Origin of the sequence: Parabacteroides sp. AF48-14 (assembly GCF_003477465.1) — a bacterium.
Taxonomy (GTDB): Bacteria; Bacteroidota; Bacteroidia; order Bacteroidales; family Tannerellaceae; genus Parabacteroides; species Parabacteroides acidifaciens.
Genome location: NZ_QUDI01000044.1, coordinates 1 through 45114, shown reverse-complemented (window position 1 = coordinate 45114; position 45114 = coordinate 1). Strand labels below are relative to the sequence as shown.

Sequence of the window (45114 nt, the reverse complement as noted above, 5' to 3'; positions counted from 1 at the left end):
CAATGCGCTTGTTAGCAATGGCCGCCTGCATCGGCCTAATCGGGGTCGGCCTGGCCCCCGATTTCCGCGATGACTGGATCAACAAGATCCACTGCGGGTCGGCAGCGTTGACACTGGTATCCTCTCAACTCTGGGTCGGTTGCACATCGTATTGGTGGGTACTTATCCCGATATGGATTGCGTTTATCGTTTACACGGTAATAGGCATGAGTAAGCACGTAACCGGTGATATCTGGCAGGACTTTGTGTCGACTAAACCGATGTTCTGGTGCGAGATTGCTGCACTTAGTTCGACTTATTGTGCGTGTGGGCTTGCGTTTAAATTGCTTTTAAAAAGCCTTTAAATTGCTTTTAAAAAAGCAGCCCGGATCTCACGATTCAGACTGCTTGGACAAAATTTTTAAAATTCCATTAAAGCAACAAATGTAACGATTAAAAACAGAAGGAGGTGTTAAGTGAAGATGTTTAATGGCATGTATGAGATGTTGATTATCGTGATATTCGAGTTCTTTCTTGTATTTATTGCGATGGGCTGGGATTTCTGTTCCGGATATTATAAAGCAAAACTACGTCATGAGGACCGAAACAGTTACGGCTTACGTCGAACAGTGAGCAAGTTTATTCTGTATGCCGGTAGTATATGTATCGCCTGCGGTGTCGATTCTATTAGCTTCGTCTGTCGGTTCTGGGAATTTATTCATCTGTCCCCACTAATGAAAGTGCCGGTAGTGTCGTCTATCGTAGCGGTATTTATTCTCGTGACAGAAGGACGGTCGATCTGGGAAAAGGCAGACGCTAAACAACGCCGTCAGGCAGCAAAATCAATTGATCTATTAAGTAGTATAGTTAGTAAAGAATCTCTCAAAGAAGCCTTTACACAGGCACTCATTGAGGCAAAAGATAAGGAGGACAAAGAATATGGCAGATGTGAATAAATTGGCGCCGTTCATCCTGCAATGGGAAGGCGGCTTTGTGAATGATCCTGATGACTTGGGAGGCGCGACGAATAAGGGGATAACTCTTTCAACGTATGAGTCGTTTTGTCGGAGAAAGGGTTATCCTAAACCAACAGTTGAAAGATTGAAAAATATCTCTCAGACTGATTGGATAGAGATCCTAAAAACAATGTATTGGGATAAGTGGAAGGCTGATCAGATAATGAATCAATCTGTCGCAAATATTTTAGTTGATTGGGTATGGGCTTCCGGCGGATACGGTATTAAGCGCCCGCAAAAAATATTAGGTGTCAAAGTAGACGGTATTGTTGGCTCACTTACAATATCGGCAGTGAATGCCTGTGATTCCCGCGAGCTGTTCTATGCGATTAAGTCCGATCGCATAAAATTTATAGATGAAATATGTGAGTCTCGTCCAGTAAACAATAAGTTTAAACGGGGATGGCTGAATCGTATTAACGCTATAAAATTTGAACCATGAAAACCTGGCACGTCATAATACTTTGTGCTCTCTGTTCTTGTGGAACTTCAAAGCGATCCACAGAGGCAGAGAGATACCGGCAGGCCGAAATTGAGCTTTCGGATAGCCTTTTCTGGCGGGACAAGCTCGAGCGGACGGAATTACGTATGTCTGAAGAGATGTTAAACGCCAGGATTATTATAACAAACTGGTCTCAACCGGATAGCATCGGCAGGCAATATCCGACTAAAACAACCGAGATAGATATGAGCAGGCAGAAAAATGAATCGGATAGTACAAAGGTTCAATCAGGATCTAATGCTATTCAAGTCAAAAAACAAGATATAAAGATTCAGGATTCCGAAACCGTAAAAGAGGATGTCAAAAAAGATTCCCGGCTTGTTCCCGTATGGGTGTGGTGGGTATTGGCTTTAGGATGTGTTGCAGTCGCTTTGCTTGCTTGGCTCGTTAAAAGACGAAAGTAGTTTCTTTTTGTTTCATATTAGATTTAATGTTAATAGTGTAATGGCCGCTCTGCCTGTGAAGGTGGGGCGGTTTTTGTGTTTATCGTTTTGTGGAATGAAAGTTTGCCCGTATCTTTACAAAAATTTTACAAGGAATATATTGGAAAATATCAAAGTTATTGAAAATCATACGATAAGGTGTGGTTTGTTATTTTTGTACCACAAAAATAATGATTTGTGCTGACAATTAATCTTATTTCGGGAGTTTTGTTCCATTGGAATGATATATCTCCATGTAAGCAATAATGTCAGGTTTACTTAATAAGCGGCTTGTTAGATATGACTCTGTTTGGAATTTTACTACTTTTGCCGGCATTAAATATTGAACAGGTTATGATTACTTATATTATTATCGGGATTACGGTTGTCGTGTCCTACATCTGCTTCGGCAACCAGGAGTTATTTCGGAAGTTGGCTTTCATCCCTTACCGCACGGTCCATAATCATGAATGGTACAGGCTGATTACGCATGGCTTTGTGCATGCCGACATGACACACTTGCTTGTGAACATGTTTACCTTCTGGTCATTCGGGACGTATATGGAGAGTGCTTTCCGTTATATGGGACTCGGTACGGGCGGTTACTTGGGACTGTACTTCGGCGGAATGGTCGCAGCTTCGATTTACGACCTGATCCGCCGTCGCAATGATCCTTATTACGTCTCGATAGGAGCTTCGGGAGCTGTTTCGGCTGTTCTGTTTTCCTCCATCTTACTAAACCCTTGGGGGAAGATTCTGTTTTTTGCCGTGCTGCCGATACCGGGTATTATCTTCGGTGTGCTCTATTTAGCTTATTGCCAGTATATGGCAAAGCAGGCGGGCGATAACATTAATCATAATGCCCACTTTTACGGTGCGCTTTATGGCTTGCTCTATCCGGTCATCCTCGAACCTTCACTCCTTCGGGTTTTCCTCTCTCACTTTTGATAATCAGAACCTTCCACCCGGACCACCATGGCGCGGGCCTCTTCCGCCCGGTCCCTGTACATCGTTCATGCTGGCACCGCCTTTGAAGATGCTGAAGCGGTAGATGAAATGTACCATAAAGTAGCTGCTTAGCGTGTTATACTCCGTATCCTGCGTATAGCTGGCGGTTACACTACGGGAGATGTTGCTGCGTTGTTTCAGGATATCGTATATCTTGAAACGAAGCGTTGCCTGCTTCCCTTTCAGGAATGATTTGGAGGCGGAGGCATTCCATAGCACTTCCTTTTGCTTGAATCCGTCGGAATATCCGGAGTTTGTCGACCAGGTGATGTCGCTTTCAACCTTGAAATCGAGCGGGAGGTAGATTGTAGTTGTTCCCCCCAGCCCATAGTTGAAAGCGTTCAGGTCACTTTGTCCCTGGAGTGAGTTCTGAGTCCCGTTATAGCGGATGTTGCCGTTCAGCCCGAGGTCCAGATAGTCGGAACGGAAGTCGATACCGGCGCGTTCCATCAAAACAAGGTTCTTATTCGTATTCTTTTCGTCGTTGATGAACCCGTTGCTGTTGGCATAAGAACCCATCGTCATCGAGTTGATCGAGAATTTCCGGTTCTTGAGCGGTGTGTTGAACAGGATGCGGAGGTTACCGTTGTAATTTCCGTTCACGTTGTCATACGTCGTCATTTTCTTACCGGTACTTCCGACATAGACGGATTTGTTGACGATATCGTTGATGATATAGTTGAAGTTCAACATCATCATCATAGCCGTTTGCTTCTCAGGTATGAACTTCTGGAAGCGGGCGGACAGGTTGTTCGTGTAGGTCGGTTTCAAGTCCGGATTACCCATTGTCGTGTTCAGCGGGTCGGATATATCGGCAACGGGCTGTAACTGCGTCATACTGGGCTGGCTGGTCCGGCCGCGATAGTTAATGCGGAGGTTTGTCCGTTTGTCAAACTTGTAGTTGAAGCGAACCATCGGTGAGAGGTTCACTACGTTACGCGACAGTTTGGATAGTGTCGTGTCACCTACGAAGTTCTCACTTGTGCTGTGCGACGGGTCCACAGTCAGACCGACCGTGTAATCGTATTTGGCACGGACTGCCTTGAATGCAAGGCTGACCTGCTGGTTGATGAAGTTATTCCGGTAACTCTTGCTGTAGGCCGTATCGAGCAGATTATAGTCGTCGCTGCCCTCTTCCCGCGTGTAGGAGTTTTTCAGTGACTCCTGTTTGTTCTGGCGGATGCTGTAGGTCGCCTGGATAAAGTTGTTATGCCCGATCGGTTCCACCCAGGAAAGGTAAGCCCGGTAGTTGTAGCCTTTATTGTCGTAGCGGAAACGCTGGTCAATCAATTCGTTTTCCTGTCCGGCGGCCATCATCATGTATTCCGTATTGGAATAGTTCAGTCCCTTATTATAGGAATCGCTCAAGCCTCCCGAGAGAGAGCCGCTGAAGACACGTCCTTCACTGTTCAGTTTCCGGCTGAATTCGAGTGTGGCATTGGCATTGTAGCCTTCGCCATCGGAGAGGTAGTCCGATTCGCCGACGTTGACTGTGTCTCGCAGACCGTTCAAGGTGTTGAAGCGGCTTCCCTCGCGGCTATGGCTGTTGCTGTAGCTGAAGTTCGGACGGAAGATGATTTGGGTGAGCGAGTCCGGCTTCCATTCCATACGGATGTCAGCGGCCACATTGTCGCTCCGAGTGTTGCTGTTGTTGTTTTCATTATAAAAAGAGGTGCTATCGCCGGGCAAGATATTTTGCCGGTTACTTTTACTGATAGCGTCGTTGTCGGAATGGGAATACCGGAGGTTGCCGCCGACAGTCAGTTTCGGATTGAACTCTTTACTGAAGTTGAGGCCGATATTGCCGGAAGTCGTGATACCGTTGCCGGCTCCGCCACCGCCCCGCCTGCCGCGTGGTCCGCCCATTCCTGAAAACATGGTGGAAGCAAGATCCGAGAATCCCATATTGTTCGTATTGTTGATACCTCCCATCAAGGTCAACTGGTCGTTGTTAATAAAGCGGTTCACCATGAAGTTCCCCTCATACCGGTCCTCGCTGCCGTAGCCGGCAAAAGCGTTCCCGAACCAACCCTGTTTCATCCCGGGCTTGACAGTCAGGTTGATGACGGTCTCTTCATCGCCGTCGTCGAATCCGGTCATCCGGGCCATATCGCTCAGTCTGTCCAATACCTGTACTTTGTCAATCATCTTCGACGGCAGGTTCTTGGAAGCTACTTTCGGGTCGTCGGAGAAGAACTCCTTCCCGTCGATCAGCACTTTTTTGATTTCTTTTCCGTTGACGGTGATTTTTCCTTCGCTGTCTATTTCCACGCCCGGCATCTTCTTCAACAAATCTTCCAGCATGGAACCTTCCGTTACCTTATAAGAGTCGGCATTATATTCCATCGTATCGTTGCGCACCGTCACTTCCGGGGCTTTCCCGATCACGACTGCTTCACCCAGTTGGATCGCTCCGTCGCTCAAGGCGAGTTTACCTAATTTGACCGGATTTGTCTTTCCCGTAATCTGCAGAGGTTGATAAAGCGGATCGAATCCGACAAACGATACGTGCAGCAGATAGCTGCCGTTTTTAATATTCTTAAGAGTGAAAGCCCCGTTACGTGAAGTCGCGACACCTCCGACCATCGAACTGTCTTTTACGCTAAGCAAACGAACCGTCGCCTGTTCGATCGGTTCATTAGTCCCCTCCTCAACCACCGCTCCGGTGATGTCTACGCCGCCGCGCTGCGCGTATGCTGGCATAGTCAACAGAATTAAAAACAGAATTGCAAAATACCTTCCCAGTTTCATAACTTTTGTTTTATCTTATCTGATATTAAGTACGAAAAGATAGACACGGAAGCCTCCCGGAAGTTTAACAAGACTTGGGCGGATTTTGATTTATTAACGAATAAGTGTTGCATTAGGCCAGCAGGAAACTTGTTAATGAGGATGTCATTAATATTTTTGCCACCCTCGAAAATATTGATGGGGGCGTCGGAAACATTTATGAGGGTGTCGAAAATATACTCTCTGCTGATCAAAAAATAAAAGCGAGAAGCGGCAAATAGTCCTTTAAACTGTGACGGAGTATTTTTAAAGCCTGTGATATTCTATACTCGACGGTTTTTATGGATATACCGAGTCTATCGGCTATCTGTGCGTTTGTCTTTTCTCCGAAACGGCTAAGTATGAATGTGTCCCGGTAAGTCTCCGGCAGGTCGTCTATGGCTTTCCTGATATTTGCAGTCAGTTCGTTGACAAAATAGTAGTCCGGATCTTCAAACTGATCTTTGATTTTTTCATAAATCTGGTTATGGATGCGTTCATGATACTGGTTTTTCTTGATCGCGTTCAAGCAGCGGTGTTTAGTGGAAATAAACAGATAAGATTTCAAGGACGTCTCAATTACGAGATTTTCTTTCGTCTCCCAGATGAAGAGCATGAGTTCCTGAACAAGTTCTTCTGAATCATCATCGGAAATATATTGGGAGGCATATTCACAAAGTGGTGAGTAATACTTGACAAATAGTTGTTTGTAAGCATCTTCATCCCCTTTTTGTAATAAAGTTATCAGATCATTCTCTTCCATATCCCTCTACCATATGAATTAAAAATTACGTTTTTTCATAATCTTTGGACAAATGTAGGAAAAAAACAGATAGATCACCATGTCGGGTTATATCTTCCAGGTCAACAGTACCAAAATTTGCGTTCATTTTTTATTAAAATCGATGTAGTTGGCTATTTCCCTATCGATTTGTTATTTTTTTTAAGATATAATTCGGTCAAAGCAAAAATTCCGGAATATTTTTGCAAAACTGTTTAGGGTGACTCCTCTTGGCATTTGTCGTATATATAGAATGAGATCAGAAAAGACATCTATGACGGTTGATAATCCGGGGAGTTCTGCTATTTTGAAATATATCCGGAATACTGCTTCTGAAGAGGAGCAGGTACAAATTGATATTTGGTTGAAAGAAGATCCGGAGCATGAGAAAACTTTATTGCAAATAGCCCGCATCTATTATGCCAATCAAACTCAAGAACGTATTGCTTCACGTAATTCTTTGTGGGCTTATAAGAAGGTTAAAAAACGAATAGATAATAGAAGAAAAAAACTGTGGCTATATCGGGCTTCAGTTGTTGCTGCTTGCTTTATAGGTGTTTTGGCCATGTCGACAGTCATTTCGTTTTTGTTGCATAAGTCTTCGATGCTTACACCGCAACAAATAACGGTTTGTGCGAATAGAGGCGTGCGAACTTGTTTGGACTTGCCCGATGGCTCAATCGCTTATTTGAATTCCGGAAGCACACTTTCTTATCCATTATCCAATGATGGAAAAGAAAGGCGGGTCATGTTATCTGGGGAAGCTTATTTTTCTATAAAACATGATGCGGAGCGTCCTTTTATCGTTAGTGTGTTCGAAGACAGGATGAAAGTGAAAGTCCTCGGGACAGAATTTAATGTTCAGGCTTATAAAAATGATAATATCATACAAACAACCTTAGTAACAGGATCGGTTAACATTGAAACGAAAGATATAAATGGGGAAACAATTGAAAGAAATTTGTCTCCGGCTGAAAAAGCTATTTATGATTTGTCGAATAACACTTTGGACGTTATAAAAGTGGATGTTGAAAGTGAGATTGCTTGGAAAGAGGGACGTTTGATTTTTAAAGAGACACCTCTACCTGATGTATTGAAAAGCTTGGCTAACTTTTATGACGTGGATTTTGAAATTCGGGACTCGGTACTTAATTCATACCGTTTTACAGGTACTTTTAACAATCGGCAGTTACCGCAAGTCCTGGATTATCTACGGATATCTTCTCGTATTAATTATTCGATAAAGCGAATGGAGGCGGATGACAGCTTGTCCGAACAACGAGAACTGGTGGTACTTCAAAAGATGAAATGATAATAAGTTTTCTGAATATAAATGTTGAACTTAAATTTAATGCTTATGAGATAAATTAGAGAAAAAGGATGTAAAAGTAGAGAGTCTGACGAAGAAATATTCGTGATTTCCTTCGCCAAAATAATTAAGAGTCTGTATTTCCAGACTAAATTTTAATCTTAAATCAATAATTACAAGTATGGCTAAAAATGATGATGGCTGGCTGGATAAGATATCTTATCCAATACCAGATTTAGGAAAATCTGGTATTTGTCGTGTATTCAATTTGATTTTTTTACTTCTGTTTATATCTGTTGAAGTGGCATTCTCTTCTAATACTTATGCCCAAAACACAGTGTTATCCATAAGTGCTGAGAAAAAGAGTATAGCAGAAGTGTTGGACGTTATAGAAAATAAATCGGATTTCCATTTTTTCTATAATAGTAAGTTAGTAAATGTAGATCGCAAAGTTACATTTGAAGTTAACAACAAAGATGTTTTTACGATTTTAGAAATCTTATTCAAAAACACCAATATCGCTTATAGAGTTGTTGATAAGGATATAATCTTAACGGCATCAGCAGCTTCGAAAGGTGAAAAACAACAAGCTAACAGGCGGATTACGGGAGTGATTAAAGACGTAACAGGTGAACCCGTTATTGGTGCAAATGTCGTGCTAAAGGGAGACAATGGAACTGGTACGATCACTGACATAAATGGCCAGTATAGTTTGGAGGTCCCTCAAAATGCAATTTTAATAATTTCTTATATCGGATATACCCCTGTAGAAATTCCGGTAAAAGATCAATCAGAGATTAATGTAACATTAAAAGAGGATTCACAAGCGATCGAAGAGGTTGTCGTTGTCGGTTACGGTACCCAAAAGAAGGTAAACTTGGTTGGAGCGGTTGCAGCAGTCAATGTTGACGAAAAAATAACAAGCCGTTCATTATCCAACGTTTCAACTGGTCTTTCCGGCTTAATACCCGGTTTGCAAGTTTCCCAAACAACCAGTATGGCGGGTAATGATAATGCATCTTTGATGATTCGTGGTATGGGTACGGTCAACAATACCAGTCCGTTAATTGTAGTTGATGGTATGCCTGATGTTGATATCAATCGTATTAATATGGCAGATGTTGAAAGTATTTCTGTATTAAAAGACGCAGCTTCGGCTTCTATCTACGGATCTCGTGCAGCCAATGGAGTTATCTTGATCACAACCCGTACAGGTAAAAAAGGAAAGACGAGCATCAATTTCACCGGTTCTTATGCTATAGAGAAACCGTCACGCTCTTATGATTTCATGGATGATTATCCACGTGCATTAACACTACATCAATTCAGGGCTGCATCGGGTACTAAACGGGAAAGTTATAATTTTAAGGATGGGACGATTGATCAATGGATGGCGTTAGGCATGATCGATCCGTTGCGATATCCGAATACTGATTGGTTCGATGCATTTATGCGAACCGGTACTCTTCAAAACTATACGCTTTCAGCAACTGGTGGAAATGATAAATCGAATTTCTACATTTCTATCGGTATGATGGATAAAGAGGGTATTCAGATGAAAAACGATTTCAAACGTTATAACACCCGTTTCAATTATGACTATAATATGTTCAATAATGTGAAAGTCGGTGCTCGTGTTGATGGCAACTGGTCTGAATTTACTTATAGCGGCTTTGCCGATGGAATCACAAATAATGATACAAGCGATTCCGGCGGCGGTGATATGCAATATGCAGTTGCCGGTATTACACCTTATGATCCTGTTACAGGTCGCTATGGTGGGGTTATGGCTTACGGCGAAGATATACAGGCCTATAATCCGTATGCCTTTTTTGACAGCCGTAACCCGAAACAGACTCGCCAGCAGCTGAACGGAAGTCTCTTTTTGGATTGGGAAGTGTTTAAAGGATTTACGGCCCATGTGGATTATGCTTTGAGTTTTAGTAACTATTTTCAGAAAAGGGCTGACATGCCGACTGATGCAGCTTACGATTTTCAAACCGGACAGAACCTCGGACGTTACTATGTTGCAGATAATGTGGGGGTAAGCGACAATAATACTACTAACTATAAGACGCAACTGAACGGTCGCTTGCAATATGAAACGACAATCGCGAAGAATCATCATATAGGTGCCATGTTTGTCTATAGTGAAGAGTATTGGCACACCCGCTCAACAGGTGCATCCCGTAACGATCGTATCCATCCGTCTACCAGCGAAATCAATGCCGCTTTGACGAATGTTCAGAGTAATTCGGGAAGTTCTGCTTCCGAAGGTTTGAGATCTTATATCGGCCGTCTGAACTATAGTGCTTATGACAAGTACTTATTGGAATTCAGTTTTCGTCTGGACGGTTCTTCAAAGTTTGTCAAAGGTCATCAGTATGGTTTCTTCCCGACTGTTGCGGTTGGGTGGCGTTTCACCGAAGAAGAGTTCCTGAAGAAATATCTCTCCTCATGGTTATCCAGCGGTAAACTTCGTGCCTCTTGGGGTAAGTTAGGTGATAACTCCGGAGTCAACCGTTTTGAACAGTTGGAAACATTAACCGCCATGAATTATATGTCAAGTGATGTCGTTAAGGGATTTGTCAACAAGAAAATGATTAATAAAGATCTTTCTTGGGAAGTTTCGACTGATATCAACGTTGGTTTGGATTTAGGTTTTTTGGATAACCGCTTACGCACGGAAATAGATTTTTATAACCGTTTGCGTACGGGTATGAATCGTCCGTCCCAAATGTCAATACACTTAACTGGGGCTTATAGTGCTCCTCGTGCCAATATCGGAGATTTGCTAAACAGAGGTTTGGAATTGAACTTGACTTGGAAAGATAAAATCGGTAATGTAGAATATTCTATCAACCTGAATGGAGCTTATAACCGGACAGTATTGAAAGAGTGGAATGAATTTCTTAGTCGTGGCTGGATATATTTAGATATGCCTTACCATTTCTTATATGTTTATGAAAATAATGGTATTGCTCAAACTTGGGAGGATATTTATAATAATACCCCCCAAAGTTTATCGCCAGGTGATGTGATTCGTAAAGATTTGAATGGTGATGGTATAATCGATGGTAAAGACAAGAAAGCTTATCCGAATATTCAAAGAGATCGTCCAACGACAACTTACGGTATCACTTTACAGGCTGCTTGGAAAGGATTTGATATCTCGATGTTGTTTAATGGTGGATTAGGGCGTAAAGATTTTTGGCTTACGGATTTCAATCAGACAAAAATTAATGATAGACGTTATGCCTCCACTTGGGATCATTGGACAGAACCTTGGTCTTTGGAAAATAGAAATGGAGCATGGCCGAGGTTAGGATCGGATACGGATAGAAGTGATAATAATTTCTGGCTCTATAATATGAATTACTTGAGAATGAAAAATATCATGTTGGGATATAATTTGCCCCAAAAACTCTTGTCTAAGATCTCAATGACAAATTTGAGGATTTATGTATCTGCCGAGAATTTGTTTACTGTAACACAATATCCGGGTTTGGACCCTGAAAAGAAAAACAGTACTCGTGACTTATATCCGATTAACCGGTCTTTCTCAATTGGTCTTAATGTTAGTTTTTAAACAGTAATGGTATGAAAAATAATGGATTTAAAATATTAACAATCGCATGTGTTGTTGGCGCCAATCTGACGTTTTCTTCATGTGTAGATAATTTATTGAACCAGACTCCGGCAGGAGAACTTGCTTCTTCCTTATATTGGAAAACCGAAAGTGATGCCGAATATGCGATCAATGGGGTTTACAGTCAGGCGCGAGCTATGTTCAACCGTGATTATGTATTCGATGGAAATACGGAATATCTGAGATTCAGGGGAAATGTTGGGACGTCTCAAGCTACCGGAGACAGAAGCATTGCCTACCGTAATGGAAAGTATGACAATCCTTCTGCTACATACGGAAGTAATTTTGATACTTACTATCAATATGCTTATGCAACGGTCAATCGTGCTAACTATGCTATTCAAAATATAGAGAATATGCTTCCTGATGCAAAGACAGAAGAATCTAAAGCAAAGTTGGAAGCTTTTATCGGTGAAGCCAAAATGTTGAGGGGTATGGCTTATTTCCGCTTGATCTCGATGTGGGGAGATGTTCCGTATTTTGATAAGATCATAGAAAGCAACGATGAGGTAGCTAACATCTCACGTACATCGATCACAGAAATCAAACAGCATATTTATGACGATTTTACTTATGCTTGGGAAAAATTGCCGGCAAAACCTGTGGCATTAGGACGCTTTACCAAGTGGGGAGCTTTGGCATTTCGGGGTAAGCTGCAACTTTTTTGGGCTTGTTGGAATCGTACATCTTGGCCTTGGGATACACCTGTTTCTCCTGATGGAGGTTGGCCGGAGTTGGATACATTCACACCAAGTGCCGCCGAATCGGCACAAGCGTATAAAGATGCAGCTGCTGACTTTAGGAAAGTGATTGAGGAATCCGGTCTTGCATTGTTCAAGAACGGTGAGCCGGGTGACTGGGGTGAAATGGGTGGATGTGAAATCTTGCCGAATTATTTCCATCTTTTCTTGCCGACAGCCAATGCAGATCCTGAGCTAATGGTTGGATTTACACATGGTGGTACCGGAACCGGTCAAGGTGAAGAACTGATGAGGGATTTTGGTACACGTGCTACAGAAGGTAGCCAAGGTTGGGGACAACCACGCGCAGAATTGGCCGATCGTTATCAGTCTACTATTACCGGTGATTTCTGCGAGAAACTGATACCCAAGAATCCGACAGATGAAGACGCTCGTACGGCAGTTAATTCTGCCTTGAACCCGGAATCATATAAAGATCGTGATTACCGAATGAAATCAACTTTATTATGGGATGGAGAAACGATGGTGACTATGTTGAGTTTGGCTTTCGACCAAATCCGTAAATACCAATACAAGACATTGAAAGGTACGGTTGATGGGTATGGAGCTATCAATGCCGATGGCGACCAGACTGGTTATATCATGAGAAAGTTTGTCCGCAATTATGCCGGACAAGGTCGTTCGGACGGTGACTACCATATGCCGGTCATGCGTTTGGCAGATGTCTATCTGATGTATGCGGAAGCAGCCAATGAGGCTTATGGCCCTATAGGTGATGGAGGTTTGGCGCTTGATGTTGTCAACCGGGTTCGTCATCGTGGTAACTTGCCGGCATTGAAGCCTGAGAAATACACGGACAAACTGACGTTCTTTTATGCAATCGAGCAGGAAAGAATCATCGAGCTGTTTGCTGAAGGCCAGCGTTTTTTCGATCTTCGCCGTTGGAGATCCATAGAACGGGTTTTCTTGCCGCCGCAAACATCTCCGGGTGTTAGAATGTATGATACACATGGAGCTTTGAGGCAGACTGTTTTCAATAATACACCTTTGTTGAACTATCAACGGAACTATATTTTCCGGATTCCGCCTTCTGAAAGAAATAAAAATCCGAATTTAACACAGAATACACCATGGTTATAATTAAAATAGGATGATATGAAAAAGATGATTAATAAAATATGTTTATTCCTGTTCACAACCCTGCTCATGGCAGCTTGTACTGATTTTCCTGTAGATGAAGATGGTTTGCTGATCACAACAAGGGCGGAATGTTATGTGAGCAATTTTGATTTGTGGGATACTGATTATCAAACAATCAAATTAGGTAATGCTTATGTTGATACGACTGCTCAGGTTGCTATCATGTATGTTAAATTCGGTACGCCACTTAACAATTTGTGGCCTCGTATTTCTCTTTGTGAAGACGCAAAATTGGCTCCTAAAATTACAGGTTGGATGGATTTTTCAGGTTCTAAGATGGATATGGATTTTGTCGAAGGTGACTGGAAATCAGGAAATCCGTCAGGCCAGTTAGGCGAACGTATCGTCAGTAACCCGTCGGCATTTCCCTCGACGGCTAAACGGTTTACAGTAATCGCTGGTAATCGTGAAATAAAGAAGGAATATGTATTCCTTATAGTAGAAAGACCGTTGCAATAATAAAAAATGAAAAGTATGAAACTGAAATATTATTATTTTATATTGCTGTCATTTGCTTTAACTTTGGTTGCATGTGATGATGATCCTGTATTATTGAAGGATCCTGTATCTGCGTTAAGCAATGATTGCATTAAACGCAGTCTGCCTATAGCACCGAATATCGTAGGCAATGAGATTGAATTTGCATATGCGATGGCAATTCCCAAAGAATTGGGAAAACTGTCATCCGCTCAAGTCGTGAGTAGTATAGCCGGAGCTGCCGGTACCTATTTTGATCCTAATTCGTATTATACCAATTCGTCCGGTAAGGATATTCCGGTAAAAGTTTGTTCTGATTCGCAAACAAGCGGGGCAACAACTACCATAAACTTTACAGTTGATACTTGTGCGGCAACCTTGCGTTTTTATTATATAATTCCAGAGGAGGCTCGTGGAAAAGAGGTACGGTTCTCTTTCTCAGTTAAAGCCAGTAATGGTCAGACTGCGGAATACCAATTAGGGCCGTATAAGATATCAAAAATGGATATGATCAAAAATTTATCAGTGACTAATGACAAATGTTATCTCTCATTTTCGGAAGAAGGAGAAGCTGTACATATTTATTCTAAGGAAGACTTGTTAGCCGATCCTTCATTAGCCGCGAAGATTGATATTATGTATGCTTACAGTGAGAAGACAGATTTGTCACACGCTTTCTACACAGGCTCTTCTCCTAAAGAATATATGGAAGATGCGGAACTTCCTTCCGGTTTTGTCAATAATACCAAGATGATTAAAATGTATGGTTTACAAGATCGTCAATTGGCCGATTTGCAATATAGTAAATTTGTTGATGATTTGGATTTTGAGACCATAGATATGTCGAAGGGAGTGAGCTATATTTTGGGATTGAAAGAAGAAGCCGGTGCCTGGGTTGAGACGGCTGATGGTAAGTATCGGGCATTCATTTATATCAACAAAGCACCGACTGGCGAAATGACTGTTAGTGCCAAAAGATATAAAATGTAAATTTATTTAATGGATTGATAGGTAGGCAAGTTGATGAGTTTGTATTTTTTGTTAACTTGCCTGCCAATTACCCAGTTTTGTTTTAGTCTATTCTATTATATAAACCAAATAATATCATGAGACACAATATACAATTACTATTGATCGTAAGCATGCTTTTGCTGGTGACTGACATTGGATTTGCCCAACAGTTTGTTCATCCGGGTATAGATATGAACCAAGCAGATCTGGAATATATGCGGGAACAAGTGTTGGATGGAAAGCAGCCTTGGAAAAGTGCTTATGATTTATTAAAAGAAAAAACATCTTTGAATTTTCAGGTAAAGCCTTTTGCTCATGTGATCAGCGGGCCTTATTCTAAGCCGGACATTGGTGGAAAGGAGTTGTCACAATCTGCACGTATGGCTTATAGTTGTGCTGTCTTATGGTATATTTCGAGAGACGATCGCTATGCGGAAATGGTGGTTGATATTATAGAGAAATGGGCTAATACCTTACGTAGTTTCGATGAAAACAATGCAAAACTGCTTGTTGCACTGACTGGTTATGAGTTTTGTAACGCTGCCGAAATTTTGCGGTATAACTATCCTGGGTGGCAAGAGAAAGATACGGAGAACATGAGCCGGCTGATGATGTCGGCTTTCTATCCGACTATTCGTTACTATTTTCCTGTTGCAAACGGTAATTGGGATGGGGCGATCATGCACACATTGTTAGCTATTGCCGTCTTTACTGGTAACCGGGAATTGTTTGATAATGCTGTTTATCATTATCTGCATGCCAATGCAAATGGTAGTCTGATCAAGTATATTTATCCTACAGGACAATGCCAGGAAACTCGCAGAGATCAGGGACATGTTCAAATGGGACTTTATGAGTTTTCAGGTGCGGCTCGTATTGCTTATACGCAAGGCGTGGATTTGTTTGGTGCGGCAGACAATAGATTAGCTTTAGGCTTGGAATATTCTGCGCGTTTTATTACCGGTGATTCTGTTTATGCTTACGGTGTCCCTTCGCAGAGGGAACGCTTCAAATACCGTTCGGGTTTTGAATATTGTATCGACCATTTTGCGGCAAAGGGTATTGATATGCCTTATTTGAAAGAATTGTGCAGTCGTACAGAGATGAATAATCCTGCAAGTGCGTTGTGGAAACTGACTGCATTCAGGGATGCGTTCCGGCAGAAACCTGCTGAGTTAACGGATGTTCAGGAAAGCAAGATAGCCTATCATGCAGGTGCTACACTGGAACAGACTCGACCGATTAGCCAGTCCATTATTGAAGTAAATGATCAGGAAGATCTCCAAACGATATTGAGGGCTAATGCGGGTTCTGGCAAAACAGTGTTCCTGCGTGCCGGTGAATATAAACTGAAACAATCATTGATCATTCCCTCGGATATACATATCTGTGGAGAAGGCCGGAGCACTGTTCTGATTTGTGAACCGACGGTCCGAACTGCAGCCATATTGTTGGGGGATTTAGAAGCGAAAAACATTACCATAGAGAATCTTATCGTGGAAGGAGCCAAGGAACATCAAGATGCTTATGATCCGAATTCAGGACGCTTTTATAGGACTGGGCGTTATAGCAATGCATTGGCTGGTATTTCCTTGCGAGGGGAGGCCGGACATACTTTTAGCAAGGTTAAATTGAAAGATCTGACTGTGATTAATTTCTCCAGATCTGGTGTTTACATATCGGATGCCAAAGGTGTGGAAATCGATCACTGTGATTTTACAGAAAATGGTGCACATGTTGTTCCCGGCCCAAGACTTCAACATAACCTGATGATACAACACTCCAGTGATATTATAATAAAGGACTCGCGGTTCGACACCTCTATACGCGGTTGTGGACTGGTTCTTGATCATTGTAAATCATTAAGGGTTGAGAACTGCGAGATTGCCAGAAATGGCTGGCATGGCATACTGATGGCAGAGTGTCACAATGGTGAAATTAGAAAATGTTTGATTGAAGGCAATGACGGATGTGGCTTTATGGGGGAATATTTACACGAGGGTTCCAGCCGGATTCAGATCAAACAAAATATGATTCAGTATAACAACAGCTACGGAATTCAGACATTTGCCCAGAGAGAAACCGATATCAAAGATAATCTCTACAGGTGGAATGGCAAAACAGAGCAACAGGAATACCTTTCTTCTGAGAAAAAACTGCAATTGGAACAATTAAATGAATAAATGATGAAAGTTCTATATAATATCATAGTTTTAGTCTTGTTTATCTGTTCTCCGGTTATGGCAGAGCGGCATCCGCATATCCTTGTCAACGAAGAGGATAAGGCTGCCATATTAGATAAAATAGAAAAAGAGACTTGGGCAAAACAAATTTTCAACCAGACGCAAGAGCGGTTGGAAGTTTATGTAGAGAGACACCAGGCAGATCCCCATTGGATTTTGGATCGCTATTTGATGAACAGGGTTCCGGGAAAACGTTACACTCATTTTATATCCGACAAAGAAGGAACACGGCTGATAGGCTACAGAGGCGACGCTCCGGTTCCGACTGTACGGGTTTCACCACATAAGCGTTCTCCGATAACAGCACAAGGCCGGGCTTATGTCGTCCCTGAAATAGAAAATCTTATTCCGAATGATACATCAATGACGATGAATTTGTTGAATCCTGTCACTCAGCAATATGAAAGAGTGGATCCGCAATCGTATGTGGCGGCGATTAATGGCAGAATCAACGTATTGGCTTATGAAGCTTCTGTTATTTACTGGCTGACGGGAGAAGAAAGGTATGCTAAATTTGCTGCTGATGTACTAAACCAATGGGTTAACGGGGTAGTATATCAGGAGCCGATTGACGGTCCGGGACGTACTGGATTTTTGGATATCCAGACATTGGGTGATGAGAAAGAGAAACCGTTGGTTTTGGCTTATGATTTCTTGTATCCTTATCTGGTGAAGCATGATTACTCTTTGGATAATTATGAAAAGGCTTTTGAAAAGATTGCCTGGACATTGTCATTCAGAGGGTATACAGGAAACAACTGGTTCGCGGCAGAAAGTTCAACGTTGGTTGCCGCCGCTTTGTCATTAAAGGATGCGCAGAAAAGAAATTATTATTTAGAGTTTTATTTGAGTCGGGATACGATTGTGGATGGTTGTGGGCAGTTAAGTCTACCTTCCGCAACAAAGCAATGGTTTACCGCAGATGGACATTGGAAAGAACCGGGAGGCTATCATAACTATCCTGTTTCGAAATTAATAGAGGCAGCTATGATGTTAGAGAATAATGGGTATCAGATTTTTAATAAATATCCTGAATTATTGAAGGCTGCTTATGTCATGTTGAAGTATTCTTTTCCTAATTTGACAGCTTCTGCTTTTGGTGATACCGGACGTCCGAGACAAAGCATTGAGTGTTTGGAAAGTGCTATAAAAATGGCTGATAAGTATTCATTATCAATTTTGCCGGATTTGGTAGATGCTGTGAAAATATTGGAAAATGCGGGCCTCTATGATCGTGAAAATACAGGGATAACCGGAGTGCTGTGTTTCTTGCCTAAACTGCCAGTCGTGAATACTAAAGGTGGAAAATTATGGAACCGGACAGAAAAATTGGATTTTGCATCTTGCTATCTTCAGAGAAATGGAATGGATCGGCAAAACGGATTGATGTGCGTTGTACAAGGAGCTACTTATAATCATAATCATTCTAATGGAATGAGTGTGGAATTGTATGGGGCAGGAACTGTGATGGGGATAGATCCGGGTAACGGTCCGACTTATGAGCATCCGATGCATGTGGAATATTATACCCAGTGGGCTGCACATAATACTGTGGTTGCAGCAGGATCTTCCACGTCGTTATCTCCTTTTAGAGGTGGTGGAGGTACTAAATCGATTGGAGCAGTAGAGTTGGTGTCGATGGAACCTTTAGCAGGGATAAAAGCACTTTCTGATGAGTTTTCTTATACATTGACTAAATACAAAGAAGGGGCGACAAAAACGAATCAGGAACGTTTACTCTCAATTGTACGCATAGATGAAGAACATGGCTTTTATGTGGATATTTACCGGTCTGACAATAAGGTAAGTAATGATTATTTGTATCATAATATAGGTGATAATGTGGAGCTTTATACGGTGGATGGTGATATAATAGAATTACAATCTATATCCTCATATCCTTGTGTCGGCAAAGATAGTCCTGGCTTGCGTTATTTTAAATCAGTCCGGACAACCGGTTGTTATGGAAAAGGCGTAGTGGCATTATTTTCAGCAGAGTCTTTGACTCCTAAACATGGATATATGAAAATGTGGATGCCGGCAACTCCTGATGTCTCTTATTTTACAGCTTTGTCTCCGGAAGCGAAGACAGCACAAGCACCCTATCTGCATAAACCTTTGCCTGTTGTTACTATGCGGATGGAAAAGGCTGCCGATAATCCTTTTGTTGCTGTTTACGAACCGACATCGGACGGTCTGTCTGGTGGGGTTATTAAAAATGTAGAACGGATAAAAATACCGGATGGAGTAAATGGTTCTGCTCTGACAGTAGAAACAAAGCAAGGGGATATTTATATTTTTGCCAGTACTCAAGAGCTTTTGGAAATTCCTGTCAGGGGAAAGAAATGTTGTGCCGATTGGAATATTTTTGCGCATACGAAGGATAAGAATATGATTTATGTCGGAAGCGGAACTTTTGCTGAAGATGAGAATTTCGAGATAAGAGCAAAAAAGAAGGGGAATTTTTTCCTGGAATATGATCAAAAGCATCTTTTGGTTCGTTCTAATGTCCCTATAGAAGTGATACCTAAGGATAAATCGGTTAATGAAAAATTGAGAGGGGAGAGTTATATCGATGCAGGTGAAAAATTATTTCCGTTAGAATAATTCTCTGATTTAAAATATTTAGTTGTAACTTAAATAATACCATGTATATGATGAAAAGGAATTTAATGAAACTGCTGTGTTGGTTTATTTTGTTGTTCTGTTTCCAAACAATAATGGGAAAGACTGATTCCGATATAGAAAAATTGCGGAAACTTTTTGCAGAACAAGCAATGAAACCAATTATTAACGAAGAAAAGATTAATACTCTATTGGAGTCAATACAACCAGACGGAACTTGGCCAGGTATTGATTATGTCGATACGACCCGTACTGCTTTTCAACATGAACGGCATCTTGGTAATATGTTGGCATTAAGCATTGCTTATAAAAAAGACGGGTCTCTTTACAAAGGAAATAAGCAGGTGAGAAAGGCTATTCACCAATCATTGGCTTTTTGGTTGGCAAATGATTTCATTTGTGAGAATTGGTGGTGGAATCAGATTGGCACTCCTAACGTGATGGTGAGTATGTTGTTAATACTTGATAAGGAATTGTCTCAAGAAGAATCAACTCGGATGCTAAAGATAGCGGAGCGTGGAAATATCAATGCCTGGGGGGCACGGCCCAGCGGGGATCGTATAAAGATTGCAGGGTTACAGGCAAAAGCAGCCCTGTTTAAAAGAGATGCGGAAGAGGTTGCCATGCTAATGAAAATCATAGAGGGAGAAATCAAGTTCTCAACTGAAAGAGGTATGCAACATGATTTTAGCTTCCATCACCGGACGGATTGGGTAAATAACACTCTTTCTTATGGTTCCGGTTATGCCAGTGCTTTTATAGAATGGGCATCGAATGTGGCAGATACGAAATTCCGCTTTTCGGACCAAGCAGTCAGATTGCTGATTGATTATTATATTGATGGTATTTGTAAACAGATGATCTATGGGAAGATTTCGGATCCAGGTATCTTGAATCGAGACATCACTCGACCGGGTGAAGAGAAGGTTTGGGGGGCTTCTGATCCTGAAAAATTGAAAAACTTGACGAATTATAGGCAAGCTGAATTGGAAAATATTATTTGTTTGAGAAAAGGAGACCCTTCATGTCGACCAGCCTCTTTCGCTAAATTCTTTTGGCGTACGGATCATTTTGTTTTCCAACGTCCTGATTTTTACACCTCAGTCAGAATGTATTCAACTCGTAATGCGAATATGGAAGAACCTTACAACGGAGAGGGACTGATGAACCATTTTAGAGGAGATGGAACAAATTATCTTTCAGTCCGGGGAGATGAATATAAAAGATTGACGCCTGTTTGTGATTGGATGAAGATTCCGGGAGCAACGATTGTGCAATTGGATAAAATGCCAGGTGAGAATGAAGTGCAGAAATGGGGACTGACTGATTTTGTGGGTGCGGTTACAGATGGTTTGTATGGTGCTGTCGGTTTCAATTTCAAGAGTCCGCATACAGGTTTGGCAGCCAAGAAAGCCTGGTTCTTCTTTGACAAGGAATATGTTTGTCTGGGCACGGATATCTCAAGCCGGATGAAGTATCCGGTCTCAACTACAGTCAATCAATGTATTTTGAATGGAGAGGTCACGGTGAGCGAAACAAAAGGCATCGATGTTCAAAAGCAAGGCGTTCGCAACATTGATGGTGCACAATGGGTGATCCATGATAAAGTGGGATATTATTTCCCTAAAAAGGAGAATATTACGTTGCTCAATCAGAAAGTTAGCGGGAGTTGGAGTATCGCAAACCGGCAAACCAGTACACCGAAGGAAACCGTAGAGCAGGAGGTTTTTACCCTTTCCATAGATCATGGCGCACATCCGGACAAGGGTGACTATGCATATATTGTGATCCCTTCCACGGATCGTTCTTCTATTGAAAGGCAGGTGAGAGAAGCAGGAATCGTGACTTTGGCAAACAATAAAGAGTTGCAGGCTGTCCGCCATGATGGACTGAACATGGCTTATGCCGTATTTTATAAAGGCGGGACCCTCCAAGTGAATGAAAAGATAGTTGTGACGATGGATTCTCCGGGAATGTTGATGTTGAAGTATAGTGAATCTGGTGAAATCCTTACATGGGGTGTTGCTGATCCGGCTCATTTTTTGAAGAAGATTCATTGGTCTGTCAATCAGAAGTTAGGTGACTCCGGTCAGGAATGTATTCAGAGCGAGTGGGATGAAAGCACCGGCTCTTCTCGTATTGCGGTGGATTTACCACAGGGAGAATATGCCGGAAAGAGTATTGTGTACCACAAATAATTTAAATTTAATAAGTATGAAAACACGAATTATTGTTTTTTTGATGGCATTGTTGTGTTGCCATTGTTTCTCTTTTGCACAAAAAGAGTTTGTGTCCCAATCTACCCGCCTTGGCGGACATCCTCGGATTCTATTGCAGAAAGGCGAAGAGAAAGCTTTGAAAAAGGTGATAATGAAAGATGCGATATGGAAAGATATTCATCAGTCACTATTGGATGAGGCTGAAGATATTGTAAAATTACCATTGAATGAACGGATAAAGACGGGCAAACGTTTGTTAAGTGTATCAAGAGAAAATTTGCGCCGTATTTTTATTCTGAGTTATGCGTATCGGATGAGTGGGAAGAGTGAGTTCCTAAAACGGGCAGAAAATGAAATGTTGAAAGCTGCTTCTTTCTCTGATTGGAATCCGTCTCATTTTCTGGATGTGGGAGAAATGACGATGGCATTAGCTATCGGCTATGATTGGCTCTATCCTCAATTATCGGCGCAGACAAAAAATGTAATAGAGAAAGCTATTGTTGAAAAGGGTTTGAAGCCTTCTTTTGATGAACGATATAACTGGTTTGTTGATGCTGTTCATAATTGGAATCAAGTCTGCCATGCCGGTGTTACTTATGGAGCTCTGGCGATATGGGAGAAAGAACCGGAACTGTCCCGGACAGTAATAAACCGGGCTATAGATAAAATATCCATTCCAATGGGGCATTATGCTCCTGATGGTGCTTATCCCGAGGGTGTCGGTTATTGGGATTACGGAACGTCTTTTAATGCAATGTTTCTTAGCGCTATTGAAAAGATTTTCGGAACGGACTACGGCTTGAGCCAGTTGCCCGGTTTCTTGAAGACAGGTGAATATATATTACATGCGGTAACGCCGGGCCTGAAAAATTTTGCATATTCGGATAATGGGGCAAACGCATTCTTGGCTCCGACTATGTTTTGGTTTTATGATAAAACAAAGGACGCTTCCATTTTGTATAATCAGGCACAACTGTATAAGAAAGATGGGCAAAAACGTATCAAAAGGGATCGTTTGGCTCCGGCAATGCTAATTTGGGGTGCCTCTGCTTCATTAGCTAATCCGCAGAAACCTGTACAATTATCATGGAAGGCTCAAGGTGATAATCCTGTTTGTTTTATGCGTTCTTCCTGGAATGATCCTTTGGCTGTTTATGTGGGAGTGAAAATGGGATCTCCATCTGTTAATCACGGACATATGGATGTCGGTAGCTTTTTGTTTGAAGCAGACGGTGTCCTTTGGGGTATGGATTTGGGCGGAGAAGATTATAATAGATTGGAGACGAGAGGCGTTGATTTGTGGAATACGAAGCAAAATTCCCAGCGTTGGGATGTTTACCGCTATAATAATTTAGCACATAATACATTATCATTTAATCATAAATACCAGAATGTAAAAGGGAAAGCTCAAATTGATGGATATTCGGACCAGGAAAATAATATGTATGTTATTTCTGATTTGACAGCTGTCTATAAAGATCAAGTGAAAAGTGCAAAACGGGCTGTTTCTTTGGTTAATAAAGAATATGTAGTGGTGGAAGACATGGTTGAAGCAACCCAACATTTTACAATGATGACATGGACTATGGTTACCCCTGCTTCGGCTAAAATCTTATCAGATAATGTGATGCTATTGGAAAAAGATGGAAAGAAACTATATGTAAAGGTTGAAGGCCCGAAGAAAGTCCGTTGGCATATTTCACCTGCTCAATCTGATTTTAGTTGTGATTCTCCTAATCCGGGTATTTCGGTTATTGGATTTGATACGGACTTGGAATTATCCGCTAAGCAAAAAATTAAAGTATTCCTTTTGCCGGGAGAAAATAAAAATGTTACATATCAATCAGTATTATAAAAATGAAAAAAGTATCCTCCTTTATCTGCATGGGGTTAATAGCTCTTTCCTGTTCGGGAGAAAGAGCGAGTGATTTGGTAAGTCAGGATTTTTCTTTTGCAGACAAACAGTTACGTTATGCTTTGACTGAGGTCGAGAATGTTCGGAATTCTTTGGGAAAGACGCCGGAAGAATTACCTTCCCCTCGTAATATTCAAGCTGACGGCTCTTTGCGTTTAGTTCGTGCCCGGGATTGGTGTAGTGGTTTTTTCCCCGGTGAACTTTGGTATATGTATGAATATACAAGGGATAACTTCTGGAAAGAGAAGGCCGAGTTTCAAACTGAATTATTGGAGCCCTTAAAATCATATAAGGGAACTCATGATCTGGGCTTTATGCTATATTGCAGTTATGGAAACGGATATCGTTTGGAGCAATCTGAAAAATATAAACAGGTTTTACTGGAGGGGGCGAACTCTTTAGCTTCTCGTTTTATCCGGTAGTCGGCTGTATTCGTTCCTGGGACCATAATGGCGACAAATGGGAGTATCCGGTTATTATAGATAATATGATGAATCTTGAATATCTGTTTTGGGCGACTAAAGCTTCCGGCGATTCTATATTTTATAAAATAGCAGTAACACATGCTGATAATACGATGAAGAATCATTTCAGAAAGGATTATAGCTCTTATCATGTTATTGATTATGATACTATAACCGGCAACGTTCGAAATAAACATACACATCAAGGTTATGCGCATGAGTCTGCTTGGGCACGCGGGCAAGCATGGGGATTATATGGCTATACGATGTGTTACAGGGAAACGAATGACAGGAGATATTTAAAACAGGCCGAGCAGATTGCTTCTTTTATATTTAATCATCCTAATATGCCGTCGGACTTAATTCCTTACTGGGACTATAATGATCCGGAAATCCCGGCCTCACCCCGGGATGTATCGGCTGCCACTATAACGGCATCTGCTTTATATGAGCTTTCTACTTTTTCAGATAAAGGTAAGCAATATAAAGAATGGGCTGATACAATTTTGAAGAATTTGACAGAATCGTATATGGTTTCTTTAAATCAGGGATATGGTTTCTTATTGCGTTCAAGCACTGGCCATAAACCAGCAGGAACAGAAATTGATGTGCCAATCGTTTATGCTGATTATTATTTCTTAGAAGCGTTGACTCGGAAAAAGAATCTGGAAAAATAAAATGCAACTGGGGTTTGCCTTTGTAAAGAACATAGGATGAACAAAAAGAGCTTCCGTCTCTCATTATGAGGCGGAAGTTTTTTTGTTTGCCCGGCGTGGGTATGTTATTCTGTATAAAACAAAAAAGTCAACAATTATTGTGAATCCTTTTAGGGAAATGTAGCCTTATATTACTCTTTATATAAAGGGGGATAACTAAAATGGATATAACTACTTAAATTTATATATTATGAGATGTAACCGACGAAATTATAAAGACAGTGCATTGCTTTATATGGAAGTTTGCTTCTACTGCCTGCCTGTGATCTGAAAAAGGGAAGGCAGTCCTTTGTTTCCTTCACCGAAGAACAGGCCGATTGTATCGGGGCAATTTGTGAACAGATTATTCCTACGGATGAATATCCCGGGGCGTTGGATGCCGGAGTGTTGAACTATATTGATAAACAGCTGTATCAACGTTTCTCGGAACAAAAGGCGCGTTATGAGGCCGGTGTAAAGGCAGTGAATGCCTATTGTAAAGAAATTCTGGGGAAAAACTTTGTAGCCTTGGAGTGGGATGTGCAGACAAAAGTCTTGCAGGATATGGAATCGAATAAGCTGCCGGAGAAGTATTGGCAGGATATCTCTCAATCCGGTTTCTTCTGGATGGTGCGCCAGCACACTATGCAGGGCTTCTACGGCCCGCCACATCACGGGGGGAATAAAGACTACGTCAGCTATCGCATGATGAAATTAGATATCCATTTTTAGTAGGACAAAACAGGTATGGCAAATAAACAATATACAGCAATCGTCGTAGGCGCCGGCGCCGGAGGTGGAATCGTGGCAAAAGAACTGGCATCTAACTATATTAAAGTTACCCTTTTTGAACGTGGAGACTGGCCCTCTTACGATAAGCATTTCAATGACGAGCTGATTTCCCAGCGTGTACAGGATTTGGGTGCGTCTTTTGGACCCGATGGTAAAAAGAATCCGAGAGTCATCAATTCGTTGGATGGAAAACGGTGGGTGGGCGATTATGCCGTCAATCATGTTTGAATGAAAAAGAAAATACTTTATTGGGGAATACTGCCTGCGGCTGTTCTTGTCGTGATAGCTGCCTCTTATGCCACATGGAACCGGTTGGACCCCGACTATACTTGTGCCCGATGCCATGAAATAAGCACGGCATGTGCAAAGTGGGAACAGTCGGTCCATGCAGATGTCACCTGCACTGACTGTCACGGTACGGCTCTCGAAAGTTTCAACAGCATGTCCGAAAAACTGAATATGGTTTATAAGCATTTCACCACAAAAAAGACTTTCGAAGATATCCATTTGACGGAAAAGCAATCTTTGGCCCTTGCCAACCGGTGTGCGGAATGCCATCAGGCCGAACAGGCATCGTGGATGTCGGGTGCTCACTCCACTACTTACAAGGATATTTTTATGGATGTCGAACATAATAAGATGGAAAGGCCATACTGGGATTGTTTCCGTTGCCATGGTATGTTTTATGACGGGGATATAGACGACTTGATGGCGATGGAAGGCGGGCCGGAAAACTGGCATATCAAAGACGCTTCCCAGATGGATAAACCGACCATCACGTGTCTTGCCTGCCACCAGGTTCACCACGAACAGCCCAGAGGTATGAATTATAAGGATATGGACGAAGCTTCCCGCGGCGCATTGGCCCAAAAGGCCAAATATCCTCCGACAGCTCTCTATATGCGTGCCGATAAACGGCATATGCCGGCGGATAAATTGCTGAAAGAACAGATATTTGCAGGCGATTCCCTTGTTGCTGAAATAAAGGATGCCAATACATTGCTGTGTATGCAATGTCACGCTCCGGGCACGAATCACCAGTTGGGTTCCGGAGATGACAAAACAACTATAGGAGATTTCAAGGATATGTCCTGTATCACCTGTCATGATCCGCATTCCAATCAGTTGAAGACATCACACCGGAATGTCCACAAAAAGCTTTTTAGCGCGCTGTCAAAATAAGGGCTTATTGTATAAAACGTATTTTTAAGGCTTGGAAGAGAGCCGAAAGCGAAGAAATGTTAATCCGCTTTTTTGACCTCAAAAAGGGACTTTTTCGCCTTTTTTGAGCGTTTTCCCCAATTACGACCGTCCTCTTTGCCATTACGACCGTGCTAATGTGTAGTGCACTCGGCACCTCGCGAAGATTAGGACGGTCGTAATGGCGATTTAGACGGTCGTAATTGGAAAGAGGACCGTCTTTAGGGCAAAAAAGCCCCTGAATTTCCTTGGGATATTTGGAACGCCGTCCGTTTTATTTTCAAATATTCGATTCTCCGGGAGTTAAGGTTTATCACATTGTCGGCGTTTTCGCTTTTTGGTAATCAAATTGTACGCTTTCCGGAATGGGCTGCGCACCTCATTTTTTCTATTGTCATTCGATCAGCTTAAAACCATGAAAAGAGTCAAACCAAAATCGATCAAGATTTCGGACGAAATAGAAAAACAGTCGAAAATGGGGGTTATTGTATTTTGTCAGGTTTGCAAGGAGGTTTAAAACCTGACAAAAGTGAGCTATAAATAATTTATCTGTGAGTTTTAGACAAAAGAACAAGTGATGGTTACCCCCTCCCGTTAAATCATTATTTATTATTTTTAAACTGCTAAGCATTGAAATAAATGGATTCTTTCTTTTCATTCCATATAAATATAATATTACCTTTGCATGAGTGCGACACACTTTATAAGAAGTGGTTATACGTCTTAAACAACATCGAGATCATGGAACGATTACCCCAAGAACTGAACAATCAGATATTCCGCAAGCTGAAAAGCATTGTGGAGGTAGAGCGCATGACCCCCGACCAGCGTCTGGAATATGAATTAAGTCTCTCCGTCGAGCGCGACCTTTCTGCTGTCCTCGATACAAGTTTTGAGGATGGGATGGAAAAAGGCAAGGCGGAAGGTAAAATCGAAGAACAACGTCTTATTGCTGCCAATTTAAAAAAACAGGGGATCAATATTGAAACAATTGCGCAATGTACCGGTTTGTCGGTGGAAGAAATTAACGGATTGTAATTTTTCAATGCTAATCAATTGAATCAGCCGGATTATTGAGCATACAATAATTCGGCTGATTTTGTTTCAGTTTTTCTTACACTTCATATGTACTGGTTTCAGGTAAACCTATAAGTTGTTTTTCCATCTTTTACCCCCTTTTTCGCCCTATCCCTTCAAAAACAACAAATTTGCACTTCGAGCACTACTTGAATGAAAGGGGTGTAAGTGATTATAAATAAGAAATATATGAACGAAGACGGGAGAACGCGAAAAAGCCCGTTTTTTAGGGGTAAAAACGACCTGTTTTTGACTTGTAACTGATTGGAAATAAAAAAGATAGGAGATAAAAGCAAAATGACGAAAAAAAACGTACGTTTAAATTCGTCACAAATTTACGCATACTTTTTAAACCTGCAATCCTTTTCTCAAAGTTTTTTCCTTTTTCTATGTCCTTTCTTATCAATTAGATAACTAAATAAGGACGAAAATACCGCTTTTCACGACAAACTCCGAAAGCCCCTCAAAAAATGACGAATTTAAACGTACGTATTTGTAGTCAAAATACAATCGTTAACATTCACAAGATGCTATACATTATATAATACATAAGTTTTATTACTAATTAAATTATTAAGTTATGAACAAAAGATTTTCTACTCTTTTGGCTGCCGTTCTGGTGGCAGGTAGTAGTTTTTCTGCAATGGCTGATGCGGTAGAGGTGGACACACTGAAATACTATCAGATTACAGCCGGTGACAGTAAAGCTCTTATCATTGGTCAAGGTAAGGATGGAGCTAAAGATAGTTTGGCTTTGATTACTAAGCCTACTACTGATGATGCTTTGAAGGACTACAATGCATCTCTTTGGCGCATCGTTGTTGATAAAACAACCGATCTGACAACAGGTGCTCGTTATGCAGTAGTGAAACTGGTCAACAAAAATGGCCAGCAATTGATCTTGTCTAATGCTTCTGCTGCAAACAAGTCATTCTACTATTCTAAACCTGCTTATGTTTCTACAAGCGGAACAGGTGCTTGGGCTCCGAAAGATGTGACACTGGAAGGTGATGATGAAGTTATTACTGTTGCTAACGGTGGTATGTCTTTGGTTACAACATCTTACAGCAATGGCAAATCTACCGGTCTTTACCTGGCTTATAAAGATGATGCTGTTAAGATTTTGAAGGTTGAACAGGATGGTCCGACGAGTGACTTGAAGTTCCCCGATAAAGCAGGTGCTACTGGTGAATTGAAATTAGTTCCGGCTTTGGCTGCTGATAAATTAGAATTAGCAGACACCGACCTGAATGAAGATGCAACAACCGATGCATTCTCATTGAAGTTCACTCCGGATACATTGGCAAGCGCAATCGGTAATCCGTTTACGGATAATAAGCTGGTTGCAATGGACTTGACGGCAATGTATTCGACAACTGTTTATGATGCTACAGCTTATGAAACAGCTTTAGATGCAGCTAAAGAAGCAACAGCTGAAGATCAGAAAGTAGTAAAAGAAGCTTGGGCTGCTTTTAAAGCAGAAACAGATGCTGCTATTAAATGGGGTGCTGCAAATGAATTTAATGGAACACTTGCTTCACAAGCTGGTAATGCTTCAGATATTACAGCTATGCTCACGGAATTAGGTCAGTCGAAAGCTACAGCTTCGGGTGCATTGGAACAATTGACTGCTGACGGTGCTGCAGGTACAGCATTTGATGCAGCTGTAGCCGCATTTAATGCTTTAACGAAAAGTAATGCAAAATTGAATTTGGCTGCAGGTCAAGATACAGCTGCTTTTCATAAAGCCGTTGCTGCTGCTGATAAAGCTTGGAAAGGTTTGACCGATTCAACTGCAAATGCTTATAAGGCTATTGAGTTGGTTGTTGCTAAACATCTTTCTAATCCGAATGCCACAACAAAGGTTACTCCTGATTTTACAGGAACATTATCTGGAGCTTCGGATGCTAATCGTGAAGCAATGTTTAAAGCTGATGGTGATGTATATGTACAGTATAATACAACAACAGCCGGTCTTTTGGCTGCTTTAGCCACTGCTGCTGAAGCATCAATGGTTTCAAAAGTCTCTGCTGATATCATGGCATCAGGCCAAGATGCCGCCGGTTACTACGCCCTCGCAATCAAAGACTCTTTGATCGATGGCAAGCAGGCTTATCTGTGTGTAGATACAAACTACATCGCTCGCAACGAACAATATTTCGGCTTCAAAGCTGATACTTTGATGATGATTAATCCGGAAGATGCAGAAGATGGTGTTGTTGCCGACTTCGGCCAGTGCATCAACCTGTTCGCATTCCAGTTGGTTGTCAATCCGCAGAATGTTGAAAATGATGAAATCCTGATCAATACATTTATGCCGACTCCGACAGAAGAGGGTAATTGGTATTCAGAAGGTGTTGTACCTCAAGCTGCAAACGTAGTACTTCGTACATTGGCAAAAGATGCACACCGTGAAGTTTCTGTAGCTGATGCAACTGATCCTGATGATCCGGCTCTTGCAAAACTGTTGAAAAATACCGTTATCACCTTCTCTACTCTTGAAGGTCCGAGACCTGATTTTAAGAAGGGCGAAGTTTACTTCATTAAGAGCCTGAAGAAAGATGATGCAAGAAAACCGTATCGTATCATTTCTTCTACAAGTAATGGTGATGAAGTAGGCGCTACAGCTGTTTATAACAATGTACCTTCTAATCAATGGTTGGTATCTAAGGCTGAAGAAGGTGTTTATACATTCATTAACCGCGATAATGGTACTGAATCTGAAGAATTGAATGATGTAAAAGTTATCGTTAGCGATGCAGAAAAGAACATCTATGTAACTGCCGGTAAGGATACGCTGGAAATCACTGCTGTTCCTGAAACAGAAGATGAATATTTAGGTTACAAGCACATCAACGATGCAGACAAAGATCATCTGACATTCAAACTGGCTGCTACTAATTTCGTAAATCCGGAAGCTAAATATTACCTGACAATGGGTGCCGACTCTTCTGTCGTCGCTACTGCTGATGCAGATAAGGCTCTGGAACTGAAAGCTAAGAATGGAGGCTGGTTGTACAACCTGGCAGACGAAAACCTGAGCGCTGCTTCTTATGGCTTCGAAATGTATCTGGGTAATGATACGCTGTATTTCACAGAAGCTGACGATCACGACTTGTTACTGACTAAGGTCGCTACAAAAGATTCAGTGAAGTTGCGTGCCGTAAATGACAATGCTAATCAGTATGAACTGTTGTGGAACGTTGTAGAAAATGGTAATTTGGAATCACCGAAGATTGCAATCGACCAGAATGGAAAAGCTGCTGTTGTAGCTGAAGACGAAATCACCAACTGGGCATTCAACCTGGAATCAGCTGTAACAGAATCTTATCTGAACGTAACAGACGCTCCGAAGAACGTAACGATCTCCCTGATGGGTGACGAAGCTTCTAAGGTAACAGCAGTTAAGCCGTTCGCCGTAATCAAACGTACAGGTCTGGAACTGAAAGCCGCTGCAACGGATAACGACTTCGTTCTTGGTTTGGATACAGCTTATGTAAACCGTCCGAATAACTACCGTTATGCATATTATATCACTAAACCGGTCGATACTGCAAAGGTTGGTTCATTCGATACAAAGGCTTATATGGTAAGCTATACAGACTCTATTACTCATAACAGTGATACCGTTAAATACAACCAGGATAACCTGACTCGTATCGGTTTCGTTCACGCTAACCGCGTAGAATTCGGTAAGAACGATTCTTTAGCTATTGCTAAAGTGGGTGCAAAATCAACTGATACATTGAATATCGCAGTTAAGAAGGGTATCACCAATGCAACATGGGCATTTGCAATCGACGAAGATAACGAAGGTTATTACAGAATCGAAGTTGCTCCGGCTGCAAGCAAAACTGATAGAACTTATGTAAGTTATCTGAACGGCATATTGGTATTGGGTAATAAGGAACAGGCACAGTTGTTCGCAATCAACGATACTGATTTGACTCCGACAGACAACGAAGTAATCGCAACATCTGAAGTGGCAGTTATCGCTGGCGAAGGTCAGGTAACGATAGTTGGTGCACAGGGTAAGAAGGTTATTATCACGAACCTCTTGGGCCAGACAGTTGCTAACACAGTTCTTACTTCTGACAACGTTACTATCGCTGCACCTGCCGGTGTAGTTGTAGTTGCTATCGAAGGCGAAGAAGCTGTAAAAGCAATCGTAAAATAAGAATGAAATTATAATCAAATAATTCTAAAACAGGCCGCGCGGGTTGTACGGGATGCATCCCATGTCAACACCAATTACCCTGTGAAGGCGAACAAGCGGTCAAGTTTAATATTAATAATACTAAAGTATATTGAATTTAAAAAGTTCAATGTAGCCGGTAACCCTGTGAAGGATGAAAGCATACAAAAGATAAGCCCCGGAGGTGGTCAAACATCTCCGGGGCTTTATTTTTTTCATCACTATATGGACCGGACAGATATTTTGAACCGGGTGCGGTAAACATTCTTCTTAAAAAAGATTACATTTGCAAAAAAGAATTCATTGGAGATCTGTCTGGAAAATGAATACCATTAGTTTTAGTGATATATATACCAATTACTACAAGCGGTCGTTTCTGTTTGTGAAATCGTATGTCCGGGATGATATGGTTGCAGAAGATATTGTTTCGGAAGCGTTGATCCGTTTTTGGGAAACCACTAAAAAAGAAACCGTAGAACATCCCATGTCACTGCTTCTGGCTATTTTAAAAAATGGGGCGTTGAACTATCTGAAACACCAGACGGTGAAAGATTCTGCAACAGAATCGATCTCATCTAAAATGATCCGCGACTTAAATTACAGGATAACCACTTTGCAAGCTTGTGATCCGGAAGAAATCTATTCTTCTGAAATAACCGGGATCGTAGAAAAAACCTTGCAATCCTTGCCCGAACAAACCCGGCGTATCTTTGAGATGAGCCGCTATGAATCCATCCCCGTGAAAGAAATAGCCCAAGAACTCTCTCTCAGTACAAAAAGTGTTGAGTATCACATCACAAAAGCGTTGAAACTCTTGCGAGTCGCGTTGAAAGAATATCTTCCTCTTTTTTACTTTTTATTTATGCGATAAAATATTTCGAGAAATGACGATTTTGTTTTAGGGATTTCCATCTATGTGTTGTCTCTTCTATTAAGAGGTAAAAAAAGATGGATAAGAAACTATTACAGAAATATGTAGATGGAACGATCTCGTCTGATGACGTAGAGACTGTTGTGGATTGGTTGGATGCGGATGAAAATCACGTGAAAGAATTTATGGCTTTACATAAGCTGTATGATATTTCCATCCTTAACCAATCGATACAGGAACAAAAAAAGAAGAAAGGATATCGGGTCGTTTTTCGCAGCATAGTAAAAGAATTATTGAAAGTGGCGGCCATCGCCTTAATCTTGTTAGGCGGAAACTCCTTGCTGCAAAAGGAAATAGCAGAAGATCCTCCTCTTTTGTATCAGACCTTATATGTTCCGGCCGGACAGCGTGCCGAGTTGACGTTGCCGGACAGTACGAAGGTTTGGCTGAATGCTCATTCAAAGTTGGTCTATCCGGTTAACTTCCGGCAGGGAAGCCGGCAGGTAGAACTCGACGGTGAAGCCTATTTCGATGTCAGGCATGATGATGAAAGCCCTTTTATAGTTAAAACGAAATCAATGGATGTAAAGGTCTTGGGGACGGAGTTTAATGTGTTGGCCTATTCGGAAGTGGGAGAATTTAATATTTCATTGCTGCGGGGAAGCGTCGAACTCAGTGCTCCGGATCTTTCCCGGAAGTATAGGATGACAGCCGGGGAACAAGTTTATTATAAGGATGGTAAATATGTTTCAGCTCCGATAGGATACATGGATTACTTTAAGTGGAAAGAAGGATTGCTGTGCTTTAATAATCAGTCGATAGGCATTATCATTGATAAGCTGCGCCTGTATTACGATATCCGGATAGATGTGGCGGATCTGCCTTTCCTGAAAGAGCGGTATTCCGGTAAATTCCGTGTAAAAGACGGGGTTGAACAAGTCTTGAAAGTGCTTCAGTTGGAGCATAAATTTACTTATGTGAAAGATAACGAATTGAATCTGATAACTATAAAATGAACTGCCTATGGAGTAAGTGAAGTCAATTAAATGTAAAAACCGGATTATGGTTCCAGCATAATCCGGCCTAATGTCAGCCTGCTGACGTAACCTGTAATTAAATCAGTACTAACATTTTGAAAGTGCAAAGTTATGAAAAAAAAGTATGCGGGGATAGACTATCCCTTGTTATTAAGTGAATTTAAACATCTATGTAGAGTGATGAAGTTAATCTTAAGCTTGTTATTATTATGCGCTTCTACTGTTTTTTCCGTAAATGTGAATTCTCAGACTGCTCGCGTCAATATTGTTGCGAATGAATTGACAGTCAAAGAGATTATTAATCAGATAGAAGAACAGACAGATTTCCTTTTCGTCTATAACAACGAAAAGGTCGATTTGAACCACCGGATCTCTTTCAATGCTTCGGACGTCTCTGTATTCAATGTGTTGAACCAGATTTTCCGGAATTTGGATATTGTCTATGTCATGGAGGGTAATAACATCTTGTTAATGAAGAAAGGAACCCTTCCCCAGCAAGACACAAAGCTATTGAAAGGTATCGTGAAAGACCAGAGTGGAGAACCTGTGATCGGAGCCAATGTGGTCGTGAAAGGAACGACAAACGGCACGGTGACAGACCTGAACGGAAATTTCACATTGGAGGTTGCCGATACGGATATCCTGTTAGTCTCGTTTATCGGATATATGTCACGTGAGATTCCGGTAGGGAATAAAAAGAGTCTCGATATAAGTCTTCTCGAAGATTCCAAAACACTGGATGAAGTCGTGGTCGTCGGTTACGGAACTCAAAAAAAGGTGAACCTGACGGGCGCCGTCAATGTGATTTCCGATAAGGACTTTAAAGACCGCCAGGCATCGACCGTGTCGCAGCTGTTACAGGGTGCGGCTCCCGGTTTTAATTTTGATATCGGTACCCAGAATGGGTTTGAACCCGGAGCCACGATGAATATCTCGATCCGTGGTATGGGGTCCTTGAACGGTGGCTCGCCTTACGTTGTGATAGATGGTTTTCCCGGTGATCTGAACAATCTGAACCCGGAAGATATCGAGTCCGTTTCAGTTTTAAAAGATGCGGCCGCTTCAGCTATTTACGGAGCGAGAGCCCCATACGGCGTGATCCTGATTACGACGAAAAAAGGGAAACGGAATGAGAAAGTAAGCGTTTCCTATACGGGCAACCTGATTGTAAAGACTGCACAAAAATTGCCGGAAAGCCTGGATTCATACACATGGACCCGTGTCTTGAACGAGGCGGGAGACAATATGGGAGGACACCCGTTTAGCAACGAAACCATTGACCGTGTCATTGCATACCAGAAGGGTGATTTCGATTATATCCGGAATTCGATTCCTGACTGGCCGGACGGGGCAACGATTTTTGGCGCGATGCCGGAAGGTAACGTTTGGAATAATGCGAACCTCAATTATGCCAATACCGATTGGTGGGATATCTATTTCGGAAATAGTGTGAACCAGAAGCATGATATCTCCTTGCATGGCGGTACGGATAAGGTGTCCTATTATTTCTCTGCCGGTTATATGGATGACAGCAGTGTCCTGAACTTCGGTACGGACTATTTTAAGAGACTCAACACGTTGGGTAAGATCAGTGTGGCTATTACCGATTGGTGGGATTTTGGCTATGAGACGCGTTTCGCGAAGAAAATCAGGGAAAAACCTAATATGACTAAGGAGGGGGATTATTCTTTTATGTATCGCCATATTTCCCGAAACTATCCGATTACTCCTCTCTATGACGGTTTTGGCAATTATATGTTTGAATCCCATATACCTTCGATAGAGTCGGGAACGGATAAACAGGATGATATCGATTACTGGAATAATTTCCGGATGGAAATTCGTCCTCTGAAAGGATGGAAGATCAATGCTGATTTTGCTTATAATGTCTATAATCAGGAAATATCGAATGTGGAAAAGTATATTTATACTTATGATGTTAATAATCAGCCTTACGAGAATGGTATAAGTATCCCGAATAATTTGCTTCGCAGGAAGTATATCAAGAAATACTGGACCACCAATATCTTTACTTCTTATGATTTTAATATCAATGAGGATCATAACTTTACCGTATTGACCGGTATGCAGTTCGAACGGGGCGACGAATCTTGGGTGCAAGGATATAAGACGGATCTGATTTCGGAAAAAGTCCCGTCATTCCCGAATGCCACAGGCGATGCCCTTTTGTCTGAAGCCTGGCTCATAATTCTACGGAAAGTTACTTCGCGAGAGTGAACTATAACTACAAGGAAAGGTATTTGTTTGAAGCAAATGCCCGTTATGATGGCTCGTACGTTTTCCGTGACGGAAAGAGATGGGGCGTATTCCCTTCGTTCTCTGCCGGTTGGAATTTGTATAATGAACCGTTCTGGAAAAATATCGAACCGTATGTCAATACGATGAAGATTCGTGCCTCTTGGGGACAGTTGGGAAATCAGAATATTTCTCCGTACAGCGACTTGGAGCTGATCCCTATCTCTTCCGATAAATTGAATTGGATTTTTAATTACGGCTCTACTAAACCGGTCGGATATACATCTGCGCCGGGTTTGGTAAACAGAAATCTGACATGGGAAACGGCAACGACGACGAATGTCGGTGTGGATATGTCTTTCCTGAATAACCGTCTGTCTGCAACGGCGGATTGGTTTGAACGGCGGACAACGGATATGGTCGGCCCGTCGCAGGCGATGCCGGGTGTGTTAGGAGCAAATGTTCCGAGAGAAAATAACTCGACGCTGAGAACCCGGGGGTGGGAAATCAGTGTGAACTGGAAACAAACATTGGAAAACGGACTGTCGTATAACATCGGTGCAAGCCTGTATGATTATAAGTCCGTTGTTACGAAATACTTTAATCCGACTGGGACGTTATCTACCTGGTACGAAGGTGCTGAAGTCGGTGATATTTGGGGATATACGGTAAATGATCTGTTCCGTACGAAAGAAGACTTGGATTCTTACCTCTCTAAAGTTGATTTGACTCATATCGCTGCCAACTGGAATACCGGAGATTTGAAGTTTGAAGATACCAACAATGACGGTAAAGTGAACAACGGTACCAACACGATCGGCGATCATGGCGATTTGTCGATTATCGGTAACGACCAGCCCCATTATCAATATACGATCAACGGAGGTGTCTCTTATAAAGGATTTGACTTTTCGATGCTTTGGAAAGGTGTGGCTAAAAAAGACATGTATTTCTACCGTATGTCTAATATCTACTGGGGCTTTACCAATGGCTGGTGGGAATCATGCCTGACTCCCGGACATCTGGATTACTTCAGGGATCAACCGGGTACGAAATACAGTGGATTGTATGAAGGCGATGCCAACATCAATACGGATGCTTATTGGCCCAGACCTTACCTCAATAGCACGGAAGAGGCTAAAAACAAGAATAACGCGAATACGCGCTATTTGCAGAATGCGGCTTACTTACGTTTGCAGAACGTACAGTTGGGATATAGTTTCCCGCGTAGTGTCACCTCTAAAATGCATTTGGAAAAGCTGAGGATTTATTTCTCCGGTGAAAACTTGTTGACATTCTCGAAATTACCGAACGGGATAGACCCGGTTGCTCCGGTAGGTTTCCCCGAAGGTGGCGGCGGTGATTATTTCGGAACAGCAGGGACAGGACGTTTAACCTATGGTGCGGATCGAATTTATTCGATTGGTTTGACTGTGACTTATTAAGTTTAATCTATTAAGGAATAAAAAATTATGAAACGATTCATATTGACAGCAATCTCATGTATGGCATTATTGTGTTCATGTGAGAAGTTTATTGATTTGCAGCCTCTGGATAAAATCACGATGGATGATTATTGGAGCACATCGACCGAATTGGAATATTATACGCGGCAGTTTTATCCTGCATTTTGTCCTTGGACACAAATGGTCGCCGATATGGCTACGGATAACGACAATATGATTTCCGGTAGCCCGAGTACGATTATGAACGGTGTACGTTCAAAGTCCACTGGCAACTGGACCTGGGAGTGGAACAATATCCGTAATGTGAATATCTTCTTTGAGAATTACACCAAATGTACGAGTGGGTATGAGGCTTACAAGCAATATTTAGGGGAAGCCTATTTCTTCCGTGCCTGGTTCTATTTTAACTTGCTGAAGAAATACGGAGATGTACCCTGGTATTCGCATGTCATCCAAATGGATGATACGGAAGCGCTAATGCGCCCTCGGGATTCCCGCGTGTTGATAGCTGATTCTATTTTGGCTGACTTGGATCATGCGGTTACGCATCTCGAACTGAGAAAGAATGTCGGGAATAATCGTATTAATAAAGAAGCTGCGTTGGCTTTCAAAACGCGTGTCGCTTTATTCGAAGGGTCCTGGCAAAAATACCATGCCGGCACGGAATTCGGGACGGCTGGGGCTGATCCGGTTAAATATTTTAGGGCTTGTGTGGAGGCGGCTGAAGAATTGATGAAGGGTGATTACCAAGTCGGTATCTATAGCACGGGTAATCCGGATGAGGATTATTATAAGTTGTTTGGCTTTGACAATATGTCGGATATCAATGAGGTCTTGCTTTATCGGGCATTCAATGCGGCAGAAGGAGCTGGAAACTCTACGCAGGGATTTGTAACCTATAATAGCGATTCGAAGGGAGCTACATGGGAACTGGTCTCTTCCTACCTGGGAAAGGATGGTAAACCTTATGATTATTTGAATACGGCGGTGACGAGTAAGGGGAATGCTTTTCTGACGAAAATTGCGGAAGATTGTGATGTCCGTTTGAAATCGACTGTTTGGATTCCGGGAGATTTGATGTCTGTCGGCGAGAATGCTTATTTTAACGGGCCGGTTATGGAAGGCGGTGCATTACAATTATGTCCGACTGGTTTCCAGATAAAAAAGACGGCTAATCCAAGCTCTCCGGCTGCCGGTAAATCTTGGGAAACCCAGGGTGAAACAGGGCTTATACTGCTGCGTTACGGCGAAGTCTTGCTTAATTATGCGGAAGCCAAGTGCGAATTGGATAATTCCGTTGCTTATGAGGTTTTAAACTTGTTAAGACAACGTGCTGGAATGCCCGATTTCACGGTTAATGCGCAAAGCTTGGATAAGAACAAGATGGATTATGGCTACTCTGTTACGGATGAGCTATATGAAATCCGAAGGGAAAGGAGAGTCGAATTAGCGTTGGAGGGACAGCGGTATAATGATTATATGAGATGGGCGGCAAGTGCGCTGTTCAAAGATAAACGGCCGAAGGGATATCCGGTTGACTTGACACAATATCCTGATTTCAGCTCTAAGGTGGATGAAAACGGGTTGGTCGACTATTTTAAAAGTGTAATGCCTAATGGTTATCAATTTAGAAATAAGCAGGATTATTTGTATTCTATCCCGCAGGATGAATTAACTTTGAATCCTAATCTGAAACAGAATCCGGGATGGAATTAATCTTTAAATTGCAATATTATGGAAAATAAATCGAATTGGATGTTCTCTTGCATCTTGTGTGCGTGTTTATTGCTTTGTGGAGGTCTGAATGTGCAGGCCCAAAAAACGGGAGATAAAGCTGGTGTTCCGGATTACTATGTTGCGGCCTATATCTGGCCTTCCTGTCATGACGATCCGATGGGGCACGAAGTGTTGTGGCCGGATGGAACCGGTGAGTGGGAAATTATCAAGAAGGGGAATCCCCGCTTTGAAGGGCATTACCAGCCGAAAGTGCCTTTGTGGGGGTATGAACTGGACAATGACCCTAAAGTGATGGAGAAATGGATCGATGCCGCGACGGATCATGGCGTAAACACTTTTATCTTTGACTGGTATTGGTTTAATAACGGACCGTTTCTGGAAGGATGTTTGAATGATGGTTTCCTGAAGGCGAAGAATAATCATAAAATGAACTTTTATATTATGTGGGCGGACCACGATGTGGCGCGCAACTACTGGAATGTACATCGTTACAAAGAAGATAATTCCCGTTTATGGGATGGTGCGATCGACTGGCCGAATTTCAGGATTGTTGTAAAACGCGTTATCGACCAATACTTCAAGCAGCCGAATTATCTGAAGTTAGACGGCAAACCTGTGTTCTCCGTTTTCAGTTTGGACAATCTGATTAAAACATTCGGGAGTCTGGAAGAGACGCGTAAAGGGTTGGACTATTTCAGGGATGAAGTGAAAAAAGCCGGATTCGCGGGACTGCATGTCCAATTAATGGCCGGAGGTGTTCCGAATGAAGATTATCTGAAAAAGATAGATGCATTAGGTATTAATAGTTTAACGGAATATAACTGGGGTGGCCCGCATCGTCAGGATTATATACAATGGGGTACCGAAGCGCAGGGACGTCTCCAGAAATGGGATGAGGCAGTTTCGATTCCGTATTTCCCGAATGCATCTATCGGTTGGGACGATACGCCCCGTTTTCCTCATAAGACCCAGAAAGATGTTGTCCATCTGAATAAATCTCCGCAGAGTTTTGCTGCTTTCCTGCAGAAAGCAAAAACATATTGCGACCAACATCCGGACCAGCCGAAACTGATTACGGTCTATGCCTGGAACGAGTGGGTGGAAGGTGCTTATTTGTTGCCGGACATGAAATATGGATTTGATTATCTGGATGCTGTAAAAGATGTGATGATCGACGGTAAATACGAGCGGTACACCAAATAGCTGATACTTGAATAATAATTTTTAAGCCCTTGCAAATCAACCGCTTTTGGGCGGCATTTGTAAGGGCTGTATTTTGATGAAAGAATCTGATTTATAAGAAGATTAAAAAGATGCCTTATGGAAAAAGCTTTAATAAAAACTTGTTTTGAAGAGGTTCTTATCGGATAAATAGCGTATTTTTGTCTTTCATTGTGATGCTGTTGTTGCAGTGAGCTAACTTTAAATTCAGATATTTATGAAATCAAGTTTTCTTATCTCCCTTTGTCTGGCATTTCTTTGTTCTTGCCAGGAACCTCCTGTAGAAGAATATGCTGTGATTCCCCAACCTGCGGATATTGTCTATACTCCGGGGCTTGTGAAATTGAAAAGCCGGCCGGTTGTCGCTTATCCCGTGGAGTTGGCTAATGAAGCACAGTTCCTCCAATCATATCTATTTTCCGATTTTTCTGCCGAAGCCGTGTTAAAAGAAGGCAGTGGAAGTGCGGATATAATCTTGCAATTAGACCCGGCGGTTTTACCGGATAAAAAAGAGGGCTATGTTCTGGATGCAACATCCGGAAAGATTGTAATAAAAGCAAATTCGCCGTCCGGCATCTTGAATGGTATCCACACTTTGCGGCAGGTGATCAAAGAAAAAGACGGTAAGTTGTTGATACAGAAAGCAACTGTTATAGATTATCCGGCTTTTTCATGGCGTGCTTTTATGTTGGATGAAGGACGTTATTTCAAAGGCAAGGAAGTGGTGAAGCAACTGCTCGATGAAATGGCAGCACTGAAAATGAATGTCTTCCATTGGCATCTGACCAATGACCAGGGATGGCGCATCGAAATAAAGAAATATCCGAAACTGACGGAGATAGGCGCTTTTAGAGATTCTTCCGAAATTAATCATTTTGGGAGTGATGTGTACGATGGAAAACGTCATGGCGGCTTCTATACGCAGGACGATCTGAAAGAAATTGTAGATTATGCGGCTAAACGGCATATAATGATTGTTCCCGAAGTGAGTATGCCGGGACATGCCAGTGCTGCAATCGCTTCCTATCCCTGGCTGGGAACAAGCGGGAAACAGATCCGGGTGCCTGGTAAATTCGGGGTACATTATGAGGTGTTTAATGTGGCCGATCCGAAAGTCATGGAGTTTCTGGACGATGTGACGGATGAGGTGATTGCGATATTCCCCGGTGCTGTATTTCATATCGGAGGTGATGAGGTGAAGTATGACCAATGGAAAAACTCCCCGGCAATCCGTGCTTACATGGCAAAGCATAATTTGAAGACTCCGGCCGAACTTCAGGTCTATTTTACAAATGAGATTTCCAATATGCTGGCTGCCAAAGGTAAGAGAATGATGGGGTGGAATGAAATTACCGGAGATAGACTGCATGAATATCAGTCGAATGCCGATACGGAAGGTATAAAACAAGAGTTGGCTTCCGGTACGATCGTTCATTTCTGGAAAGGAGATACGGCTCTTGTTAGGAAAACAATTGAGAAAGGATATGATGTCGTGAATTCTTATCATGAATATACCTATTTGGATTATTCATATGAATCGATTCCTATGGAGAAAGCATACTCTTTCAATCCTGTACCTGAAGGCTTGACGGAAGAAGAGAAGAGTAAAGTGCTGGGATTGGGATGCCAGATGTGGGGAGAGTTTATTCCGACGGTCGAGAGTATGAATCAGAAAGTATATCCTCGCCTGGCTGCTTATGCGGAAACAGGATGGACGGACGCCTCCAACAAGGACTATCAACGTTTTATAACCAAGTTGGATTTTTTCCTTCGGAAGTGGGATGCCGAAGGAATCAACTATGGGCCGGTTAAATAGCAAATCTGTGTTAAATAATAAAATAACTCTGGATTGGCTTAAACCTTTCGTCCGTCTTCAAGTCTATTATCCAGAAGCGCTTCTAAAACAAACAAGTTTAATATTAATAACAGGTAATTAGTTTATGAAGAAGGTAATAGGATTGTGTTTGGTTCTCTTGATCAGTTCGGTTTCTGTTTTTGCCCAAGGTGGCAAACGGGGTGCAAAAAAAGGTGGTGATCCGGCACAACGTTGTGAAAAGATGATTGCTGATCTGAAATTGGATGAGAAACAGGCAGCAGATTTCCGTAAAGTGGAAGCTGAGTTCAGAGACAAGATGAAAGCGGAAAGGAAACAGGCCGATTCGGATCGCCAAAAGATGCGCGAGAAGATGATAACCATGCGGAATGACCGGGATGCTGAAATGAAGAAGATACTGACTGAAGATCAGTATAAACAATATCTTGAGAAGCAACGCTCCCAGTCTCCTCGTAAAGGACATGGTCGTAGAGGATGAAAAAAAGAACTCCCGTCTCATATTATTGGGGACGGGAGTTCTTTTTTATGGGTAAGAATTTATAACGTTTTTACTTTCAGATTTCTCCACAGGACCTTGATACCGCCGCCATCATGGATTTGCAGGGCGATGCGTCCTTGTCCGGCTCCAATCTTTTCGTCGTTGATATTAACCATCTCCTGACCGTTCAACCAGGTTTGGACATTATCTCCCTGTACTTTGATACGCATGGTATTCCAGTCGCCTTCTTTCAGGATGTTTTCTTTTTCATCGGGGATCTGGACCAGCCAACCGCGTCCGTATGATTCGTAGATGCCGCCCGTGTCATGTCCTTTGGGGGCAACTTCTACCTGCCAGCCGTTTACTTTCACATCTTCCTCGATGAAAGAGCGGATAAATACGCCTGAGTTTCCGTCTGCTTCCTGCTTAAATTCTACAGTCAGATCGAAATCATCGTAATAATCGCGTGTTGCCAGGTAGCCATATTTTTTATCCGGGCCGCTTTCACAAATCAACAGACCGTCTTTTACGTACCATTTTTCAGTTCCGTAAGCTTCCCAGCCTTTCAGGTCTACTCCGTTGAAGAGTTCGACTTCTTTTGTTTTTCGGGGAAGTTCTTTGATCTTGATGTTGCGGAAAGATGCCGGGTAGCCATGGTCTTGCAGGCATAGTACACCTTTCTTAGCTAAACCGTATTCCGGAGCATTCGCCCATTTGCCGCTATTCTTTTTGGCATACCAGTCGTCTGTCCAGGCTTCAAATTCCAGGATTTTAGCACCGTTCAGCCAGTGTTCGACGTGTCCGTTATCAAAGACAATCTTTGAATTATTCCATTCCCCCTGCGGATTCACTTTCATTTTTGATTTATCGGGGAGATGCATGGCGTAGTCCACACCTAATTTTTGCCATTCTTCCAACGGTTCAGGGAAGTTCGGTTCATCGATTAACTGGTATTCGGGTCCTGTTACATAAGGAACCGCAAACTGAGGGCGTTCAACCACGTGGTACAACATACCACTGTTACCGCCTTTTGAAAGCTTCCAGTCCCAGGACAGCTCAAAGTTTTCATATTGTTTGTCCGTTACGATGTAACCGCTGGCATCGCTGCCGTTACCTTTGGCCTGGATGCATCCGTCGACTACATGCCAGGGCTGTGTCAGGGTAGTCCCGTTGTAATCTTTCCAGCCGTTCAGCGTTTTTCCGTCAAAAAGCAATTGCCAACCCTCGGCTACTTCTTCCTGGGTGAGTGTGTTTGGCTCTACACCTGTACACGATGAAAACATGGCGAGCGATACGACGCAAGTTGTCAACAAACCTGTGATTGTTGTTTTTCTCATTACTGATTCCATTTAGAATTAAGTTTTTTAGATGAATAATCAATGTAGAGGCAAAGATACATCATAGTTATGAATATTTTCTACAATTCTTATGTACATTATTATATGCATATAAAAGGAAGCGCATGCACTGAAAATAGGGGCTTCTGCGGAATGAAAAAAGTTTTATTCATAACAATCAGTATTTCAGACTTTAGCAAGTAGGCGTTACGAATCGGTTAAAAAATAGTCTTGAAAAGATTTGGAAGTTATGTTGTAGAGCAGTACTTTTGCATCCGCATTCGAGAGAGAACGCAGGTCTATAAGTGATGAAACAAAAACTTTTGAAAAAAGTTCCGAAAACGTTTGGAAGTTAAAATAGAAAGTTGTTATCTTTGCACCCACGTTCGCTAAACGAAAAAGCGACAAGTTCTTTGAAAGATTTACATATCAACAAGTAGTACAAGAGACGTATAGTATAATACGAAACATACCGTCAAAAACTACAATAAATAACGAGATTCTGAGCAAAGGTATATAAAAAAACAATTTAACAACGAAGAGTTTGATCCTGGCTCAGGATGAACGCTAGCGACAGGCTTAACACATGCAAGTCGAGGGGCAGCACGAGGTAGCAATACTTTGGTGG

Annotated in this window: 29 protein-coding genes, 1 rRNA gene and 2 pseudogenes; 29 read left to right on the top strand and 3 right to left on the bottom strand. The window is 42.0% G+C overall.

The window, feature by feature from the left end; all coding sequences use genetic code 11:
* The 5 genes and pseudogenes from DW083_RS17830 to DW083_RS17810 all read left to right on the top strand — a co-directional run.
* Positions 1-344: pseudogene (locus DW083_RS17830) on the top strand (hypothetical protein); the annotation flags it as partial.
* Positions 345-461: 117 nt separating this feature from the next.
* Entirely contained in the window at positions 462-935 is a 474-nt protein-coding gene (locus DW083_RS17825) for a phage holin family protein (protein ID WP_115501434.1), read from the top strand.
* Positions 919-1437: a glycoside hydrolase family 108 protein gene (locus DW083_RS17820; protein ID WP_115501435.1), complete on the top strand. Its 519-nt coding sequence runs from the start codon at positions 919-921 to the stop codon at positions 1435-1437. Before DW083_RS17825 ends, DW083_RS17820 begins: the two co-directional genes overlap by 17 nt.
* Positions 1434-1901, top strand: a complete 468-nt coding sequence (locus DW083_RS17815; protein ID WP_115501436.1) for a hypothetical protein — start codon at positions 1434-1436, stop codon at positions 1899-1901. Before DW083_RS17820 ends, DW083_RS17815 begins: the two co-directional genes overlap by 4 nt.
* Positions 1902-2273: 372 nt before the next feature.
* Positions 2274-2867: a rhomboid family intramembrane serine protease gene (locus tag DW083_RS17810; RefSeq protein ID WP_122333315.1), complete on the top strand. Its 594-nt coding sequence runs from the start codon at positions 2274-2276 to the stop codon at positions 2865-2867.
* 3 nt (positions 2868-2870) lie between these two features.
* On the opposite strand, the gene DW083_RS17805 is transcribed toward DW083_RS17810, so the two are convergent.
* Positions 2871-5678: a TonB-dependent receptor gene (locus DW083_RS17805; RefSeq protein WP_122333314.1), complete on the bottom strand. Its 2808-nt coding sequence runs from the start codon at positions 5676-5678 to the stop codon at positions 2871-2873.
* A 229-nt stretch (positions 5679-5907) separates the two neighbouring features.
* Positions 5908-6459 carry an RNA polymerase sigma-70 factor gene (locus DW083_RS17795; RefSeq protein WP_115499665.1) on the bottom strand — a complete coding sequence of 184 codons (552 nt, stop codon included), beginning with the start codon at positions 6457-6459 and terminating at the stop codon, positions 5908-5910.
* A gap of 292 nt (positions 6460-6751) precedes the next feature.
* Here DW083_RS17795 and DW083_RS17790 point away from each other — a divergent pair, with 292 nt between their 5' ends.
* From DW083_RS17790 to DW083_RS17675, 23 genes and pseudogenes are all read left to right on the top strand, one after another.
* Positions 6752-7789, top strand: a complete 1038-nt coding sequence (locus tag DW083_RS17790; protein ID WP_233552272.1) for a FecR domain-containing protein — start codon at positions 6752-6754, stop codon at positions 7787-7789.
* A gap of 178 nt (positions 7790-7967) precedes the next feature.
* Positions 7968-11375 carry a TonB-dependent receptor gene (locus DW083_RS17785; protein ID WP_122333312.1) on the top strand — a complete coding sequence of 1136 codons (3408 nt, stop codon included), beginning with the start codon at positions 7968-7970 and terminating at the stop codon, positions 11373-11375.
* A gap of 11 nt (positions 11376-11386) precedes the next feature.
* The gene (locus tag DW083_RS17780) at positions 11387-13276 is read left to right on the top strand and encodes a RagB/SusD family nutrient uptake outer membrane protein (RefSeq protein ID WP_115499667.1); all 1890 of its coding nucleotides are present in this window, start codon (positions 11387-11389) and stop codon (positions 13274-13276) included.
* A gap of 15 nt (positions 13277-13291) precedes the next feature.
* Positions 13292-13795, top strand: a complete 504-nt coding sequence (locus DW083_RS17775) for a hypothetical protein (RefSeq protein ID WP_115499668.1) — start codon at positions 13292-13294, stop codon at positions 13793-13795.
* 15 nt (positions 13796-13810) lie between these two features.
* A complete protein-coding gene (locus DW083_RS17770; RefSeq protein ID WP_122333317.1) occupies positions 13811-14803 on the top strand; it encodes a DUF4466 family protein in 993 nt (330 codons plus the stop codon).
* Positions 14804-14919: 116 nt separating this feature from the next.
* Complete coding sequence (locus tag DW083_RS17765) at positions 14920-17007, top strand: right-handed parallel beta-helix repeat-containing protein (protein WP_122333311.1); 2088 nt, start codon at positions 14920-14922, stop codon at positions 17005-17007.
* The gene (locus DW083_RS17760) at positions 17008-19674 is read left to right on the top strand and encodes a heparinase II/III family protein (protein WP_122333310.1); all 2667 of its coding nucleotides are present in this window, start codon (positions 17008-17010) and stop codon (positions 19672-19674) included.
* 47 nt (positions 19675-19721) lie between these two features.
* Entirely contained in the window at positions 19722-21890 is a 2169-nt protein-coding gene (locus DW083_RS17755; protein WP_233552271.1) for a polysaccharide lyase family 8 super-sandwich domain-containing protein, read from the top strand.
* A gap of 16 nt (positions 21891-21906) precedes the next feature.
* Entirely contained in the window at positions 21907-23766 is a 1860-nt protein-coding gene (locus tag DW083_RS17750; protein ID WP_122333308.1) for a heparinase II/III family protein, read from the top strand.
* Positions 23767-23768: 2 nt separating this feature from the next.
* Positions 23769-24967, top strand: a pseudogene (locus DW083_RS17745) (glucuronyl hydrolase).
* A 282-nt stretch (positions 24968-25249) separates the two neighbouring features.
* Positions 25250-25717, top strand: coding sequence for a gluconate 2-dehydrogenase subunit 3 family protein (locus DW083_RS17740; RefSeq protein ID WP_158582137.1), 468 nt, complete (start codon positions 25250-25252; stop codon positions 25715-25717).
* A gap of 15 nt (positions 25718-25732) precedes the next feature.
* Positions 25733-26005: an NAD(P)-binding protein gene (locus DW083_RS17735; RefSeq protein WP_122333306.1), complete on the top strand. Its 273-nt coding sequence runs from the start codon at positions 25733-25735 to the stop codon at positions 26003-26005.
* Entirely contained in the window at positions 26006-26959 is a 954-nt protein-coding gene (locus tag DW083_RS17730) for a multiheme c-type cytochrome (protein WP_122333305.1), read from the top strand.
* A 657-nt stretch (positions 26960-27616) separates the two neighbouring features.
* On the top strand, positions 27617-28015 hold the full coding sequence (locus DW083_RS17720) for a PD-(D/E)XK nuclease family transposase (protein ID WP_255419838.1): 399 nt from the start codon (positions 27617-27619) through the stop codon (positions 28013-28015).
* A 619-nt stretch (positions 28016-28634) separates the two neighbouring features.
* Positions 28635-32231, top strand: coding sequence for a DUF6383 domain-containing protein (locus DW083_RS17715; RefSeq protein ID WP_147382159.1), 3597 nt, complete (start codon positions 28635-28637; stop codon positions 32229-32231).
* 340 nt (positions 32232-32571) lie between these two features.
* Complete coding sequence (locus DW083_RS17710) at positions 32572-33120, top strand: RNA polymerase sigma-70 factor (protein ID WP_122333302.1); 549 nt, start codon at positions 32572-32574, stop codon at positions 33118-33120.
* 77 nt (positions 33121-33197) lie between these two features.
* Complete coding sequence (locus DW083_RS17705) at positions 33198-34136, top strand: FecR family protein (protein WP_122333301.1); 939 nt, start codon at positions 33198-33200, stop codon at positions 34134-34136.
* Positions 34137-34337: 201 nt separating this feature from the next.
* A complete protein-coding gene (locus DW083_RS23430) occupies positions 34338-36395 on the top strand; it encodes a SusC/RagA family TonB-linked outer membrane protein (protein ID WP_255419837.1) in 2058 nt (685 codons plus the stop codon).
* 23 nt (positions 36396-36418) lie between these two features.
* Entirely contained in the window at positions 36419-37858 is a 1440-nt protein-coding gene (locus DW083_RS23425) for a TonB-dependent receptor domain-containing protein (protein WP_255419836.1), read from the top strand.
* A 27-nt stretch (positions 37859-37885) separates the two neighbouring features.
* Positions 37886-39595, top strand: coding sequence for a RagB/SusD family nutrient uptake outer membrane protein (locus DW083_RS17690; protein WP_233547737.1), 1710 nt, complete (start codon positions 37886-37888; stop codon positions 39593-39595).
* Positions 39596-39613: 18 nt separating this feature from the next.
* Positions 39614-40819, top strand: a complete 1206-nt coding sequence (locus DW083_RS17685; RefSeq protein ID WP_122333298.1) for a glycoside hydrolase family 99-like domain-containing protein — start codon at positions 39614-39616, stop codon at positions 40817-40819.
* A 235-nt stretch (positions 40820-41054) separates the two neighbouring features.
* Positions 41055-42653 carry a beta-N-acetylhexosaminidase gene (locus DW083_RS17680; protein WP_122333297.1) on the top strand — a complete coding sequence of 533 codons (1599 nt, stop codon included), beginning with the start codon at positions 41055-41057 and terminating at the stop codon, positions 42651-42653.
* A 124-nt stretch (positions 42654-42777) separates the two neighbouring features.
* Entirely contained in the window at positions 42778-43149 is a 372-nt protein-coding gene (locus tag DW083_RS17675; protein ID WP_115501256.1) for a periplasmic heavy metal sensor, read from the top strand.
* A 59-nt stretch (positions 43150-43208) separates the two neighbouring features.
* Here DW083_RS17675 and DW083_RS17670 read toward each other — a convergent pair whose 3' ends face one another.
* Positions 43209-44498, bottom strand: a complete 1290-nt coding sequence (locus DW083_RS17670) for a DUF1080 domain-containing protein (protein WP_122333296.1) — start codon at positions 44496-44498, stop codon at positions 43209-43211.
* A 520-nt stretch (positions 44499-45018) separates the two neighbouring features.
* Between DW083_RS17670 and DW083_RS17665 the strand changes: the two genes are divergently transcribed.
* Positions 45019-45114 (top strand): 16S ribosomal RNA (locus DW083_RS17665); the annotation flags it as partial.

Bases quoted from the DNA above. Each gene is read 5' to 3' on its own strand.
- DW083_RS17805 (WP_122333314.1), bottom strand. From the start codon at position 5,678: ATGAAACTGGGAAGGTATTTTGCAATTCTGTTTTTAATTCTGTTGACT.
- DW083_RS17765 (WP_122333311.1), top strand. From the start codon at position 14,920: ATGAGACACAATATACAATTACTATTGATCGTAAGCATGCTTTTGCTG.
- DW083_RS17755 (WP_233552271.1), top strand. From the start codon at position 19,722: ATGATGAAAAGGAATTTAATGAAACTGCTGTGTTGGTTTATTTTGTTG.
- DW083_RS17785 (WP_122333312.1), top strand. From the start codon at position 7,968: ATGGCTAAAAATGATGATGGCTGGCTGGATAAGATATCTTATCCAATA.
- DW083_RS17670 (WP_122333296.1), bottom strand. From the start codon at position 44,498: ATGGAATCAGTAATGAGAAAAACAACAATCACAGGTTTGTTGACAACT.
- DW083_RS17790 (WP_233552272.1), top strand. From the start codon at position 6,752: ATGACGGTTGATAATCCGGGGAGTTCTGCTATTTTGAAATATATCCGG.
- DW083_RS17680 (WP_122333297.1), top strand. From the start codon at position 41,055: ATGAAATCAAGTTTTCTTATCTCCCTTTGTCTGGCATTTCTTTGTTCT.
- DW083_RS17780 (WP_115499667.1), top strand. From the start codon at position 11,387: ATGAAAAATAATGGATTTAAAATATTAACAATCGCATGTGTTGTTGGC.
- DW083_RS17720 (WP_255419838.1), top strand. From the start codon at position 27,617: ATGGATTCTTTCTTTTCATTCCATATAAATATAATATTACCTTTGCAT.
- DW083_RS17705 (WP_122333301.1), top strand. From the start codon at position 33,198: ATGGATAAGAAACTATTACAGAAATATGTAGATGGAACGATCTCGTCT.
- DW083_RS17770 (WP_122333317.1), top strand. From the start codon at position 13,811: ATGAAACTGAAATATTATTATTTTATATTGCTGTCATTTGCTTTAACT.
- DW083_RS17825 (WP_115501434.1), top strand. From the start codon at position 462: ATGTTTAATGGCATGTATGAGATGTTGATTATCGTGATATTCGAGTTC.
- DW083_RS17810 (WP_122333315.1), top strand. From the start codon at position 2,274: ATGATTACTTATATTATTATCGGGATTACGGTTGTCGTGTCCTACATC.
- DW083_RS17690 (WP_233547737.1), top strand. From the start codon at position 37,886: ATGAAACGATTCATATTGACAGCAATCTCATGTATGGCATTATTGTGT.
- DW083_RS17750 (WP_122333308.1), top strand. From the start codon at position 21,907: ATGAAAACACGAATTATTGTTTTTTTGATGGCATTGTTGTGTTGCCAT.
- DW083_RS17795 (WP_115499665.1), bottom strand. From the start codon at position 6,459: ATGGAAGAGAATGATCTGATAACTTTATTACAAAAAGGGGATGAAGAT.
- DW083_RS17730 (WP_122333305.1), top strand. From the start codon at position 26,006: ATGAAAAAGAAAATACTTTATTGGGGAATACTGCCTGCGGCTGTTCTT.
- DW083_RS17815 (WP_115501436.1), top strand. From the start codon at position 1,434: ATGAAAACCTGGCACGTCATAATACTTTGTGCTCTCTGTTCTTGTGGA.
- DW083_RS17675 (WP_115501256.1), top strand. From the start codon at position 42,778: ATGAAGAAGGTAATAGGATTGTGTTTGGTTCTCTTGATCAGTTCGGTT.
- DW083_RS17820 (WP_115501435.1), top strand. From the start codon at position 919: ATGGCAGATGTGAATAAATTGGCGCCGTTCATCCTGCAATGGGAAGGC.
- DW083_RS17735 (WP_122333306.1), top strand. From the start codon at position 25,733: ATGGCAAATAAACAATATACAGCAATCGTCGTAGGCGCCGGCGCCGGA.
- DW083_RS17775 (WP_115499668.1), top strand. From the start codon at position 13,292: ATGAAAAAGATGATTAATAAAATATGTTTATTCCTGTTCACAACCCTG.
- DW083_RS17710 (WP_122333302.1), top strand. From the start codon at position 32,572: ATGAATACCATTAGTTTTAGTGATATATATACCAATTACTACAAGCGG.
- DW083_RS17760 (WP_122333310.1), top strand. From the start codon at position 17,008: ATGATGAAAGTTCTATATAATATCATAGTTTTAGTCTTGTTTATCTGT.
- DW083_RS17715 (WP_147382159.1), top strand. From the start codon at position 28,635: ATGAACAAAAGATTTTCTACTCTTTTGGCTGCCGTTCTGGTGGCAGGT.
- DW083_RS17685 (WP_122333298.1), top strand. From the start codon at position 39,614: ATGGAAAATAAATCGAATTGGATGTTCTCTTGCATCTTGTGTGCGTGT.
- DW083_RS23430 (WP_255419837.1), top strand. From the start codon at position 34,338: ATGAAGTTAATCTTAAGCTTGTTATTATTATGCGCTTCTACTGTTTTT.